A 56878-nucleotide genomic window follows, 5' to 3' on the forward strand; every position below is an offset into this window, starting at 1 on the left:
CATGGGGCGCAGCTCGGTGCCGCAGTCCGGGCAGTGCGAGGGCATCTCGAACTCGCGCTCGCTGCCGTCCCGCAGGTCGGCGACCGGCCCCAGGATCTCCGGGATCACGTCGCCGGCCTTGCGCAGCACCACAGTGTCCCCGATGAGGACGCCCTTGGACTTCACGACCTCCTGGTTGTGCAGGGTGGCGAACTCGACCTCGGAGCCGGCGACGGTGACGGGCTCGACCACCGCGTACGGCGTGACGCGTCCGGTGCGGCCGACGCCGACGCGGATGTCCACCAGCTTCGAATTGACCTCTTCCGGCGGATACTTCCAGGCGATGGCCCAGCGCGGCGCGCGCGAGGTGGAGCCGAGGCGGCCCTGGAGCCGGATCTCGTCCACCTTCACCACCACGCCGTCGATCTCGTGCTCGACGGAGTGCCGGTGCTCGCCGTAGTACGCGATGAAGTCGCGCACGCCCTGGACACCGTCGACCACCCTGGCGTGCGGGGTGGTGGGCAGGCCCCACTCGCTGAGCAGGTCGTACGCCTCCGAGAGCCGGGCGCCGCGCTGGTCGGTCCCGTCGGCGAAGCCCTCGCGGGCCCCGATGCCGTGCACCACCATGTGCAGCGGGCGGGTCGCGGTGACCTTGGGGTCCTTCTGGCGGAGCGAACCCGCCGCCGCGTTGCGCGGGTTGGCGAAGGGCTTCTCGCCCGCCTCGACCAGCCGCTTGTTCAGCTCCTCGAAGCGCTCCATCGGGAAGAAGACCTCGCCGCGCACCTCGACGAGCTCCGGCACACGCTCGCCCGTCAGCCGCTCGGGGATGTCCGCGATGGTGCGGACGTTGGGCGTGATGTCCTCGCCCGTGCGGCCGTCGCCGCGGGTGGCGGCGCGGGTGAGGCGGCCGTGCTCATAGGTGAGGTTGACCGCGAGGCCATCGATCTTGAGCTCGCACAGGAAGTGGTAGGGCACGCCCTCCAGTTCGCGTGCGATCCGGTCGGCCCACTCCCCCAGCTCCTCGTCGTCGAAGGCGTTGTCCAGCGAGAGCATCCGCTCGCGGTGCTCGACCTCGGTGAACTCCGTCTCGTACTGCCCCGCGACCTTCTGGGTCGGCGAATCCGCGGTGACCAGCTCCGGGTGCTCTGCCTCGACGCCCTCCAGCTCCCGCAGCAGCCTGTCGAACTCGGCGTCGCTGACGACCGGCGCGTCCTTGACGTAGTACCGGAAGCGGTGCTCCTCGATCTGCTCCGCCAGTCGCTGATGCCTCTCCCGCGCCTCCGCGGGCACCGTCTGCTGCGCCTGCTGCTGACCAGCCACCGTCTCGTCCATCCTTCCCGTCACTCAGGGTTGTCAGCGAGAGATCTCGCGGCCCGGACGCAGTGGGCGAGCACCGCACGCGCGTACGCGGGCGAGGCGCCGGCGAGACCGCACGCCGGGGTGACCACCACGGATTCCGGGAGGAGCTCCGGGGACAGCCCGATCCTGCGCCACAGCGACCTGACTCCTCCGACGCTACCGGCCGGGTCCGACAATTCGGCGGCGTCGGCGCCGTCACCGGGCACGACGCCCGTGAACAGCGCCGTTCCGCCCTCGACCGCCTCGCCGACGGCCTCGTACAGCTCCGCGTCCTCACGCTCGGTGAGCACCCGCGCGTCCAGCGAGATGCCCGCGGCGCCCGCCCTCCTCAGCAGCCGCACCGGCACCTCGCGCGCGCACGAGTGCACCACGCTCGGCCCGTCGTGCACGGCCATCAGGTCGCGCAGCGCCCCCTCGGCCACGGCCCGGTCGACCGCGGCGTGGGTGCGGTACCCGCTCGCGGTCTTCACGCTCCCGCGCAGCACCCGGTCCAGCAGCGGCTCGTCGAGCTGGAGCACCACGCGCGCGCCCGGCACCCGGCGGCGCAGCTCGGCGAGGTGCCCCGAGAGGCCCTCGGCGAGCGAGGCCGCCAGGTCGCGGCAGGCGCCGGGGTCGCCGAGCATGGCCTCGCCGTTGCGCCGCTCCAGGGTGGCGGCCAGGGTCCAGGGGCCGACGGCCGACACCTTCAGCGCGCCCTCGTAGCCCTGCGTGAACTCCTCCAGCGCGTCGAGGTCTTCGCGCAGCCAGGCGCGCGCCCTGCGGGTGTCCCTGCCGGGCCGGTCGCTGATCCGCCAGCCGCTCGGCTCCAGGTGCGCGTACAGCTCGCTGAGCAGGCCGACGGTGCGGCCCGTCATGTCGGCGCCGGGCCCGCGCGCGGGCAGCTCGGGCAGGTACGGGAAGGACTCCAGGGAGCCCGTGACGGTCTTGGCCGCCTCCCGCGCGTCCTCACCCGGCATCGAGCCTATGCCGGTCGCGGCCGCGCGGGGCCAGGGGAACTTCCGTGCGTTGTCGGTCACTTGGCGCAGGCTCCTCAGCCGCCGGGCCGTACGGACAGATCGGTCACCTCGGTGCCGCGGGGCAGGTCGAGGGCGGTGAGCAGGGTCTCCGCGACGGCGTCGACGGAGGCGTACTTGCCCGGGTCGTACTCCTTGCCCTCCTGCCGGTGCACCTTCTCCTGCATGGGCGTGGCGGTGCGGCCCGGGTAGACGGAGGTGACGCGGATGCCGTTGCCGCCCTCCTCGGCGCGCAGCGAGTCGGCGAGCGCCTTGAGGCCGTGCTTGCTCGCGGCGTACGCGCTCCACTCCGGGTTGGCGCGCAGCCCGGCGCCGGAGTTGGCGAACAGGACGTGGCCGCGTGCCAGCCGGAGCTGCGGCAGCAGCAGGCGGGTCAGCTCGGCGGGCCCCACGAGGTTGGCGGCGAGGGTGTTCTGCCAGACCTTGGTGCTGGTCTCGCCCACGGTGCCGAGCTCGACGACGCCCGCGATGTGCTGGAGCGAGTCCAGCCGCTCGGGGAGTTCCTGCTGGTCGAGGGCCCAGGAGAGCCGGTCGGGCTCGCCCAGGTCGCCGACCACGGTGCGGGCGCCCTCGAAGCGCTCGGCGAGCTCCTTGGCGCGGCCGGCGTTGCGGGCCAGCAGCCAGATGTCATCGCCCCGGTCGAGGAGCCGCTGCGCGAGCACGGCACCGATGCCGGAGCCCGCGCCGGTGATCAGATGTGTAGCCATGCCTCAATGTTCTCGCACGCCACGGGGTGTGCGGCGACCGCCCGGCCCGCCGTGCGGAGAGATCACCGCAGCGCGCGCTCAGCCCGCTTCCAGCAGCTCCAGCGCCTGCCGCCCGTCGTCGGCGAAGGACACCAACTCACCGAGCGGGATGGGGAGGAAGCCGTCCTCCTCCATGCGGGCGAGCTGCCACTTCAGGCCGTCGTAGTAGCCGGCCGTGTTGAGCAGGACGACCGGCTTGGAGTGCATGCCGTGCTTCTTCAGCTCCAGGATCTCGGTGGCCTCGTCGAGGGTGCCGGTGCCGCCGACCATCACCACGATCGCGTCGGCGCGCTCCAGGAGCTGCGCCTTGCGCTCCGCGAGGTCCGCCGTGATCACCATCTCGTCGGCGCCCGCGCGTGCCTTCGCCGCCAGGAACTCCACGGAGATCCCGACCAGTCGGCCGCCACTGCCCTGCACACCGTCGGCCAGCACCTTCATCAGCCCCGTGTCGGAGCCGCCCCACACCAGGGTGTGCCCCCTCTTCCCGAGGAGTTCGGCGAACTCCCTCGCGGGTCCGGTGTATGTCTCGGAGAGGTCGGCGGCGGAGCAGAAGACACAGACATTGGCCATGACCAGCACTGTATGCGGCGGGTCCGCACACGCCGCGAGGGGGCGCCGCCCCGTGGACGGCGCCCCCTCCTCAGCGGGTCGCGCGGCGCGCCTCAGCGCGCGGGCCTCACCGCTTGAAGTGGAAGATGCCCCAGGTGAGCCGGCCGGCCTTGCCGCCGTCCACCCAGTGGTTGAGGCCCTTCTTCATGTTGGTCAGGTACTCGTTGCTGACCTTGCGCTCCAGACCGCGGCCCTCCTGCGCCTCGGTCTCCTGGAGTACGCGGCCGTAGTGGTTGATCAGCTGCTGCCTGTGGTCCTCGAAGCCGTTCTTCACACCCTTGCCGCCCTGGGCGGTGAAGCCGAGCCGCTTCAGCTCCTTCTGGTAGAAGCCGGGCGAGCCCATGTCGTCCAGGTGTATTCGGTCCAGGATCGGCTGCAGCTCCGAGACGTCAGCGCCGTCGGCGGCCATCGGGTCGGTGAAGACGAGCTGGCCGCCGGGCTTGAGGACCCTGGCGATCTCCTCCAGGACCCGCAGCCGGTTGCCGCTGTGCAGGAACGCGTCCTGCGACCACACGACGTCCACGCTGTCGTCCTCGTACGGGATCTCCTCGAAGGAGCCGTCCACGACCTCGATCTTGTCGGTGAGGCCGCGGATGGAGTTCATCTCCCGGTTGCGCTGGTTCTCCACCTCGCTCAGGTTCAGGCAGCGGACCGTGCAGCCGTGCGTCTCGGCCAGGTACCGCGCCGAGCCGCCGTAGCCGGCGCCCAGGTCGAGGACGACGTCGTCCTTGCCCAGGCCGAGCCTGCCCGCCATCCGCTCGACGGTCCTGCGGCTCGCGTCCGCGATGGGCTCGCTGTCGCTCTCGTACAGGCCGACGTGGATGTCCTCGCCACCCCACACGGAGTGGTAGAAGGTGTCGGCGTCGTGCGAGTTGTAGTAATCGCGGGCGGTGCTGACCGACGCGGAGTAGCCGGTCTCCTCCTCATCCGCGCGGTACTCCTTCTCCGCGACGTGGATGAAGAAGTCCGGTGCCTCGCCGGCCTCGGCGTCGCTCTGGTCGAAGTCCCCGTACGTGTCGATGTGCTGGAAGCCCACATCCGACATGAGCTTCCGGGTGTAGTCCTTCCGCAACGGGAACATGTTGAGGAAGTACTCCTGACCGTCGGAGAAGCGGTACCGCATGCGGCACAGCCCCTCGTCGACGTGCGCGGGCGCGACGTCCACGTCCTGCCCGGCGTATACGTTGTGCTTGCTCTTGTACCCCTCGTCCAGCATCAGGTCGTAGTTGCGCTGATCGAGGATGAGGATGCCGTCGTGCTTCAGCATCGCGTAGAACTCGGCCAGCGCCTTGCGCCGGTCTCGCTCGGAGAACAGGTGAGTGAAGGAGTTGCCGAGGCAGACGATGGCGTCGTACTCACCGTGGACGTCACGGTTGAGCCAGCGCCAGTCGGCCTGGACGACCCGCAGGATGTGACCGCCGTGCTTGCTGCCGTTCTCGAACGCCTGGGACAGCATCTCTGCGCTGCCGTCCGCACTCACGGTCTCGAAGCCGGCCTCCAGCAGTCGCACCGAGTGGAACCCGGTCCCCGTCGCGACGTCGAGAACGCTCCTCACCCCCCGCTGACGCAGCAGGTCGATGAAGAAGTTGCCTTCGCTCTTGGCGCGTCCTTCCCAGTCGATGAGTGCGTCCCACTTCTCGACGAAGGTGGGGACGTACTCCTCGGTGTAGTGCCCGGTGTCCCGGACCTCGACGGGGTTGTCTCCAAACTCCTGTGCCGGTCGCGCGGTAATGACGAAACCTCCAGTTACTGAGACGGTGGCCTACGGCGCGGCCACCCAGGACGCCTCGTCAGCAAGTCAGGGACCGCGCACGGACTCCAGCGCATAGCTATCCAGAGGGACGGGATCTATGCCACCAACTCCCCAGGTCAGCCGTAATCTTGACGTCAAAAGCGCTCCCGACCAGCACTTTCTCCGTTCGAGATTCCTCAGGGCCGCCGCATACCCATAACTGGACGTTCGGTATGCTGCGCTCCCAGCACGACAAATCGGCACACCACGCACCGAAGTACGGCGAGTCCATATGGCAAAGAGCAACTCGTTCAGCACCGGCGACATCGGCATAGATCTCGGCACCGCCAACACCCTGGTCTACGCACGCGGTCGCGGCGTCATCCTCAACGAACCCTCCGTGGTGGCGGTCGACTCCACCACCGGCAAGGTCCTCGCCGTCGGTTCCGAGGCGAAGGCCGCGGTGGGCCGCACCCCCGGCACCATCACCGCGACCCGTCCGCTGAAGGGCGGCGTGGTCACCGACTTCGAGGCCACCGAGCGGATGCTGCGGCACTTCATCCGCTCGGCGCGGGGCAGCCGCGGCAAGCGCTCACCCCGTGTCGTGGTCTGCGTACCCAGCGGCGTGACCGGCGTGGAGCGGCGCGCCGTCCTGCAGACCGCCTCCCGCGCGGGGGCGCGCTCCGTGCACCTCATCGAGGAGCCGATGGCGGCCGCCATCGGCGCGGGGCTGCCCGTGCACGAGGCGCACGGCTCGATGGTGGTGGACATCGGCGGCGGCTCCACCGAGATCGCCATCCTGTCGCTGGGCGGCATCGTGGCCTCGCACTCGGCGCGGATCGCCGGCGACGCGCTGGACACGGCGATCGCCTCGTACATAGAGGAGTCCCACGCGATCGCCGTCGGCGAGCGCACGGCCGAGGACATCAAGCTGTCCCTCGGCGACTCCGACGGCGCTCCCGTGCAGGTGCGCGGCCGCGACCGGCACACGGGCATGCCCAAGACGGTGGAGCTGACCACCGAGGAGGTGCTGGAGGCGGTCGAGAAGCCGGTCCGCTCCATCACCGACGCGGTCCGCGCCGCCTTCGACGGCTGCCCGCCCGAGCTGTACGGCGACATCATGGAACGCGGCATCGTCCTCACCGGCGGCGGCGCCCTCCTCCACGGCCTGGACCGCCGCCTGGCGGAGGAGACGGGCATGCCGGTGGTAGTGGCCGAAGACCCCTTGGGCTGCGTGGCCTTGGGGACGGGCCGCTGCCTGGAGGAATACGACAAACTGGAAACGGCTTTCAGCTCACCGGCCGCCTAGCCGTGCCACCACGGCTGCGCGCAGTCGGAACCGCACCCGCGAGCGCAAACCGCCCCCGCACCCAACCCGGGCGCGGGGGCGACTTCATGAGACCTCACGCAGGCTGCGCCGCCCGCTCGGTCGACGCGATCGTCGCGGACCCCACGACCCGCGTCCCGTCGTACAGCACGATCGCCTGCCCCGGCGCGACGCCCCGCTCAGGCACGTCGAAGCGGACCCGCAGCTCTCCCTCCGAGGTGACCTCGGCCGTCACCTCGGACTCCGCACCGTGCGCACGCAGTTGAGCGGTGAAACGCCCCTCCCCCACCGGAGGCGTCCCGCACCACCGCGGCTTGACCGCCGTCAGCGCGGACACGTCCAGCGAGGCCGCAGGACCCACCGTCACCGTGTTGTCGACCGGCGAAATGTCCAGCACATAGCGTGGCTTGCCGTCCGGCGCCGGGCGGCCGAGCCGCAGCCCCTTGCGCTGGCCGATGGTGAAGCCGTACGCGCCCTCGTGCGTGCCCAGGCGCTCGCCCGACTCGTCCACGATGTCGCCCTCGGCCTTGCCGAGCCGGTCCGCGAGGAAGCCCTGCGTGTCACCGTCGGCGATGAAGCAGATGTCGTGGCTGTCGGGCTTCTTGGCGACCGCGAGCCCGCGCCGCTCGGCCTCGGCGCGGATCTCGTCCTTGGTGGTGAGGGTGTCGCCGAGGGGGAACAGGGCGTGCGCGAGCTGCCGTTCGTCCAGCACGCCCAGCACGTACGACTGGTCCTTGGCCGCGTCGCTCGCCCGGTGCAGCTCGCGCGAGCCGTCCTCGCGCTCCACCACCGTCGCGTAGTGCCCGGTGCACACCGCGTCGAAGCCCAGCGCCAGCGCCTTGTCCAGCAGCGCCGCGAACTTGATCTTCTCGTTGCAGCGCAGGCACGGATTGGGCGTACGGCCGGCCTCGTACTCCGCGACGAAGTCCTCGACCACGTCCTCGCGGAAGCGCTCCGCGAGATCCCACACGTAGAAGGGGATGCCGATCACATCGGCGGCGCGGCGCGCGTCGCGCGAGTCCTCGATCGTGCAGCAGCCGCGTGCGCCCGTGCGGAAGGATTTCGGATTCGCCGAGAGGGCCAGGTGGACCCCGGTGACCTCGTGTCCCGCCTCGGCGGCGCGGGCCGCGGCGACGGCGGAGTCCACGCCGCCCGACATGGCGGCGAGCACCCGGAGGGGGCGGTGGGGCGTACGGGCGGCGGACGTGCTGCTGGAGGCGTCAGTCATAACGTCTCCAGGGTAGTCGGAACCGGTCCCGCGCCCGGGGGCGTTATCGCTTGCATGGAACGGATCTCCCGGCGTGCCCTCCTCCTCGGCGGCGGCACCGCCCTGGCCTTCGGCGTCGCGACGACGCTGACCTGGGATAAGAGCTCTTCTCTGTGGTGGCGGGTGCCCGGCGTCGACAAGCAGCGCACCGAGGGTGAGGTCGATCACCGGGGCGCGCGCTGGATACCGGCGTCGGCCGCCAATCTGCGCACCGCCGACCGGCCGGACGACTATGCGATCGACCGCATCGTGATCCATGTGACCCAGAGCGACTTCGCGACAGCGGTGAAGGTGTTCAAGGACCCGGTGCACCAGGCCGCCTCGCACTACGTGGTGTCCAAGGAGGGGCGCATCGTGCAGATGGCGCGCGAGCTGGACGTGGCGTACCACGCGGGCAACGTCGAGTACAACGAGCGCAGCATCGGCATCGAGCACGAGGGCTTCGTGGACCGCCCGCAGGACTTCACGGCCTCCATGTACTTCGCCTCGGCGCAGCTCGCCGCCGACATCTGCGCACGGCACGGGATCCCCGTGGACCGCACGCACATCATCGGCCACAACGAGGTGCCGGGCGCCGACCACACCGACCCGGGGCCGAACTGGGACTGGGACCACTACATGCGGCTGGTGCGCACGCAGCGCGACACGCTCGGCGACAAGGGGCAGCACCAGGGCTGACCCCCGCACCTTCCGGCCGTTTTTCCCGACAGGGCGTCGGGAACATGTTGACGCGAGGGGTCCCGCACCGCGAGAGTGCTGGGGACGTTGCTGCTCAGCGCCGGGAGGAACCAGTGACCACGCCGTTCTCGACCCTCATCAAGGAGGCGTCGGCTCAGCAGCACACCGAGGCGGAGAACTCCTCCTTCATGGGCGACATGCTCGGCGGCCGCCTCGGCCTCGACGCGTACACGCGCTACACGGAGCAGCTCTGGTTCGTCTACCGCGCCTTGGAGGAGACCGCCGGCGAGCTGGCCGACGACCCGGTGGCCGGCCCCTTCATCCGCTCCGGGCTCTTCCGCCTGCCGTCCCTGGAACGGGACTTGGCGCACCTGCACGGCGACCGCGAGGGCTGGCGCGAGGAGCTGCGCCCGCTGCCCGCGACGGCGCGGTACGCACGCCGCGTGCGCGAGGTGGCCCGCGACTGGCCCGGCGGCTACGTGGCGCACCACTACACCCGCTATCTCGGCGACCTCTCCGGCGGCCAGATCATCCGCGGCACGGCGGAGAAGACCTGGGGCTTCGCCCGCAAGGGCGACGGCGTCCGCTTCTACGTCTTCGAGGACATCGCCAACCCGGCGGCCTTCAAGCGCGAATACCGCACGGCACTGGACGAGATCGCAGCGGACGACCTGGAGAAGCAGCGCATCGTCGCCGAGTGCAGGAACGCCTTCGCGCTGAACACCGCGGTGTTCGCGGACTTGGCGGACACCTTCGCCCAATCCGCTTGAGACTGCGGGCACTCGCCCCGGAAGGAGCCCCTCAGCTCAGCCCCGCCCCCCGCGCCCGCTCCACCGCAGGACCGATCGCGTCGGCGACCGCCGTCACGTCGGACTTGCGGGACGTGTGGCCGAAGGAGAAGCGGAGGGTTCCTCGGGCCAGGGCGGGGGTTACGCCTGTGGCCAGGAGTACGTGGCTGGGCTGGGCCACCCCTGCCGTGCAGGCCGAGCCCGTGGAGCACTCGATCCCCTGCGCGTCCAGCAGCAGGAGGAGCGAGTCGCCCTCGCAGCCGGGGAAGGAGAAGTGCGCGTTCGCGGGGAGCCGCCCCGCGGGGTCGGGGTCGCCGTTCAGCACCGCGTCGGGCACCGCCGCCCGCACCGCGTCGACCAGCGCGTCGCGCAGCGCCCCCGCGTCCCGGGCGAACTCCGCGCGCCGCTCGGCCGACAGCCGCGCGGCCGTGGCGAACGCGGCGATCGCCGGCACGTCCAGCGTCCCCGAGCGCACCTCGCGCTCCTGGCCGCCGCCGTGCAGCAGCGGCACCGGGGCGTACTCGCGGCCCAGGAGCAGCGCGCCGACCCCGTAAGGACCGCCGGTCTTGTGCCCGGAGACGGTGAGCGCGGCCAGCCCGGACGCGGCGAAGTCGACCTCCACCTGGCCCACCGCCTGCACGGCGTCGGCGTGCAGGGGCACCCCGAACTCGGCGGCCGCATCGGCGAGTTCACGCACCGGCATCAGCGTGCCGATCTCGTTGTTGGCCCACATCACGGTGGCCAGCGCCACGTCGTCGGGATCGCGCGCGATGGCCTCGCGCAGGGCCTCGGCGTGCACCCGCCCGTACCCGTCGACCGGCAGCCACTCGACGGTGGCCCCCTCGTGGTCGGCCAGCCAGTGCACCGCGTCCAGCACGGCGTGGTGCTCGACGGGGCTGGCCAGCACGCGGGTGCGGCGGGGGTCGGCGGCGCGGCGCGACCAGTACAGGCCCTTGACGGCGAGGTTGTCGGCCTCGGTGCCGCCCGAGGTGAAGACCACCTCGCTGGGCCGGGCGCCGAGCGCGGCGCCCAGCGCCTCTCTCGACTCCTCCACGGCGCGGCGGGCGCGGCGCCCTGAGCCGTGCAGCGAGGAGGCGTTGCCGGTGACCGCGAGCTGCTCGGTCATCGACTGCACCGCCTCGGGGAACATCGGCGTGGTGGCGGCGTGGTCGAGGTAGGCGGAGGCGGTCGTCGGGGGCTGGGCGGTGTCGGCCATGGTTCTTCCGATTCTACGAGCAGCGGCCCGCCTCCCCCGCAGCGCCCGCAGGCCCCCGTCCGGGAGCGCGGGCCCCTGTCCGGGATCCGCCCGTGAGAGCCCCTGCTAGGGTCGGCGCCGCTCACCGGAGTGACGTACGGCACGGAAAGCGACCGGTGGGGCAGCAGTTACGGGGACAACGGGGAGGGGCGCGCAGCCATGCCGCAGATTCGGGTGCTGGGCAAGGGAGCACAGATCACGGGCGGGATCTTCGTCCTGCTCCTCGCCGCGCACACCTGGTCCTGGATCGTCTACGACCTCGCGCACCACGGCCTCGCCGACACCTGGGGCGTGTGGACGAACAGCCTCGCGCCCGACCGGTTGCCGGCCACGGTCCCCGTGACCTCGGCGACCGACCTCGGGCTCGGCGTGCTCCAGGCGGCCACCGCGTTCGCCGCGCTCTCCCGCGTACGCGCCTGTGGCGGGATGCTGGCGGCGACGACCGCGCTCACCTTCGGCTACCGGCTGCCTGTGCTGTGGCAGACGGTCATGACCAGCCCGGACGACTCCTTCTACGGTCCGCCCAAGCTCGAATACGGCGGCGACGACCTGGAGTTGGGCCTCTCCTTCGGCACCTGCCTGCTGGCGCTCCTGCTGTGCTTCGTGCTGGCGATCGTGCTGATGGCGGGCAACAGCACGTGGCCGCGCCCGGCCGCCCCCGGCCCCGGCCTCGTACCGGGCCAGGCACCGCAGCCCCTCCCCGAGGACCCGCCGCAGCGGCCCACCCCGGCAGGCGCCGCTGTAGCCGGGATCTTCCTCGCCCTGCTGGCCGTGCTGGACCTCGCGTGGATGCTGTACGTCGTCGTGCAGGGCGGCGGCCCCGGCGCGCTCTTCTCCTCCGGCCGGGGCTCCCTGGTCTCGGTGCTGTCCGTGCCCGCGTACTGGTCCTGGCTGCTGGAGTTCCTCCTCTGCGGCATCGGCGCACTGCTGGCGTTCAGCAAGCGGCTCTCGGCGCGCGGCTATGCGCTGGCCTTCGCGCTGCTCACGCTCCCCACGCTGATCACCGGCCTGTCGGGGTTCCTCAGCACCGGCGCGCTCTTCGACTTCTCCGGCCCGGCCCCCGGAGTGGCCGTGCTGGCCCACATCAGGCTGCTGGCGACGCTGGCCGGAGCGCTCGCGGTGCTGGTACTCACGGTGCGCCCCGGGGTTCCCGCCGAGCCGGGGGCGCCGGGGCCTCCGCTGTTCGGGCAGCCGCCGTTCGGTCAACCGCCCATGGGGCAGGCGCCGTTCGGGCAGCCCCCGTACGGTCAGCCGGCCGGCGCCCCCGGGGTCCCGCCGCAGCAGCCGTACGGGTCGCCCGCCGGAGCCCCGGCCCCGGGCGTGCCCGGCTACGGCTACCCGCAGCCCCCGGCCCAGCCCCCGCAGGGCCCGCCGCCGCCCCAACAGCCCCCGTCCGGCGGCGGTTTCGGGCCGCCGCCCGGGGCCTGACCGGGGCGCGACCGGGCTCGCCGCGAAGCCGCGAAGGGGCCCGGAGCCCGCGGCGGCACCCGTACGTACGGAAGCGCCGCATCCGCGGGAGGCGGCGTGCGTACGGGAAGTTACGCACGCGGCGCCGTCCACCGCGCGCGCCCGCCGGAGCACTCTGGGGATCCATGCCGGATTCCGGGACGAAGGGCGGGCCACCGATGGCGAATCCGCTGGTGATGGACAGGGCGAGGTCGAATCTGACCAGCCGCGCCTTCTGGGTCGCGACGCTGGAGCGCATGATCCGCACCTTCGCGCAGGTCCTCCTGGCCAAGCTCGGCCTGGAGTCGGTGGGGATCATCCACGCGAAGTGGAGTGAGGGGCTCTCGCTCGCGGCGGGCGCCGCGCTCGCCGCGCTGCTGACCGCGGTCGCCACCTCGGGCACGGCCAGCGGCGGCCCCGGGCTGACCGAGCAGCCCGACCCCCGGGTGACCGGGACGGCGGGCGGCCACCCGGCGCCGAAGCCCTGACGGGGGCCGGCGGGACCGGCGGGGGCCGCCCGCGCGCAGGGCGGCCCGGGCCGCTACTTCTCCTCGAAGACCAGGTCGGTCGGCGGGCGGTTCAGCCGCACCGTGTCGCCGGTGACGTCCACCACCGTCCCGAATCCGGTCGACTGCCCGTTGGAGATGATGAACAGCCGGTCGCCGCGCTGCTCCAGATAGCTCTTGAAGCCGTCGAGCGAGGCGTCGCCGTCGTTCAGCGCGAGGTAGTCGGCGAGCCGCCGGAAGAGCTTCGGCAGGATCACGTCGCTGTCCGTGAGCGAGGCGATGCCCTGGACCTTCGCGCCGCGCTCGGTGACGTCCTCGGGCCACAGGCCCTTGCCCGCCTCCTGCGCCTGGTGCACGGCGTCCGTCAGCGCCTCGCGCAGGTCCACGTACAGCTTGCGGTAGTACGTCGGGTAGGCGAGGCCCTCGGCGATCTGGTGGTAGTTGACGGTGCGGCGCAGCAGGTCGACCCCCGCTGTCACCTCGCTCCCGCTCCGCCCCGGCGCGTCGCCGCGGCCCGCGAGGGACACGCACCTGCCGTACATGTCGGCGCCGCGGGTCAGTATGTAGCCCGGCGTGCTCTGCGGCTCGGCGTGCGTGACGATGCCGGCCTGGTCGCGCTCGACGCCCGAGAAGCCCAGCCAGGACAGCAGCTCTGCCGAGGCCTTGTCGCCGAACTCGTGCGGCTGGTGCAGCTCGCGCCCGTGCTGCGGGCGGTAGTGGGTCTCCAGCGCGTCGATGGCGTCCAGCCGGAGCTGGGCGCCGCCGCCCCGGTTGTGCCGCACACCGCCGGGGACCTTGCCCCACTCCTGCGGGTGGTCGGGGTAGAAGCGTATGGAGTCGCCGTCGGGGCTCGCCCCGAGCACCCGGTACGACCCCTTGATCACGAGCATCGGCATGACGACCGCCCCCTGTCGGGTGTGCTCCGCGAACTCCCGCTGTCGGTGCCTTGATTGGAGCACAGCGGGACACCTCTGCCCAGACATGGGGAAGACGCCGGAAAAGGAGCACACCGCGCGGGGGCGGTCCGGGGCGCTATCCGCCGGTGGCGCCGTACGGCAGGACCGGCTGGGCGCCCAACTGCCCGCCGTCAGCGGGAGATTGGCCGGGACTGTACGGCGCCGACTGCTGGCCCGGGGCGCCCCCGGGAGCGGCGCCCTGCCCCGGAGCGTGCCGCCCCTCGTGCGGTCCGGGACACGCGTGCGCGACGCCGGCGGCACCGGCGGCCAGCAGCACGGCGGCGGCCGTGAACAGGAAGCGGGAGGTACGGCGGTACGCGGTCGCGGCGCTCGGAGCCGGCGCGGACATCGGATCCGTCACGGACGTCGGGTCCTGCGCGCTCGGGGCCTTCGCGGCGTTCGGGAATCTCATCACGCGCGCACGCTCACAGCCCGCGGCGCCGGGCGCGGGTCCGGCACGCCGTCCGGCGGCGCGGTGCACCCGCCCGGCGGAAAGGGGCACCCCCGGCCGGGGCAACGCGCAGGGAAATGCGGGGCGCAACGGGGGACGCGCGATACAACAATCAGGCCGATCAACCGACTTGGGAGTATCTATGCGCATTCGCACCGCAGTAGTCGCCGGCGCGCTGGCCGCCGGCGCCGTCCTGGGCAGCACGGGGGCGGCCCTCGCCGACTCCGGCGCCCAGGGTTCCGCCACCGGGTCGCCCGGCCTCGTGTCCGGCAACAACATCCAGGTTCCCGTGCACATCCCGGTGCAGGTCTGCGGCAACAGCATCGGCGTCGTCTCGATCGCCAACCCCACGTTCGGCGACAAGTGCGCCGCCGGCTGACACACCGCGCCTCCGCTGCCCCCGCCACCGGCGGGGGCAGCCGTGCGTCCGGCCCTCCCGTACGGGTGAAGAACCCGCTCACCGGGGGACGTTCGGGGCCGGGCCGCCCCCGGTGGCTGCTACACCTGTGGGTCCGTACAGAAAGGGGAGATCTCTCATGCGCCGGCTCGCCGCACCGCTGATCGGGGCCACCGCCGCCCTCTCCGTCCTCGCCGCACCGGTCTCGGCCGCCGCGGCCGGCACCGGGGCCTCGGAGAGCGCCCCGCCGCTCAAGGGCCTGCTCAAGCGCCCGCTGCTCAAGGACCAGGCGAACGACATCTGCCTGGCCCCCACCCAGTTCGGCCGGCCGAAGCAGGGCCCCGCCTGCGGCAGCCCGGGCGGAGCGACCTCGACCGCGGACTGACCCCCGCGCTCTCCCCAGGGCACAAGCGGCCCCGGCACCCGTAAGGGCTGCCGGGGCCTTTTCGAGCGGCCGGCGCGGCGCTGACGACCGGGACGCCGCGTCAGCCGCGGTGTTCGGCCTGGAACATCCAGTGATGCTTCTCCAGGTCTCCGACCAGCGAGATGAAGATGTCCTCCGTGACGGGGTCGGGCTCACCGACGGCCCGCATGCGCTCCCTGGCCTTGCCGATCACGGCGGCCAGCGCGTCCACCATCGCCTGCACGGCGTCGGAGTCCTGCTGCCAGCCGTCCTTCACGGGGCCGATCGCGCTGCCGGAGGCCACGGTCGCGGAGCGGCCGTCCGGCGCGATGCCCAGGGCCGAGGCCCGCTCCGCCACGGTGTCGGAGTAGCCGCGCGCGGTGTCCACGACCTCGTCGAGCTGGAGGTGGATGGAGCGGAAGCGCGGGCCGACGACGTTCCAGTGGATCTGCTTGGCCACCAGGGAGAGGTCCACGAGGTCCACGAGAGCGCCCTGCAGCGCCTCACCGACGGTCTTCAGGTCTTCCTCGGGGAGAGTGCTCTTGACTGCGTACGCCACGACTGGATCGCTTTCTCTCGGTCGACGGTTCTGCCACCAACGTACATGTATGTGGCGAAAACGGACTAAGATCTCTTTTCGCTCTTAGCGTTCGTCGTCCGGGTGCCCAGGAGCGGCTGGCCCGAATCTCCCGATTCCTGGCCCCCGCGCCGCTGTCACCGCCGTGATCGGCCCGGCAGTCTGAGGCGCATGATCACCGACGACGACTGGCGCCTGGACCGCAGCCACCGCAGCCCCTCGGGCACCGTCCGCTGGGCCTCGCTCGGCACCCCGGGACAGCCGCCCGTGGTGCTCCTGCACGGCACGCCCTTCTCCTCGTACGTCTGGCGCGGGGTGGCACGCGCGCTGGCCAGGCGGCACCACGTGCTCGTCTGGGACATGCCGGGGTACGGGGTCTCGGAGCGGCACCGGGGGCAGGACGTGTCGCTGGCCGCGCAGGGCCGGGTCTTCGCCGGGCTGCTGGAGCACTGGCGCGCTGAGCTGGGCGTGGAGCGGCCCGCCGTGGTGGCGCACGACTTCGGCGGCTGCGTCGCGCTGCGGGCGCATCTGCTGCACGGCGCGGAGTACGCGCGCCTCGCCCTGGCCGACCCGGTGGCGCTGGCGCCGTGGGGCTCGGATACGTACCGGCTGCTCGGCGCGAACGCCGGGGTCTTCGAGCGGCTGCCGCCCGCGCTGCACGAGGCGCTGGTGCGCGAGTACGTCTCCTCGGCGAGCGCGCAGGGGCTGCGCCCCGGGGTGCTGGACCGGCTGGTCGCGCCGTGGCTCGGCGAGGAGGGGCAGCCGGCCTTCTACCGGCAGATCGCGCAGAACGACCAGCGCTGGACGGACGAGATCGAGGGCAGGTACGGGGAGGTGGCGGCGCCCTCGCTGGTGTGCTGGGGCGCCGAGGACACCTGGATCCCGCCGGAGCGCGCGCACCGCCTGGCCGCCGCACTGCCGGGCGCCGAGGTGCGGCTGCTGCACGGCGCGGGGCACCTGGTGCAGGAGGACGCTCCCGGGGAACTGGCCTTCGTGCTCGGCGACTTCCTGGCGGGCTAGGCGTACGGGGCCGGGGCCCTCAGCCGTCGAGCAGGCGCTCCGCCAGGTACTCGATCCTGGTGCGGCCCGCCGTCATCGCGTCGGCCCGCCGGTCCGCGTGCTCGGCCGAGCCGGTGACGGTCAGCACGAGGCGCGCGCCCTGCCCCGTACCTGCGCCGAGCTGCCAGCGGACGCGGCCCACCGGGCGGCCGCCCGCGAGCCAGGCGTACTCCAGCAGCCCGAAGGGCTCGTGCGCGAGGCGGTCGCCCAGCGGGAAGAGCGCGCCGTCCACGTCCGGCGCGGCCTCGAAGGACGCCCAGGCCACATCGGCGGGACGGACGAGCTGGCGCTCGAAGCGGACCTCCCAGCCGCCGTCGGGTCCTGTGCCAGCGGCGCCCTCGGTGAGATCGAAGTCCCGCACATAGCGCTCGTGGACCTGCTCCAGTTCGCCGGGTCCTGGCAGCGGTCCGGGGTCCTCCCCCGCGGCGACCGCGGACAGCCGCTCCATGCACGCCGACCAGCCCGCGGCGAAGCTGGCCGCGCCGAAGTGGTCGTCGAAGGTGTGGGTGAGGGTCAGCACCGAGCCCCAGCCGTCGCTGTCGCCGTCCGGGCACAGCTCCCAGTCCAGCAGCTCGGCGCCCCACTCCAGCGCGGCACGGCGGGGCGCGGTCAGCTCCCGTACCCGGCCGGTCATCCGGATGTCCGTGCCCGCGAAGCGGTAGACCAGCCCGGCGCCGGTGCGGAGCGGGCCGCCGTCCTCGGCCGCGACCTCGCAGGGGTACCACCGGGACATCGCCGCGGGCTCGGTCAGCGCGGGCCACACCTGATCAGGCGGCTGGGGGACCCTGCGGTGCAGCCGGAGCCTGGAGCGGCCTTCGGGGGTGCGGTCGAGCGCGTCCTGCAGAGGAGGCATGCGCCCACGGTAGGGAGGGGCGCGCCGCGGGCGGCAAGGGCTCGCCGGGGCACGTCCGCTCCGTTCCGGCCAAGGGGGCGCGGGCCGGGGTGCGGGCCCCGTCAGCCGTACGGGGCGCGGAGCTCGTCAGCCGTGCGGGCGCGGGTCAGTCGTGCGGCGCGCGGGCGAGCTGGCGGGACTGGCAGACCAGGCGGTCGGCGGTGTCCCAGATTTCCACGTCCTCCTCCAGGAAGCCGCCCGCGTGGTTGCGGGTCGTGATGGCGACCCGCAGCGGACCCGGAGCCGGCCTCGCGCGCACGTGGACGGTCAGCTCGACCGTGGGCACCCAGCCGCTCAGGCCCAGCTCGAAGGCGGTGGGCGGCAGCGCGTCCACGGTCATCAGCAGGGAGAGCGGGTCGGCGTCGCGGCCGTCGGCGAGCTCGAACCAGGCCCGCATCTCCCCCGCGCCGCTCGGCGCGCCCACGGCCCAGCCGCAGGTCGCGGGGTCGAGCCGCAGGTCGAGGCGCTTGCCCATCTCGGGTCCAGCGTCGGCGCCGCCGGGGTTGTCGCGCTGCCCGAAGCACTGCTCCATCGGCGGGATGTGCGGCGGCTTCGCGCTCGTACGGACGCTTTCGGAGAGGCCCGCGAGGTCGCCGTAGGTGGCGAGGACGCGGATGCGCTCCACGTCGTTGCCGCCCGCGTCGGTCTGGAACAGGCTCGCCGAGCCGGTGGAGAGGGTGCGCCCGGTGCGCGCGGTGTAGGTCCGCACCGTCGCGGGGCCCGGCGCCGTGGCGGTCAGATAGTGCGCGCTCACCGTGAAGGGGTCGGAGTGCTCCAGGTGCTCGCCCAGCGCGCGCCCGATCACCGCCAGCAGATAGCCGCCGTTCAGCACGTGCCCGATGGCCCAGCCCGGGGAGAGGTCCACGTCGTGGACGCCGGGGTGTCCGGCGCGCGGGCGTATCGCGGTGTCCCGGTCGAACTCGCTGAGCGGGGTGCTGGTTTCGGGCATGACCGCACCGTACACCGAAAGGTTACCCGCAGGTAGGGGCCTCCCTCCGCGCGGCCCCTACCGCATACGCGCACCTGCCCCCTACAGCGACTCCGTGTCCTGGGGCTGCTGGTCCGGAGCGTTCTCGGGGTGGTGGCAGGCGACCTCGTGGCCGGGGGCCAGGGCCGTCAGCGGGGGCTCCTCCACCGCGCAGATCTTCGTCGCCTTCCAGCAGCGGGTGTGGAAGCGGCAGCCGGACGGCGGCTTGATCGGCGAGGGCACGTCGCCCTGGAGCAGGATCCGCTCCCGCCCGCCGGCCTGCTTGCGGCGCGGGTCGGGCACGGGGACGGCGGAGAGCAGCGCCCGGGTGTAGGGGTGCATCGGCTCGGCGTACAGCGAGGTGCGGTCGGTCAGCTCCACGATCTTGCCGAGGTACATGACCGCGATCCGGTCCGAGACGTGCCGGATCACCGACAGGTCGTGCGCGATGATCACGTAGGTGAGGCCCAGCTCGTCCTGGAGGTCGTCGAGCAGGTTCACCACCTGGGCCTGGATGGAGACGTCCAGGGCCGAGACCGGCTCGTCGGCGACGACCAGCTTGGGGTTCAGTGCGAGCGCCCGCGCGATGCCGATGCGCTGCCGCTGGCCGCCGGAGAACTCGTGCGGATACCGGTTGTAGTGCTCGGGGTTGAGGCCCACGACCGACAGCAGCCGCTGGACCTCGGCCTTGACCCCGCCCTCCGGCGTGACGCCCTGGAGCTTGAACGGGGCGCCCACGATGGCGCCGACGGTGTGCCGCGGGTTCAGCGAGGAGTACGGGTCCTGGAAGATCATCTGGACGTCCCTGCGCATCGGGCGCATCGCCCCGGTGCCCAGGTGCGTGATGTCCCGGCCCTCGAACTCCACGGTGCCGCCGGTGGGTTCGAGCAGCCTGGTGATCAGGCGGCCCATGGTGGACTTGCCGCAGCCCGATTCGCCGACCACGCCCAGGGTCTCCCCCGCGCGCACGTCGAAGTCGATGCCGTCCACCGCGCGTACGGCGCCGACCTGGCGTTTCAGCACGCCCTTGGTGATCGGGAAGTGCTTCTTGAGGCCGCTCACCCTGAGCAGGGTCTGCCCCGGCTCCGGGTCGGGCGAGGTGCCGGCGAGCCCGGCCGCTGGAGTCGTCATGGTGGTGTCCTTCGTTCCGGAGCTCACAGCTTCGGCGCTATCTCTTCGGTCCAGATGCGCCGCCGGTCCTCGGCGGACATGTGGCACGCGGCGAGGTGCCCGTCGCCCGGTTCGCCCGCCTGCCGCAGCTCGGGCCGCTCTGTGCGGGTGACGCCGCCGGCCGGCACGTCGGCGTAGGGGCAGCGCGGGTTGAAGGCGCAGCCCTGGGGGATGTTGATGAGGCTGGGCGGGGAGCCCTTGACCGGGATGAGCCGTTCGGTCTCCTCCCTGTCCACCCGGGGCATGGAACCCAGCAGCCCCCAGGTGTAGGGGTGCCGAGGCTCGTAGAAGACCTGCTCGGCGGTGCCGTACTCGACGCAGCGCCCGCCGTACATCACCAGGATGTCGTCGCTCAGCTCGGCGACCACGCCCAGGTCGTGGGTGATGATGATGACCGCGGAGCCGAACTCCTTCTGCAGGTCCCTGATCAGGTCGAGGATCTGCGCCTGCACGGTGACGTCGAGCGCGGTGGTCGGCTCGTCGGCGATGAGCAGTTCGGGGTTGTTCACGAGCGCCATGGCGATCATCGCGCGCTGCCGCATGCCGCCGGAGAACTCGTGCGGATAGCTCTTCACGCGCTGGTCCGGCTGCGGGATGCCGACCCGGTCGAGCAGTTCGACGGCCCGCGTGTACGCCTTCTTCTTGTCGACGTCGTGGTGTACCCGGTACGCCTCGACGATCTGCTGCCCGATGGTGAAGTACGGGTGCAGCGCGGAGAGCGGGTCCTGGAAGATCATGGCGACCTCGCGGCCGCGCAGCTTGCGCACCTCGTCCGGGTCCGAGCCGAGCAGCTCCTTGCCGTCGAGCCAGATCTCGCCCGAGATGTCGGCCCGCTGCCGGCCGTACTGGCCGACCGTGTGCAGGCCCATGATGCCGAGCGAGGTGACGGACTTGCCTGAGCCCGACTCGCCCACGATGCCGAGGGTCTTGCCCTTCTCGAGCTGGAAGGAGAGCCCGTCGACGGACTTGACCACGCCGTCCTCGGTCGGGAAGTGCACCCGCAGGTCGCGGACTTCGAGGAAGGCGCGCGGCGGACGGGAGGCGGCGACCGGCTCGCCGAGCGCCGAGGCACCGCTCTCGCCGACGGCCGAAGTGCCGGTGCCCTCGGTCTTGTTCATGTCCGGTGCCTCGTTCACGCCAGCCTCACTCGTGGGTCGATCACGGCGTACAGGATGTCCACCACCAGGTTCGCGATGATGACGGCCGACGAGGTGATCAGCACGACGCCGAGGATGATCGGCAGGTCGCGGTCGTAGATCGCCTTGAGCACGGCCTGTCCGAGGCCCGGGATGGAGAAGGTGGTCTCGGTGAGGATGGCACCGCCCATCAGCGCGCCGAGGTCGATGCCGAGCAGGGTGAGGATCGGCGTCATGGTGGAGCGCATGGCGTGCTTGCCGATGACGACGGGTTCCCTCAGTCCCTTCGCTCTCGCGGTGCGGATGTAGTCCTCGCCCATGACCTCCAGCATGGTGGCCCTGGTCATCCGCGCGTACATGGCCCCGTGCAGGAAGGCCAGGGTGATCCAGGGCAGGATCATTCCGGCGAACCACTTGGCCGGGTTCTCCGAGAAGGCCACGAACTCGCCATCCAGCCACCCCAGTCCGTAGGAGAAGATCGCCAGCGAGAGCAGGCCGGTGAAGTAGATGGGCAGCGAGACGCCGCCGAGGGCGATCGCCATGGCGATCCGGTCCCACAGGGTGCCGCGCTTGAGCGCGGAGACCACGCCGGCCGCGATGCCGAACAGCAGCCACAGCACGGCCGCGCCGGCCGCCAGCGACAGGGTGATCGGGAAGCGGTCCTCCAGGGTGGGCCACACCGCCTGCTCGGTGCGGAAGGAGTAGCCGAAGCACGGCGCCGAGCAGTGGATGGTGTCGCCGCCGCCCGTGTAGTCGCGGCCGACGAAGATGCCCTTCACGAAGTCGAAGAGCTGCACCAGGATCGGGTCGGCCAGGCCGAGCTTCTCGCGCACGCCCTCGATGGCCGCCGCGTCGGCCTGCTTGCCGACGTACATCGCGGCCGGGTCCACGCCCGTCCACTTCGGTACCAGGAAGAAGATGCAGAAGGTCACCAGCATGACGACCAGCAGCATCACGATGACGGCGAACATCCGCCGGATGAGATATGCGAGCACCGCTCTCGGCCGCGGGCGGCCCCGGGTTCGCCGGGACCGCCCTGGCCCTCACCTGCCCTTCGCTTCGCGCTCGGCGGCTGTCGTTACTTCTGCACGCCGATGGAGGCGTAGTCGTAGAAGCCGTTGTTGTTGGTGGTCGTGTAGACGTTGGTCAGCCGGGAGCTGCGCCACTTGATGTTCTTCTCGAACACGAACGGCAGGTATACGGCGTGCTCGGAGACCTTCTTGTTGATGTCCGAGTAGATCTTCGCGGCCTCGTTCTCGGTCTTCGCCGCGATGGCCTGCGCGAACATCTTGTCGATCTTCGGGTCCTTGAGTTCGCTGTAGTTGTTGTTGCCGTTCGGCAGGATGTACTTGGAGTGCACCAGCGGCATCATGTAGCCCTGCCCTGACCCGAAGTCGGGGCCCCAGCCCATGATGATGATCCCGTAGTTGTGCTTCTTGACGTAGTCCGGGTTGCCGATGATGCCGGTGGTCTGGGCGCCGTCGTACTGGTCGAGTTCGGCGTTGATGCCGATCTTCTTCAGCGAGGCCTGGAGCGACTCGGCGGAGGCCACCTCGACCGGCTTGTTGTTGCGGACCGCGATGGTGGTCTTGAAGCCGTTCGGCTTGCCGCAGGCCTTCAGCTCCTCCTTGGCCTTGGCGGTGTTCGGCTTCCCGCCGTTCGCCGTCGCGCCGTAGGGGTCGTACGAGGGGTCGTTGCCCGGAACGGTCTTCGGCAGCATGTTGGTGCCGATGTCACCGCCGGCCAGCGGGCCGCCGCGCGCGGTCTGCAGGGACTTCTTGTCCGCGCCGTAGATGACGGCCTTGCGGCAGTGGATGTTGTCGAAGGGCTTCACCGTCTGCGGGAAGACCGCGTAGCGGATGTAGCCGGTGTCCGGGTTGTCGAGGTTGCCCTTGGCGTCCTGGATCGCCTTGGTGCGCCCGGCCGGGCTGAGCCCAGTGCCGTTCAGGTCGACGTCGTAGTCGCCGTTGATGAGGCGGTTGTCCATCTCGTCGGCGCTGGTGATCAGGTTGAGCGTGATCTTGTCGGGCAGCGCCTTGCGGACGGTGTCGGTCTTCGGGTCCCAGTTGGTGTTGCGGACCAGGACCATCGACTTGTTCGGGGTGTAGGCCTGCCACTTGTACGGGCCGGCGGAGAACGGCTTCAGGCCGTACTTGCCCTTGGTGTCCTTGTCGGCGCGCACCGGGGAGCCCGAGGGCATCGCGAGCATCTTCTCGAAGTCCACGTTCGGCTTCGGCAGCTTGAAGACGATGGTCTTCGCGTCCGGCGTCTCGATCGCCTTCAGACCCAGCTTGTCCTTGGACTTGTCCTTGTAGGGGCCCTTGTACTTGCCGTCCGGGTCCAGCACGTCCTTGAGGTAGACGGGGCCGCCGGAGATGACGTCCTGCGCCCAGATCCGCTCGATGCCGTACTTGATGTCCTGGGAGGTGATCGGCTTGCCGTCCTCCCACTTCACCCCGGACTTGAGCGTGTAGGTATACGTCTTGCGATCAGGGGATATTTTGGCCGTGGAGGTCGCCAGGTCGGGAACGAGCGTCTCGCTCTCCTTGCCCGGGGCGGCCTTGTTGGTGATCAGCGTGCGCGTGTAGTAGCGCGCGAAGTCCCACATGAAGCCGTAGTAACCGCGCTGCGGGTCCCAGGAGTCGGCGTCCTGCGTGCCGATGTACTTGAGGGTGCCGCCCTTCTTGGTGGAGGCGTTCAGCACCTTGTCGTTGGCCTTGTCGTATCCGGGACCGGCCTTGTCGCCGCCGTCGTCGCCGCCTCCGCCGCACGCCGCGGTGGACAGCAGAGCCGCGACCACCATGGCCGCGCCGGCGGCATGTTTGCCCTTCGCCGAGCGTTGAGTTGTCACGATCTCGCATCCTCCGTGTGGGTCTCGGCCCGCACACCCTGGTGCGGTGCCGGGTTGGGGAAGTGCCGGCCGGTCACGGGGGATCGGCCGGAACAGCCGGAGCAGCCGGGAGAACAGCCGCTGAGGTCCCGCATCAGCGGGAGCCCTTCGGGTCGAGCGCGTCGCGCACCCCGTCGCCGAAGAGGTTGAACGCCAGTACCGTGATGAAGATCGCCGCACCGGGCACGATCATGAACATGGGGTCGGACTCGAAGGTCCTGATCGCCGTGGAGAGCATCTGCCCCCACGAGGACGTCGGCGGCTTGACCCCGACGCCCAGGAAGCTGAGCGCGGCCTCGGTGAGGATGTTGGTCGGGATCATCAGCGTCATGTACACCGTGATCGGCGCGACCAGGTTCGGCAGCAGCTCCTTGAACAGGATGTACGCGCGCCCCGCGCCGAGACTGCGGGCCGACTCCACGTACTCCCGCTCGCGCAGCGACAGCGTGAGGCCGCGCACGATGCGTCCGATGTACGGCCAGCCGAACAGGCCGATCACCGTGACCAGCACCCCGATCCGCAGCCCCGTGCCGGTCAGCCCGAACAGCTCGCTGGGCACCACGGAGATCAGCGCGATGGCGAACAGCAGCTGCGGGAAGGAGAGCAGCATGTCCATCACGCGGCTGATGACCGAGTCGATCCAGCCGCCGAAGTAGCCGGCGATGATGCCCAGCACGGTCCCGAGCGCCACCGCGACGATCGCCGCGAGGAAGCCGACCAGCAGCGAGACGCGGGCGCCGTAGACGATCCGGCTGAACACGTCGCGGCCGTTGACCGGTTCGACGCCGAGCAGGAAGTCGTGGCTGATGCCGCCGAGCGGACCGATGGGCGTCGAGGTCAGCGGGTCGATCTTGTCCTCGTGGTACTCGTTCGGCGGGTGGCCGAAGGCGCCCACGATGAGCGGGGCGAAGACGGCCACCAGCACCAGGAAGATCACCACGGCGCCGCCGGCCAGCGCCAGCTTGTCGCGCTTGAGGCGGTTCCACGCGATGCGGCCGAGCGAGCGGCCCTCCACCGAGGACTTGGACGCCTGCGCCGCGGCTTCGGCGTCCGCGGCATCGGACACCGGAGTCGGCTCGTGCAGTGGTGCCGTCATCGCAGTGAGAACTCCTCCCGGCCGGTGGTGACCAGCCCCCAACTGCCGCCGGATGGGCGGCCAGTGCGCAAGCAAGCAGTTCGTACACAAGGCCGACGGCCTCATGGCTGGGGAGTCTTCAACGTGGCATGGATCACCCGCCAGCCTCCGGCGTCAAAGGATGCGTAACCGTGATGTGGGGGGCCAGCTTCCGTTATACGGACGGGAGTTGACGTACAGCGGTATTCGCGGAGGGGTTATCTCCCGATTCGGTACGGGATAGCCCTCTGGACAGGCAGAAAGCGGAAGGCACCCTCCGGCCGGCACGGCGGGAGGGTTCACGAGGGGTGCGCGGGAGGCTCGCCCAGCTCGGCTCAGTAAGCGCGCGGGTAGCCGTACCCCTGCCCGGGGCCCGTGCCCAGGGCCGCGCCCGCCGGCGCCTCGCGGTCGAAGAAGGGGCGGGAGTTGCGCCGCAGCCACATCGCGACCGGGTCGTAGTCGTCCGCCATGGCGACGCTGGAGACCGGCAGCCCCTCCGGCACGGCGGCCACCGACTGCTGCATCATCTGCCGCACGGCCGCCACCGACTGCTCCCCGCTGTCGTAGAGGTCGAGCCCGATGGCCAGATACGGGGTGCCCAGCGCGGGCTGCACCCAGCAGCGGCGCAGCGAGCGCACCGCGGGGGTGCGGTGCGCGGAGTGCGTGAGCTGGGCGTAGAACTGCGGGATCTCCAGGGCCGGTTCACCGATGCGGAGCGGTCCGGCCGGCAGGCGGTCGAGGCCGCAGGCGATGCGCCGCAGGTCGAGCCAGGGGATGCCGACGCCGCCGCCGGGCGCGTGCGGATTGAGCCAGATCCCCCAGCGCTCGGGGAACAGGGCGGTGGCGATCTCCCGTCCGGGGACCACCTCGTGGGCGCGGTTCCACCCCGAGACGGCGAGCTCCTGGGCCGAGGTCACACAGGGGGCGTAGCCATAGCCGCCGACCTCCATGTTTCCGTACTGCGCGTCGGGGGCCCCGGCCTGTCCCGTCCACAGGAGCATCCAGAGCTCCGCACCGGCGAGCGCGTGCAGCAGCGCCTCGTAGGTGTCGAACCGTCCGGGCGACACCTGTTGCAGAAGCTGCTCGACGCTTCCTCCCGCGCTCACGTAGCCGCCCCATTTCTGCTCTGGTCACCGTGCCCGCACTCCCGTACGAGCGCGCCCCGTCATCTCACCAGCTTAAGAGGCGGATACGACAGGCCGCCGCCGACTCGTCGCTTCCGCATGGAGGGGTGTACGGGAGGCCGCGCGACGGTCCGTGCGCCGGTGCGCACACACGGGCCGCACGCGCCGCACGGCCTCGCCGTCGCACCGGCCGGCCGTCTTCGCGAGCGTGACCGGCCGGCCTCGCGTACGGGCCCGGCCGCCTCAGCCCTCTTCGCGGGCGTAGAAGGGCCGCACGCAGTGCCGCATCCAGTCGGCCACCGGATCGGTCTGCGCCGCGTCCAGGAACACGAGCTGCACGGGCCACTTGACGGACTCCCTGCCCAGCGCGCGGCCCAGCGCGTCGTGCGCAGCCTGCCGCGCCTCGGGGTCCAGCAGGTCGAGTTCGACGCCGACGAACAGCGCCGGAGGGTCGCCCTCGCTGCTCGCGAGCGCGCGCCGCGCGGTCCGTACGGGACCGAGCACCGCGAACTCGCCCGCGGCAGCCGCCAGGAAGTCGACCGGCTCCTCCTGCCAGTCCGGCTCGAAGAGCCGCACCCGCGCCCCCCGCGCCACGCCCCAGGCGGCCTGCTCGTTGGGGTTGTTCTTGCACAGCTCGGCGACGGCCTCGGGGGGCAGCGGCACGCCGACCGTGCCCTCCGGGTTCACCGCGATGCCGACCTGCGGGGGCAGGCCGCGCGCGAACTCCCGCGCCGGTGCGATCGCGAACGACATGTGGGAGCCGACGACTTGGAGGAACTGCTGCTCGGAGCTGAAGACCGGCGTGTACGGAGCGCCGCCGAGCTGGATGGTCGGCAGGTCGAGGTCGCGGCTCTGCGGGCCGCCGCCCTCCGGCAGCGGCACCCACACGCTGCTGCGCCCCAGCACCTCCAGCAGCCTGGCGCCCGCGTTGGGGACGTTCAGCGAGGCGGCCAGCGCCTCCTCCAGCTCGTTGCCCGGCCACCCTCCGCCGTGGCCGGGCCCGAAGTCCTGCAGCATGCTCATGCGATCACCCTATCCGGGGTTCCCGAGCGGGTGTTCCCGCCGCCGCTGTTCCCCATCGGGCTCTCTCCCGGCGTACCCCCGCACCGGCCGACGGCGGTCCCCCCGGGGGGGGCGGTCCCGCTACTCGAAGGCGATCCCCGTCAGGGAGCCCGCTGCCGCGCGGTCCAGCAGGACGACGGAGGAGCAGCCCCGCGGCGCACGCCCCGACTCCGCGAGCCCGATCAGCCGCGCGACCGCCCGCCTGTGCCGTACGAAGGCGTACCCGGAGACGCCCCGGCCGCGCGCCGCCTGGCCCTCCAGCGCGGTGCCGGGCGGCACGTCGAGCAGCACCAGGTGCATGCCGCGCCCGCGGCGCCTGGCGTCCCGCGCGACCCAGCGGCGCACCCAGCTCTGGGTCCCGCAGTCGTGCACCACCACGCTCGCGCCGGAGGCCAACGCACCGCGGAGCCCGGCGAAATGGGCCAGCCGGACAAAGGGTCGGTACATCCCGTACGGGAGCCAGTCGGGCATCCGGTGCTCCCAACGCTCGCGCATGTCCTGGGAGTCGATGCGCCGCACCGCGTCGCCGAGCGCGAGGGTGCGCCGCATCAGCGTGGACTTGCCGCTGCCCGGCAGCCCTGAGACGACCAGCCGGTCGCCGGCCGCGAAGCGCAGCACGCCGTCCGGGGCCGTGCCCCGCAGGTCGCGGCGCTCCGCCGCGGGGAAGGGTGCCGCGGGCGCGGCGCGCGGCGCGGGCACGGCGGGCTCGGGCCCGCCCTCCGTGCCGCTCCCGGTCACCGTCGCGCTCACCGCGGCGTACGCACTGCGCAGGCTGCCCACCCGATCGCCCTCCCCGCATCCGGCCGCTCGCCGCGGCTTTCCCCGAGAGTGTCAAGGATCGGTAATGCGGTTCAAGGCGAGCGGACTCCGGCCCTCCGGCCCCGGCGGGGCGCCGCCGCCCCCGGAAAGTCCGTGCGCTGCCCGTACTCGGCCACAAGGCGGCGGAAAAAAGCTGCTCGGCCGGGGGGACCCGGGGTGGAGGCCCATGCCATGATGTGCGGGCCAACTCCATACCGGCCGCTTGAGCCCGCGCGGGAGAGTCCCCGTCCGCACACCGACGGGGCGCCGAAGGAGCAAGTTCCTCCCTTGAATCTCTCAGGCCCCGATACCGCGCAGGGTGAGGCAGATCTGAAAAGCGGGCCGCCGCCCCCGGACACCCGGGCCGTCGGAGGCTCCACCCAAGGTGCAAGCCGGGCCCCGCGCAGCGGGGATGGCGGCGAACCTCTCAGGTTCCGATGACAGATGGGGAGGACAACCGCGTCCCCACACACCGGGAGCCTGAACCGTGACCGACACACCGCCCTCCCCGCGCAAGACCGCGCTGGATGCCACGCACCGCGCGCTCGGCGCGACGATGACCGACTTCGCCGGCTGGGACATGCCGCTGCGGTACGCCAGCGAGCGCGACGAGCACAACGCCGTGCGCACCCGGGCAGGACTCTTCGACCTCTCGCACATGGGCGAGATCACCGTCTCCGGGCCGCAGGCCGCCGAGCTGCTGGACTACGCGCTGGTGGGCAACCTCACCAAGCTCGCCGTCGGCCGCGCCCGCTACACCATGATCTGCGACGAGAACGGCGGCATCCTCGACGACCTGATCGTCTACCGCACCGGCGAGCAGACCTACATGGTCGTCGCCAACGCCGCGAACGCCCAGGTCGTGCTGGACGCGCTCACCGCGCGCTCGGACGGCTTCAAGGAGGCCGAGGTCCGCGACGACCGCGACGCGTACGCGCTGCTCGCGGTCCAGGGCCCGGAGGCAGCCGGCATCCTCGCCCGGCTCACCGACGCCGACCTGGAGGGCCTGAAGTACTACGCGGGCCTGCCCGGCACCGTCGCGGGCAAGCAGGCGCTGATCGCCCGCACCGGGTACACCGGCGAGGACGGCTTCGAGCTGTTCACCGACCCCGCCGACGCGGTCGCCGTGTGGGAGGCGCTGACCGAGGCGGGCCAGGACGCGGGCCTCGTCCCCTGCGGGCTGAGCTGCCGCGACACCCTCCGCCTCGAGGCCGGCATGCCGCTGTACGGGCACGAGCTCTCCACCGCGAGCACCCCCTTCGACGCGGGCCTCGGCCGCATCGTGAAGTTCGAGAAGGAGACCAACGGCGGCCGCTTCGTGGGCCGCGAGCCCCTCGAGGCCGCCAAGGAGCGCGCCGAGAAGGCCCCGCCGCGCAAGCTCGTCGGCCTGATCGCCGAGGGCCGCAGGGTGCCGCGCGCCGGATATCCGGTGGTCTCGGCCGCCGACGGTACGGTCATCGGCGAGGTCACCTCCGGCGCGCCCTCCCCCACCCTGGGCAAGCCGATCGCGATGGCGTATGTGGACGCCGCCCGCTCCGAGCCCGGCACCGAGGGTGTCGCGGTGGACATCCGGGGCAAGCACGAGCCGTACGAAGTGGTCGCGCTCCCCTTCTACAAGCGGCAGCGCTGAGCTCTCCCGAGCGACGGCGCAGAGCACGCGCCATATCCGTACGAAAAGGGCCCGCCGGAGCACCCGGAACGCTAAACCTCCAGGGCACGGACTGTGGGTCTCGTCCCACCTTCCGGGACCGTTTTCCTCCGCACACCTCTCATCCAGGAGAATCGCACCATGAGCAACCCCCAGCAGCTTCGCTACAGCAAGGAGCACGAGTGGCTGACCGACGCCGAGGACGGCGTCTCGACGGTCGGCATCACCTCGCACGCGGCCGACGCGCTCGGCGACGTGGTCTTCGTACAGCTCCCTGAGGTAGGCGACTCGATCACCGCGGGCGAGCCCTGCGGCGAGCTGGAGTCCACCAAGTCGGTGAGCGACCTCTACGCGCCGGTCTCCGGCGAGGTCACCGAGATCAACCAGGACGTGGTGGACGACCCGGCGCTGGTGAACTCCGCCCCCTTCGAGGGCGGCTGGCTGTTCAAGGTGAAGGTGACCGAGGAGCCGGACGACCTGCTGTCCGCCGACGAGTACACCGCCTTCGCCGCGGGGGCCTGAGCACCGCCGCTCACGGGCCTCAGCCCTTCATGACCCAACGCCCGCTCCTGAGGGATGGATCCATGTCGCTTCTGAACAGCTCTCTCCACGAGGTGGACCCGGACGTCGCCGCCGCAGTCGACTCCGAGCTCGACCGCCAGCAGTCCACCCTGGAAATGATCGCCTCGGAGAACTTCGCCCCGGTGGCCTCGATGGAGGCCCAGGGCTCGGTTCTCACCAACAAGTACGCCGAGGGCTACCCCGGCCGCCGCTACTACGGCGGCTGTGAGTACGTCGACGTCGTCGAGGACATCGCGCGCGACCGCATCAAGGCCCTGTTCGGCGCCGAGGCCGCCAACGTGCAGCCGCACTCCGGCGCGCAGGCCAACGCGGCCGCGATGTTCGCGCTGCTCAAGCCGGGCGACACGATCATGGGCCTGGACCTGGCCCACGGCGGTCACCTGACGCACGGCATGAAGATCAACTTCTCCGGCAAGCTCTACAACGTCGTCGCCTACAAGGTCGACGAGCAGACCAGCCAGGTCGACATGGACGAGGTCGAGCGGCTGGCCAAGGAGCACCGCCCGCAGATGATCGTCGCCGGCTGGTCCGCGTACCCGCGCCAGCTCGACTTCGCCGCCTTCCGCCGCATCGCCGACGAGGTCGGCGCGCTGCTCATGGTCGACATGGCGCACTTCGCGGGTCTCGTGGCCGCGGGCCTGCACCCCTCGCCGGTGCCGTACGCGGACGTGGTGACCACCACCACGCACAAGACCCTCGGCGGCCCGCGCGGCGGCGTGATCCTCTCCAAGAAGGAGTACGCGAAGAAGATCAACTCCGCGGTCTTCCCCGGTCAGCAGGGCGGCCCGCTGGAGCACGTGATCGCGGCCAAGGCCGTCGCGTTCAAGATCGCGGCGACCGAGGAGTTCAAGGACCGCCAGCAGCGCACGGTCGAGGGCGCGAAGATCCTCGCCGAGCGGCTGCTCAAGGAGGACACCGTCGGCGCGGGTGTCAACGTCCTCTCCGGCGGCACCGACGTCCACCTCGTCCTGGTGGACCTGCGCAACAGCGAGCTGGACGGCCAGCAGGCCGAGGACCGGCTGCACGAGATCGGCATCACCGTCAACAGGAACGCGGTCCCCAACGACCCGCGCCCGCCGATGGTGACCTCCGGCCTCCGCATCGGCACCCCGGCGCTGGCCACCCGCGGCTTCGTCGCCGAGGACTTCCGCGAGGTCGCCGACATCATCGCCGAGGCGCTGCTGCCGGCCTTCGACGAGGCCAAGGCCAAGTCGCTCTCGGCACGCGTGACCGCGCTCGCCGAGAAGCACCCGCTCTACCCTGAGCTGAACAAGAAGTAGGCCAGGGGCCGAACCGGAAGGGGTGCCCCGCGAGCCCAAGCGGGGCACCCCTTCGGTCCCTCGGAGCCTGTACCGCCTCCCCGACCGGGAACGACGGCACGGGCTCTCCGCACCACCCCTTCACGGACGCAGGAGTCCGCCACCATGGCCATTTCCGTCTTCGATCTCTTCTCGATCGGCATCGGGCCCTCCAGCTCGCACACCGTAGGACCGATGCGCGCGGCGCTGATGTTCGCCCGCAGGCTGAAGAACGAGGGGGTGCTCGCGCACACCGTCTCGGTGCGCGCGGAACTGTACGGCTCGCTCGGCGCCACCGGGCACGGGCACGGCACGCCCAAGGCCGTGCTGCTCGGCCTGGAGGGCGAGTCGCCCCGCACCGTCGACGTCGACACCGCCGACGAACGCGTCCAGCGCATCCGCACCTCCGGCAGGCTGCGGCTGCTCGGCGCCGAGATAGGCGACGCGCACGAGATCGACTTCCACGAGCCCAAGCAGCTCGTCCTGCACCGCCGCCGCTCGCTGCCGTACCACGCCAACGGCATGACCCTCTTCGCGTACGACGCCGAGGGCACGCCTCTCCTGGAGAAGACGTACTACTCGGTCGGCGGCGGCTTCGTCGTCGACGAGGACGCGGTCGGCGAGGACCGCATCAAGCTCGACGACACGGCCCTGCGCTACCCCTTCCGCACCGGCGACGAGCTGCTCAGGCTCACCCAGGACACCGGCCTGTCCATCTCCCGCCTGATGCTGGAGAACGAGAAGGCCTGGCGCACCGAGGCCGAGATCCGCGCCGGACTGCTGGAGATCTGGGACGTCATGCGCGAGTGCGTCTCGCGCGGCCTGTCCCAGGAGGGCATCCTGCCCGGCGGACTCAAGGTCCGCCGCCGCGCGGCCACTTCGGCGCGCCAGCTCCGCGCCGAGGGCAACCCGGAGGCGCTCGCCATGGAGTGGGTGACGCTGTACGCGATGGCGGTGAACGAGGAGAACGCCGCGGGCGGCCGCGTCGTGACCGCGCCGACCAACGGCGCCGCGGGCATCATCCCCGCCGTGCTCCACTACGCCATGCACTTCGTGCCCGGCGCCGACGACGACACGGTGGTGCGCTTCCTGCTCGCGGCCGGCGCCATCGGCATGCTCTTCAAGGAGAACGCCTCGATCTCCGGCGCCGAGGTCGGCTGCCAGGGCGAGGTCGGCTCGGCCTGCTCGATGGCGGCCGGCGGCCTCGCCGAGATCCTGGGCGCCTCGCCCGAGCAGATGGAGAACGCCGCCGAGATCGGCATCGAGCACAACCTCGGCCTCACCTGCGACCCGGTCGGCGGCCTGGTGCAGATCCCCTGCATCGAGCGGAACGGCATGGCAGCGGTGAAGGCCGTCACCGCGGCCCGCATGTCGCTGCGCGGCGACGGCCGCCACCACGTCTCCCTGGACAAGGCCATCAAGACCATGCGCGACACGGGCGCGGACATGAAGGTCAAGTACAAGGAGACGGCGCGCGGCGGTCTCGCGGTCAACGTGATCGAGTGCTGAGACGGCACGAGAACGGGCTCCCGCTCATCCCGTGAGCGGGAGCCCGTCATATCGCGCGGATCAGTCCCGCTGCGCCCCCGGCGGCAGTTGACGGAGGGTCAGCTTGGTGGCGGTCTTCTGCTTGAAGGCCCAGTCCAGCATCCTCGTCGCGTCCGGGTACCGGTCGTTGCTGTTCAGGATGGTCCCGATGACCGTGCGCCCGTTCCGCGTCGCGGAGAACACCAGGCACGGCCCCGCGGCGGTGCCGGTCCCCGTCTTGATGCCGGTGACGCCCTTGTACGAGCCGAGCAGCTTGTTCGTGTTGTACCAGGTGTAGGTCCGGCCGTTGGTGGCCTTCTGCACGCCCTTGGTGCTCTTCACCACGGTCTGGACGTTCTTGCTCGTCATCGCGTACCGGCCGAGCTTGGCCATGTCCCGCGGCGTCGAGTAGTTCTTCCCGCCCTTCGATATGCCGTCGAAGGAGTCGAACTTCGTGTTCTTCATGCCCAGTTGGGCGGCCTTCTTGTTCATCTTCGCGATGAAGTCCGCGGTCCGCTTCGCCGACGTACCGCCCTTGCCGTACGTGTCGGCCAGCGCGTACGCGGCGTCGCACCCGGAGGGCAGCAGCAGCGCGTACAGGAGCTGCCGCGCGGTCAGCTTGTCACCGGTGCGCAGGTCGGCCGTGCTGCCGCCCCACTTGGTCACGTAGTCCCGGTATTCCTTCTTGACCGTGACCTTGGTGTCCAGGCTCTTCCCGCCACCCGCGCTGAGGCTGGTGACCAGCGCCGCGGTCATCACCTTGGTGGTGCTGGCCATCTGACGCCTGGTGTCGGAACCCTTGCCCCACAGCGTCTTGTTGGCCCCGCTGTCCAGCAGGAAGGCCCCCTTGGCCTTGATGCCGGACGGTCCCCCCGCCGCCTGGGCCTGCGCCGGCGCCAGCGGCCCGGCCGCCAGCACGGCGCCCGCCGCGACGGCTGCGGCGGCGGCTCTGCCGCCCGCCTTGGATATGCGTCTCACTCAGTCTGCTCCGTCGTCCTGTGCCATGGATATGGCCATGGGATACAGCTCGGTCGCCAGCACAGACGGACGAGGTGAGCCGAAAGTTGTAGGAGATACGCAGACTTGGGCGGCTTATTACGTGATGCCGCGGACGCCCTGGGGGCCGAGGGACCGGGTGACGGCGCGCGGGGCCTCGGCCGGGGCCCCGGCGGCCGCGTCCGCACAGCGAAAAGGCCCCGCCGGAGCGGGGCCTTCTGCCTCTGCGTCGCGTCAGCAGCCGACGAGTACGGGTCGACCTCAGCCAGCGGCGCAGGTGTTGCCGAAGGCGGGGTTCAGCAGCCCGATGATGTCGATGCTGTTCCCGCACAGGTTGACCGGCACGTGCACCGGAACCTGGATGTTGTTGCCCGAGACGACGCCCGGGGAACCGGTGGCGGAGCCGGAAGCACCGCTGTCGGCGACGGCGGCACCGGCCCCCGCACCGGCGGCGAGACCGGCCGTTGCGACGACCAGAGCGGCCTTCTTCGCAGCATTCATGGAGTACCCCTCCAGACGGATTCCTCGCGGCCCCTTCTTGACGCCGCACAAGAATGAACGGAACGCCGCCGGAAACGTTGCGGGCACGCGGCAGCATTCCGTCGATTGGCTCAATAAGCGAAACCGGTACGGGAGTTCGCATATTCCCCGCCCGGCCCCCGGCGACACCCGGTCGGTACACAGCCGTAACCGCTGGTCTGCGGCGGGATGAACCTATGTTTTTGTGCCATCCGAGTGAATCGACGGAACCAAACCAGCAACCGCGAGTTGATCAGGTCGCTCCGAAGCTGGCACTCCGCATCCAGAAGGGTGAAACATGATCAAGAACGCGCTCGCCGCGGCCGCCGTGGCCACCGCCATCGTCGGCCTCGGTGCCCCCCAGGCCATGGCCGACGACGACCTCGGCACCACGGACTCCGCCAACGGCAAGACCGTGAACGGCAACGGTGCCCAGCAGAACTACGGCAACCAGGCCACCCACGGCACCATGGCGCCGCAGTCCAGCCTGGTCCAGGGCTCGCTCGACAAGCTCTGCCTCGACCTGCTGCACGACACCGAGATCCAGAACATCGTGGCCCTCGTCAATGTCGGCCTCCAGGACGTCCCGATCCTGTCGCAGAAGCAGCAGCAGGTCTGCGCCGAGAACTCCACCCAGGCCGAGGGCGACGGCCAGCTCTCCAACCTGGTCGAGGACCTCCCGGTCATCTCGGAGAACGGCGCCGGCAACAGCTGACCGGTATTCCCGGAGAGGGTCCGGGTCATTCGGATTCCCGGACCCTCGTGTGCACCCGCGCGGCACGGCACAAATTCGCGGCCCGCTCCGGTGGGTCGCGAATCCCCGAGCTGCGTCGAGCCGCGCGGGTCATCCCTTGAAAAACAGCAGCGGAGAAGCGGGCGCCCACGGGCGTCCGGTGGGCACATTCGTGCTCCCGGCCGCTCCGCAGCGGAAAGGTGAAGAGCATGAAGTACATGAAGACCGCGGCGTTCGCCGCCGGCACCCTGATGGCGCTGGGCACCGCTGCACCGGCCATGGCCGACTCGGGTGCGCAGGGTTCGGCCACGGGCTCCCCCGGTGTCATTTCCGGTAACAACATCCAGGTCCCGGTGCACATCCCGATCAACGCCTGCGGGAACAGCATCGACATCATCGGCCTGCTGAACCCCGCGTTCGGCAACACCTGCGCGGCCGGCTGACGCAGGAATTCCGTAACCGGAATGGTTCCTCCCCGTCGTGGCCCCGGAGCATTTATGTTCTCCGGGGCCATTTCGGGGTCCCGGAACCGTTTCCGGCACCGGCCGCGCTCGTTGGGAACAGGGAGCCTCAGTCGAAGAAGACGATCCCGGGAGAATCCCATGAAGTATGCGAAGTCCGCCGCCGTGGTCGCCGGTTCACTCCTGGCGCTGGGCTCCTGGACTCCGGCCTTCGCGGACGCTCCGGCCCCGGCGCCGAACCCGGACGCGGCCAGCGATTTCGCGGCCGGTGCCGACGGGCCGAACTTCGCCCTGGATGACGGACTCGCCCAGGCGACCCGCAAGCACAGCATTGTGGGGGCGGCACTGCGCGAGGGTCCCGTCGGCGTCTCGGGACCGCAGGTCGACGGCCTCAAGAAAGCCGTTCTGGGTGGTCTCGCCCAGCCGAAGTGAAGCGCCCGGAATTCTCCGAGCACCAATCAGGTGAATCTCGATAACTCAGCGCCGCAGCACAAGTTAGGCAATGTGCCCCAGGGCTGAGCTACGCACGATGCAAAGGGAGCAGAAGAAGATGATGAAGAAGATCCTGTCGGCGACCACGGTCGCCGTCGCCGCGGTGGGCGCTTCCGCGGTTGCCGCGCCGCACGCCATGGCCGACGACGACCTGGGCAGCGCCGACTCGGCCAACGGAACCAGCAACAACGGCAATGGTTCCATGCAGCAGTACGGCAACCAGTCCACGCACGGCAACATGAGCCCCCAGATGGCCATCATCCAGGGCTCGCTGAACAAGCCCTGCCTGGACCTGCTGCACGACACCGAGATCCAGAACATCGTCGGCCTGGTCAACGTCGGCCTCCAGGACATCCCGATCCTGTCGCAGAAGCAGCAGCAGGTCTGCACCGAGAACTCCACGCAGGCCGAGGGCGACGCGCCGCTGTCGCACCTGCTCGAGGACGTGCCGATCGTCGGCGAGAACGGCGCCGGCAACAGCTGATCGGCCCACGGCTTCCGCCGTGCGAAGAGCCGGGCCCGGGGCGGGGTCACACCCCCGCCCCGGGCTTCGCGCGTTCCGGCGCCGTGGCACGCGGCCGCGCAGCACGCCGGCGTTCCGCACCGATGCCGCCCGCCGGTGCTCCGCAGGGCGCCGCTCACACACGTGGGGCCCGCCCCGGAGGGCGGGCCCCACACGCATGCCGGGCGGGCGGCGCGTCAGCCGGGAAGGGACTCGGTGACCGGGCCCGTGACGGGGAGTTCGTCGAGGGAGGCGCCGCGGGCCAGGGGCTCGGTGATCATCCTGGTGCTCACGCCCTTGAAGTCGCCGATCTGGGTGCCGATCCCGTTGTCCAGGGGGTCGACGCCGGTGTTGGCCAGCGGGTTGAGCTGGAGCTCCTTCACCCCCATGAGGCCGCCGTCGAGCGCGGCGCCGAGGCCCTGGCCCGTGCCGTTCACGGCCTCGCCGATCTCCTTGGCGCCCGGCATCTCACCGGAGCCCGCCGGAACGGGCTCCGCCGCGTGGGGAGTTGCCGCGCTCGCCGCGACGCCTCCGGCGCCGAGTGCGGCGCCGGCCACGGTGGCCAGGAGGCCGGCGCGGAGGAGAGCGCGAGGAACGGGAAACGCCGGACGACGGGCGCGATGGGCGTGCGCTGCCACAGGAACCACCAGTCACAGAGGGGACGTAGGGACGTCGGGTACGGAAAACCGAATAACGGTCACGCTAGGTACTCATACGCCTACATACCGTAGTCCAGGTAAATGGGGCATTCCAATCCGCAGAGCGGCACACGCCGAGGACGACACGCACGGGGGACGCCTCACGGGATGAACGACGAGATTGGCGTGAACACCCGTGCCCACACGGCGGGTTGAGGCCGCCGCGCACGGACCCCGCACGCCGCCCCCGTACACGAATCCGTACATCGACCCCGCACGCGAAACCGTACGCCGACCCCGTACGCCGCCTCAGTGGTCCGCGAGGCGCATCTCGAACCAGGTCGTCTTGCCCCGCGGCAGGAGGTCCACGCCCCAGCGGTCGGAGAGGGTGTCCACCAGGAACAGACCGCGGCCGCTGGTGTCCATCTCGTGCACGGGGAGCAGGCAGGGAAGGCCGCGCGAGGGGTCGCGGACCTCGACCCGCACCCAGCCGCGGCGGCGCAGCACGCGGAGGCCGAAGACGTGGGCGCCGGTGTGCCGGACGGCGTTGCCGACGAGCTCGGAGACGAGCAGCACGGCGTGCTCGGCGAGCGGGGCTGGGAGCTGCCAGCACTCGCGCAGGACCACGTGGGTCAGCCGGCGCGCGGTGCTCGCGGACTCGGGGCGGTTGGGGAGCCGGATCTCCTCGGCTGTCGGGTCGCCGACCAGCTCGAGGACCTTGCTCGCGGCGTCGTCCCCGCCCGGCTCTCCCGAGCCCTCCGGAACCCTCTCGGTCACGCTCGCCACATCTCCCTGACCCGCCATGGCCACCATCATGGCGCCGTCGGGGAGATCAGGGAGCCGTTCGGGCCAATCCGCCATCACGGAACACCCCCTTCCGGGCTGCTCGTCATGCATATGCCTAAGGCAGTGATACTTCCGGGGAGCGCCCGTGACCAGCAATGACATCGGGTACGGGCAACATCACTGACCGCAACGACGCGACGTTGTTTAAGGTTCCCTTAATGCGGGACTCAATCCCCCACAAGGTGGGGCGTGCGGGTGGACGGGTTGCGCGCCACCCCCAACCACCCCACCCGTACGAGGAGTTGTCACCCGCCGGCGGACCGCGGCAGCGGGACCGTCAGAGGAACTTGGCCTTCCCGGGGCCCTCCTCCACGAAGCTGCGCATCCCGCGCTCCCTGTCCTCGGTCGCGAACAGGCCGGCGAACCAGTTCCGTTCCACGGTCAGGCCGGTGTCGATGTCCGTCTCCAGGCCGGTGTCCACAGCCTCCTTCGCGGCGCGCAGTGCCATCGCGGGCCCGGCCGCGAGCCGCGCCGCCCACGCGTGCGCCTGCTCGTACACCTCGGCGTCCGGGACCACGCGGTCGACCAGGCCGAGGGTCAGGGCCTCGTCGGCCTTCACCTGGCGGCCGGTGAAGATGAGGTCCTTGGCCTTGGACGGGCCGATCAGGCGGGACAGCCGCTGGGTGCCGCCGGCGCCGGGGATCAGGCCGAGCAGGATCTCCGGCTGGCCGAGCTTGGCCTTCTCGCCCGCGATACGGATGTCGGCGCACAGCGCGAGCTCGCAACCGCCGCCCAGCGCATAGCCGTTGACGGCGGCGACGACCGGCTTGGGGATGCGCGCGATGGCGGTGAAGGCGTCCTGGAGGCCCTTGGAGCGGGCGACCATCGCGGCGTGGTCCATCTCCCGCATCTCCTTGATGTCCGCACCGGCCGCGAACACCTTCTCGCCGCCGTACAGCACGACGGTGCGGACGTCGTCGCGTGCGGTGATCTCGCGGGCCAGCTCCAGCAGCCGGTCCTGGGTGGCGATGTCCAGCGCGTTCATCGGGGGGCGGTCCAGGCGTACGGTGGCGACGCCCTCGGCGACCTCGAGATTCACAGTCATGGGGGAAGGCTAACGGGGCCGCGCGGGGCGGGAGTTGCCCGCGCGGCGGGTGTGCGGGGCGTTACTGCTTCGCCGTCCACTTCTCCCAGCTCATGTTCCAGCCGTTGAGGCCGTTGTCGGGCTGGACGGTCTTGTCGTGCGAGTTCTTGATCTCCACCACGTCGCCCACGATCGAGTTGCGGAAGAACCACGCGCCCGGCGTCTTCGTGGAGCCGCCGCCGCGCAGGTCGTACAGGCCGACGCAGCCGTGGCTGACGTTCGCCCGGCCGAAGGTGGACTGCGGGTTCCAGTAGTTGCCGTGGATGAAGGTGCCGGAGGTGCTGAGGCGCTGGGCGTGCGGGACGTCCTTGATGTCGTAGCCGCCGGCGCCCTCGTCGCGCCCGAAGCCGACCGTGTTGCCGTCCATCCGGGTCTCGGTGAGCCGCTCGCTGATGACCATCCGGCCGTTGTACGTGGGGTGTTCGGGGCTGCCCGAGGTGATCGGGATGGTCTTGATCTTCTTGCCGTCGCGGGTGACGGTCATCTTCTTCGTCTTCGCGTCCACGACGCTGACCTGGTGCCGGGCGACCGCGAAGCGGACCTTCTTGTCCTGGGTGCCGTAGACGCCCTTGGCGCCCTCGACGCCGTCCAGGCCGAGGTCGAGGGTGACGTCGGTGCCCTTGGCCCAGTAGTCCTCGGGGCGGAAGTCCAGGCGCTGGTCGCCGAACCAGTGGCCCTCCACCCGCACCTTCGGGTCGGCGGTCACGGATATCGCCTTCTCGACCGCGGCGCGGTCCTCCACCGGGCGGTTGAACTCGATGGAGACTGGCATGCCCGCGCCGACCTTGTCGCCGTCCTCCGGGGTGAAGCGGCCGAGCAGGGGGTTCTTCGGCTTCAGGGTGGTGAACGACGCCTTCTTCGTGGCCGTGCGGCCCTCCGCGTCCTGCGCAGAGGCCCGTACGGAATAGCGGGTGCCGGTGGACAGGTGGGCCGCGGGGCGCCAGGCGGCGCCGCCCTCGGTGATCTTCCCGTCGACCGGCCTGCCGTCCGCGTCCTCGACGGCGACCTTGGTCAACTTGCCCTTTTCGGCGGTGACTTCGAGCTTCCCCGTGGGGGCGACGTCCTTGGCGTCGTCACCCGGGGATATGCGCACGACCGCCTCCGAGGGCTTGTCGGCGTCCTCCTCGGCGCCCACCGGCTTCTTGCCGTTGCCCTCGGCGCCGCTGCCGCCGCCGCAGGTGGTGAGGGTCAGCAGCAGCACGACCAGCACGATCGCGAGTCCCGCCGCCGAACCGCCGATCACCCGCGCCCTGCTGTCCCCCTGCACGGACGAGAGACTCAGCTTCTCCTTGGCGATGGCCTTGAGATCCAAAACGGACCGCTCCCCTCACACGACTCGCGCACCGTGTGCGCCCCCGAACGTGCGCCGTGCTCCGGCAAACACCCCTGCTGCCGTTAGATAACCACACCGGAGTGACAGGGGTCTGCCCGCAGGGGTCACCGTTCAGTCGCGGTTTCGGGGAGATGCGTGGAGGTCGGAAAGGGTCTGCGAGGACGGGACATTGCTGGTCAGTTGAGGGCGCTTCCGGCCTTCCAGCGATGCCAGCCCATGTTCCAGCCGCTCAGCCCGTTGTCCGGCGCGACGGTGGATTCCGCCGAACCCCGTACGGTCACCACGTCGCCGATGAGCGATTCGCCGTAGAAGCGCCCGGCGGGCGTGCGCGGGCTGCCGCCGCGCGCGTCCCGCAGGCCGACGCAACCGTGGCTGGTGTTGGAGGAGCCGAAGGTGCCGCTGGGGGCCCAGTAGTTGCCGTGCAGGAAGGTGCCGCTGTCGGTGAGGCGCATCGCGTGCGGCACGTCGTCGATGTCGTACTCGCCGCCGAAGCCCACGGTGTCGCCGTTCATGCGGGTCACGTCGTACTTCTCGGAGATCACCATGCGGCCGTTGTACGTGGGGTTCCCCTTGTCGCCCGCGGTCACCGGGACACGGGCCACCGTGTGCCCGCCGCGCCGCACCGTCATGGTGTGCCGTCGCGCGTCCACGGTGCTGCGCTGGTCGCGGCCGACGGTGAAGCGCACGGTCTTGTTCTGCACACCGTAGGCACCGGGCGCGCCCCGTACATCCCGCAGCCGCAGCGTGAGCGAGACGCGGGTGCCGGGGCGCCAGTACGTGCGCGGGCGGAAGTCCAGGCGGGAGCGGCCGAACCAGTGCGCGGCGACCTCGGTGCGCGGATGCGCGGTGACCCGGATGGCCCGCTCGACCGCGGCCCGGTCGGCGATGGGCCGGTCGAAGTCGATGGAGGGGATCATGCCGGTGCCCACGGTCTGGCCGTTCTCCGGGGTGAAGAAGCCGATGAAGCGGTGCTCGGGCGCGCGCGTGGTGAAGTCGCTGTGTCGCGCCGTGCGGCGCCCGTGCCCGTCCACGGCGAGCGCGTCCACGGTGTACTTCGCCGCCATCGCGAGGCTGCGCGCGGGCCGCCAGGTGCGGCCGTCGGCCGAGAGCCGCCCGGGCAGCGCGCGGCGCCGCACGTCGCCCTGGCGCAGCACCCGTACGCGCTCCAGGCGCCCCTCGCCGACCGACACACGGAGCGGTGCGTCGGCGCGTACGTCCTCGGCCCCGTCGCGCGGCGTCACCCGGATGGCCCGCTCCGGGGACTTCGGGTCGCCGCCGCCCGGACCGCAGCCGGCGGCGGTGGCGCAGACGGCCGCGCACGTCAGGAGGGCGAGCGCGGTACGCAGTGTCCGCGGCCCTCTCCTCGCCCGGCGGCCCGCGCCCTCCGCCGCTCCCGCCCCGCTCTTCCCGCCGTTCCCGCCGTTTCCGTACCGGTCGCGCATGCCCCCGGATTCCGCCCCTCAAGATCGCCACGATCGCCGTACGGGGAGACCAACGACCGGGGTGCGGACGGGAAACGAGCCGGTCACCGGGTGTGAGGCGAGTGTCCCGTTTGGGAAGAATGGCGGGGAAGAGAACCGGACAGCGGACGACGATCACGGCGCGCGGTGCCGCGGGCCGCGGGAGGCAGAGACGTGTCGCACGTACACGGCCGAGGGGTCGCGGCCGGGCCCGTGAACGGCGGCGCCGGCGTGCCCGTCGCACCGCCGACCGGGGCCGGCGGCAAGTCCGGCGGGGCCGAGGACGGTGAGGGCCGGAGCACGCAGCACGCGGAGCGGCCGGTGCCGGAAGCGGGCCGCGGCGGGGGCGCCGAGGTGTGGCCGGGCAGCCCCGAGCCGCTGGGCGCACGGCACCACGCGGGGCCCGAGGGCGTGGCCGGGACGAACTTCGCGCTGTGGGCCGGCGGGGCCGAGGCGGTCGAGGTGTGCCTGTTCGACGACGAGGAGGACGGCGAGGGCGGGGAGGCCGTCGAGCGGCGGTACGCGCTGCCGGAGCTGACCCATGAGATCTGGCACGGCTTCATACCGGGAGTGCGGCCAGGGCAGCGGTACGGATTCCGGGTGCACGGGCGCTGGGACCCCTGGACGGGCGCCCGCTGGAATCCGGCGAAGCTGCTGCTGGACCCCTATGCGCGCGCGGTGGACGGCGAGTTCGACGCGCTGCCGGCCGAGCTGTACGGGCATGTGCGGGACTGGCCGCAGCCGGAGCTCGCGGACACGGTGCGCGACGAGCGCGATTCGGCGCCGCACGTGCCGAAGGGCGTGGTGGTGCACGACCAGGACAGCTGGGCCGACGACCGCAGGCCGAAGACGCCGTGGGCGGACTCGGTGCTGTATGAGGTGCATGTGCGCGGCTTCACGATGCGGCACCCGGAGGTCCCGGAGGAGCTGCGCGGCACGTACGCGGGGCTCGGGCACCCCGCCGTCGTCGGGCATCTGAAGCGGCTGGGGGTGACGGCGGTGGAGCTGCTGCCGGTGCACCAGTTCGCGCACGAGGACCATCTGCTGCGGCGCGGCATGCGCAATTACTGGGGCTACAACTCGATCGGCTACTTCGCGCCGCACGCCGGGTACGCGGCGACCGGCACGCGCGGGCAGCAGGTCGGGGAGTTCAAGCGGATGGTGCGGGCGCTGCACTCCGCGGGGATCGAGGTGATCCTCGACGTGGTCTACAACCACACGGCCGAGGGCAGCGAGCACGGTCCGACGCTCTCCCTGCGCGGCATCGACAACCGCGGCTACTACCGGACGGTGCCGCACGACCAGCGCAGATACGCGGACTACACGGGCTGCGGCAACACCCTGCACGTGGTCCAGCCGCATGTGCTGCGGCTGATCACGGACTCGCTGCGCTACTGGGTGCAGGAGATGGGCGTGGACGGCTTCCGCTTCGACCTGGCCTCGGCGCTGGCCCGTTCGATGCACGACGTCGACATGCTCTCGCCGTTCCTCGCGGTGATCGCGCAGGACCCGGTGCTGCGGCGGGTGAAGCTGATCGCCGAGCCCTGGGACGTGGGCAGCGGCGGCTATCAGGTGGGCGCCTTCCCGCCGCGCTGGACCGAGTGGAACGACCGCTACCGGGACACCGTGCGGGACTTCTGGCGCGGCGCGCTGCCGGATGTGCGGGACCTGGGCTACCGGCTCTCGGGGTCCAGCGACCTGTACGCCTGGGGAGGGCGGCGGCCCTACGCCTCGGTCAACTTCGTGACGGCGCACGACGGTTTCACGCTGCGCGACCTCGTCTCGTACGAGCACAAGCGGAACACCGCGAACGGCGAGGCCAACCGGGACGGCACGGACGACAACCGGTCGTGGAACTGCGGCGCCGAGGGGCCGACCGACGATCCGGACGTGCAGGCGCTGCGGCGGCGGCAGGTGCGGAACCTGCTCACCACGCTGCTGCTGTCCACCGGGGTGCCGATGCTGGTGGCGGGCGACGAGATGGGCCGCACCCAGGGCGGCAACAACAACGCGTACTGCCAGGACAACGAGGTCGGCTGGGTCGACTGGTCGCTGCTGCGCACGCCGGAGTGGAACGGTCTGTTCGAGCTGGCCTCGCGGCTGGTGCGGCTGCGCGGGGAGCACCCGGTGCTGCGCCGCAAGGCGTTCTTCTCGGGGCGCGCGAACGGGGCCGAGGGGCTGCGGGACCTCGCGTGGTTCACCGGCGAGGGGCGGGAGATGACGGAGGACGACTGGTTCGCGCCGAGCGGGACGCTCGGGATGTACCTCTCCGGCAGGGACATCCCGCACCGCGACGCGCAGGGCGTGCAGATCACCGACGACAGCTTCCTGTGCATCCTGCACGCGGGCGACGGGCGGCGCGCCGTGCGCCTCCCCGACGCGCGGTGGGGCACCGCGTACGAACTCCTCGTCGACACGGCCCTGGAGGACCAGTCGGCCCCGCCCGGCACGGTGCACGAGGCGGGCTCGACGCTGGAGACGCCGGGGCGGTCGGTGCGGGTGCTGCGGGTGGTGGGGCTCAACGGCGCGCGCGGGTGAGGCGCGCGCGGGTGAGGTACGCGGTCGCCGCTGCGGTCGGCAGGAGTACGGAGGCCGCCAGCACCCCGAAGGCCGTGAGGGTGTGGGCGGCCGTGCCGAGGGCCGCCACGCACAGGCCCGCGCCCAGCTCGAAGGAGGTCTCCTGCAACGCGGCGGCCTCCCCCGCGCGTTCGGGCCCCGCGGCCCCCATCACCGCGTCGGCGCCCAGGGTCATGACGGCGCCCGCCGCGGTGCCCGACACGAGCAGGCAGGCCACCAGCGCCGGGTAGCCGCCCGCCGCCGCGGCCGGGCCGACCGGGGCGAGGGCGCAGCCGAGCAGGAGCATCGCGGCGGGGAGCGCACGGCGCGCGCCGAACCGCCGCGCGCACCACGGCGCGGCCACCGCGCCCGCCGCGCTCGCCGCGGCGAGCGGCATCAGCGCGAGGCCCGCCTCCAGCGGCGAGCGGCCCGCGCTGCGCTGGAGCCACAGCGTGAGGAAGAAGAGCAGCGCGATGTGGCTGCCGAAGCCGGTGAGGATGCAGCCGAGCGCGGTGGCGATGCGGCGTTCGGCCAGCAGTTTCAGGTCCAGCAGCGGCTGTGCGGCGCGGCGTTGGCGTCGTACGAAGGCGCAGAGCAGCAGCGCGCCGGCCAGGCCCGCTGCGATCGGCGCGGGGTCGCCGCCTGCCACCCCGCCCGGGTGCTTGAGCGCGTAGACGACGGCGGCGAGGCCGGACGCCGAGAGCAGCGCTCCTGCCGCGTCCCAGCGCCGGGGCAGCGGGCTGCGGGACTCCGGGACCAGGCGGGCGCCCGCGGCCAGGGCCACGGCGGTGACCGGCACGTTGACCAGGAAGACCGCGCCCCAGTGCCAGTGCTGCACGAGCAGCCCGCCGAGCAGCGGGCCCAGGGTGGCGCCCGCGCTGTGCGCCGCGGTCCACACGCCGAGCGCGAGGGTCCGTTCGCGCGCGTCGGGGAAGAGCGCGCGGATCAGCGCGACGGTGCACGACATGATCATGGCCATCGCGGCGCCGAGCAGCACCCGCGCGGCGATCAGCGCTCCGGGGGAGGGCGCGTACGCGGCCAGGGCCGAGGCCGCGGCGAACAGGCCGAGCCCCGCGAGCAGCAGGCGCCTGCGCCCGTACCTGTCGGCGAGCGTGCCGCAGGTGACCAGGAGGGCGGCCACGGTGAGCGGGTAGGCGTCCACCGTCCACAGCAGCGCGGCCCTGCCGGGGCGCAGGTCGGCGAGGATGCTGGGCACGGCCACCTGCAGCACGGTGAGGTCCATGCCGCCGAGGAACAGCCCGGCGCACAGGACGGCGAGGACGGCCCAGCGGTTACCGGAAGCCGTCTGCTCCGGCGCCGGCACAGGACCCGGGCTCGGCTCCGTACGGGCCGTCGGGTGATCGCATGCGGTCATGCCCGCACTATCGTGATCACCGGAAGGCGGCCACAAGAACGGTCTTTTCTGTGCGGTAGGCACAGTCCGTATACCTCCGCAGGTGGGAGCGGTGTGCGGGGAGAGAGCCGTACGGGAGGGCCGCTAACGCGTCGTACGCGGGAGCTGGGCATGCGGGGAAGCGCCGAGGACACGGCGGACCACTGCGCGGTGGAGCTGGCCATGGAGGTGCTGGGCGGGCGCTGGAAGCTGGCGATCCTGCGGAAGCTCATGGACGGCACACGGCGCTTCAACGAGCTGCAGCGCGAACTCCCCTCGGTGACCCAGCGGATGCTGACCCGCCAGCTCCGCGAGCTGGAGGCGGACGGCCTGGTGCGGCGGACCGTGTACGCGCAGGTCCCGCCGAAGGTCGAGTACGCGCTGACCGGCACGGGCCGCAGCCTGGACGAGATCACCCGGCGGCTGGACGCCTGGGGGCGCTGGTACAGGGACGCGCGGCGGGAGGGACGAGAGGCGGCTGACGGGAGCGGGGCGCGGCCGGAGGCGGCGGACGGGGGCGGGGCCACGTAACACCCCAGCCTCGTAACACCCCTCCCCTGCACGGGAATTGGCGCATATCGGCTGGTCCGCGTGCCGGCCGTTCCGCTGACGGGAAAAACGGATGAGCGGTGTCAGTGGGCGTCCGTACTCTCGGAGAGATGGCGGGCGGTGCGGGGTGCGGAGCGGGGCGTGAGGGCGTACGGCGGTCGGCCGTGCGGTCGTTGTGGCGGCTGTGGCCTTATGTGCGGCCGGTGCGCGGGCGCATGCTCGCCGCGGCCGGCGTGGGCATCGGCGCCTCGCTCATGGCGCTCGCGGTCCCGCTGGTGCTCAAGTGGCTGGTGGACGGGCCCGTCGCGGCGCGGGACGCCGGAGGGGTGTGGCTCGGCGGGGCGCTGCTGCTCGCGCTGGGCGTGGCGGAGGCGGTGCTCGTCGGCATGCGGCGGTGGCTGCTCGCGCGCCCGCTCGCCGGGGTGGAGGCACGGCTGCGCGCCGACCTGTATGCCCAGTTGCAGCGGCTACCGGTGTCCTTCCACGACCGCTGGCCCAGCGGTCAGCTCCTCTCGCGCGGCACGACCGACCTCCAACTGCTGCGGCTGTTCCTCGCGTTCCCGCTGACGTTCCTGGTGGTGAACGGCAGCACGGTCCTCGTGGGGTACGCGGTGCTGCTCTCCCAGCAGTGGACGCTGGGCCTGGTCGTCCTGGGGCCGCTGATACCGCTGGTGGCGCTCTGCACGGCGCTGGAGATGCGCTACTCGCTGGCGGCGCGCGCCGCGCAGGACCAGCTCGGCGACCTGACCACGCACATCGAGGAGGCGGTCCTCGGCATACGGATCATCAAGGGCTTCGGGCGGCACCGCGGGCAGGCCCGCGCGTTCCGCAGGGACGCGGCGAAGCTGCGCGGCATCGAGCTGGGCAAGGCCCGGATACTCGCGCTCATCTGGACCGTCGTGGTGCTGCTGCCCGAGCTGGCGATCGGCGCCGCGCTGGTGCTGGGCAGCGTGCAGGTGGCGGACGGCACACTGTCGGCCGGGACGCTGGTGGCCTTCCTGTCCACGGCGCTCGCGCTGCGCTGGCCGGTCGAGTCCTTCGGGTTCCTGCTGGCCATCAGCAACGACGCGGCGACGGCGACGGACCGGTATTTCGAGGTACGGGACACGGCGGTGCCGGAGGAGGGGCCGGAGGAGGGGCCGGAGGAGGGGCGGGCGGTCCGGACTCGTACGGCCGCACCGCGTGCGGAAGCCCAACCCCGTTGCGGCGGGCTCCGCTTCGAGGGCGTGCGCTTCCGTTATCCGGACGCGCCCGCCGCGGCGCCGCCCGTGCTGGACGGCCTCGACCTGCACATACGGCCGGGCGAGACGATGGCGCTCGCCGGGGCCACGGGGAGCGGCAAGACCACGCTCACCGCGCTGGTGCCGCGGCTGTACGAGGTGTCGGGCGGCCGCATCACGCTGGACGGCGCCGACATCGCCGCGCTGCCCCGCGCGGAGCTGCGCGGCATGGTGGCCGTGGCCTTCGAGGAGCCGACGCTGTTCTCCGCCACGGTGGACGCCAACGTACGGATGGGGGCGGGCGGTCCGGGTTCCGGCACCGGCAGTGGCAACGGCACCGATAGCGGCAGCGGCTTCGGCTCCGGGAATGTGCGGCGCGCGCTGCGGGTGGCGCAGGCCGACGGCTTCGTCGACGCGCTGCCCGAGGGCGTCCGCACGCAGGTGGGCGAGCAGGGCCTGAGCCTCTCCGGCGGCCAGCGGCAGCGGATCGCGCTGGCCCGCGCGGTGGCCGGGCGTCCCCGCTTCCTGATCCTGGACGACCCGCTCTCGGCGCTCGACGTGCACACCGAGGCGGCCGTCGAGGCGGCGCTGCGCGAGGTGCTGGCGGAGTCGACGGCCCTGGTCGTGGCGCACCGCCCGTCCACGGTGCAGCTCGCCGACCGGGTGGCGCTGCTCTCCGGGGGCCGGATAGCGGCGGTGGGCACCCACAGCCAACTGCTGCGGGACAGCGCGGAGTACAGACACCTGATGTCCGACGAACACGAGGAACACCAGGAACGCCAAGAACGCCAGGCACGCCAGGCACGCCAGGCACGCCAGGCACGCGACGAGCACGAGGGACACGACGAGCGCGGAGAGCACTGAGAGCACGGGAAAGGGGGACGGTGACCAGCGGGACCACGTGGCGCACGGGGCGCGACGACGAGGAGGAACCGGAGGAACCGGAGGGTCCTGAGCCGAGACCTGACCCGGGAAGGGAGCGCGGGCCGAAGACCGAGCGGGAGCAGAAGGAAAACGCTCCCGACCCCGACGACGCCTTCGAGCGCGACCGCCTCCCCGCCCCGCGCCGCCTCCTCGCCTCGCTGCTGCGCCCGCACCGCGGCCGGGTCGCGGTGGCCGCCGCGCTGCTGCTGGTGCAGCAGGCCGCGGCGCAGGCGGGGCCGTTCCTGGTCGCGCTGGCGCTGGATCGCGCCGTGCCCGCGCTGCGCGCCGGGGACCGGGGGCCGCTGTTCGCCGTGGCCGCCGCGTACCTGGGCTGCGCCCTCGCGGCGGGCGGCCTCAAGTACCTGTTCACGCGCACCGCGGCCCGGGTCAACCAGGACGCGCTGCTCGCGCTCCGCCAGCGCATCCACCGCCACGCGCAGGCACTGAGCATCGACTTCCACGAGCGCTACACCTCGGGGCGGCTGATATCCCGCGCCACCACCGACATCGAGGCACTGCGCGAACTCCTCAGCGAGGGCCTGGAGGAGCTGCTGACGCTGGTGCTGTCCACGGTCTACATCACGGTGCTGCTGTGCTGGCTGGACGCCGGGCTCGGCGCGGCCGTGCTGCTCTCCTTCGTTCCGCTGGCCTTCCTGGTGCGGGACTTCCAGGGGCGGCTGCTGCGGGTCTCGCGCCGGCGGTCGACGGCCATCGCGGCGGTGATCGTGAAGTTCACCGAGACGCTGAACGGCATACGCCCGGTGCAGTCCTTCCGCCAGGAGGCGGCCAACGAGCGGGAGTTCGCCGGGCTCAACGCGCGGCACCGGGAGGCCAACGGGCGCGCCACACTGGAGATGGGCCGCTATGTCTTCCTCTCCCGCCTGGCGGGGAACCTCGCGGTCACCGCGCTGGTGGTCTGGGGCGCGTACCGGGTGGCCTCAGGCGGGCTCGCGCTCGGCGTGCTGGCGGCGGCCGTGCTGTATCTGCGGCGGCTGTACGAGCCGATCGACCGGCTCGGGATGTTCCTCAACGCGTACCAGTCGGCCGCCGCCTCGCTGGAGAAGATCGCCGGCCTGCTGGCCCAGACGCCCTCGGTCCCGGAACCGGACCGCCCGCGCCCGCTGCCCGCACGCGGCGGCGGGGACGGATCGCGGGGCCGGCGGGTCGACTTCGAGGGCGTGGCCTTCGGCTACCGCACCGGCGGCGAGGTCCTGCCCCCCTTCGACCTGACGCTGCCCGCGGGGCACACCACGGCGGTCGTGGGCGCGACGGGCGCGGGCAAGTCGACGCTGGCCAAGCTGCTCGCGCGGTTCTACGACGGGACGGCGGGGCGGGTGCTGCTGGACGGCGTGGACCTGCGCGACCTCGATTCCGCCACGCTGCGCCGCGAGGTGGTCATGGTCACCCAGGAGGCGTTCCTCTTCTCCGGCACGGTCGCGGAGAACATCGCGGTCGGCCGCCCCGACGCCTCCCGTACGGAGATCGAGCGGGCCGCGCGTGCCATCGGCGCGCACGGGTTCATCGCCGCGCTCCCCGAGGGGTACGACACCGACGTACGCAAGCGCGGCGGCCGCATATCCGCCGGTCAGCGCCAACTCGTGGGCTTCGCCCGGGCGTTGCTCGCCGACCCCTCGGTCCTGGTGCTGGACGAGGCGACCTCCTCACTGGACATCCCCGGCGAGCGCGCGGTGCAGCAGGCCATGCGCACCGTGCTGCGCGGCCGCACCGCGATAGTGATCGCCCACCGGCTGTCCACGGTGCGAGTTGCGGACAGGGTTCTGGTCATGGAGGCGGGCCGCGTGGTCGAGGACGGACCGCCCGGCGAACTGATCGCGGCGGAGGGACACTTCGCCTCGCTGCACGCCTCGTGGCGGGACAGCGTGCACTGACCAGGGGTTTTCCGCCCCGTACGGGGAATCGGGGCGGGGCTCGGCCCTCGTACGAGGCCCCTGCGACCGGCCCGCGCCGTGCCCGCCGACGTCCGGTGAGCGGACACGGGATTCGGTCAACGGACAACTTCCGGCCATTGTGCGGCCGGACCGTACCGCTTGACGCGCAACGGTGTCAGTCTTCCCTCGCCGCGCACGGCGCCTCCGTACCACCTCCCCCCACGCTCCGCCCCGACTACGGCCGTATCAGGCGCCCCCGTCGGGCAGCTCCACCAGTTCTGCACCACATCGCAGAAGGAGTTCGCGTGAGACATCTGCCCCGCAAGAGATCGGCGGCGACCGCCGCCACCGCGCTCGTCGCCGCGTCGGCCGTGGCCGTGCTCGGCCTCCAGGCCCAGGCGAGCGCCGCACCCCAGGCGCCGAAGGTGCCGGCGGCCAAGCCCGACCCCGGCCGGCTGCCGGTCAAGCTCTCCCCCGCCGAGCGCACGGCCCTGGTGAAGAAGGCCGACGCGGCCGAGTCCGCCACCGAGAAGACGCTGAAGCTCGGCGCCCAGGAGGACCTGCGGGTACGCGACGTCGTCAAGAACGCCGACGGCACCACGCACACCCGCTACGAGCGCACCTACGCCGGACTGCCGGTGCTGGGCGGCGACCTGATCGTCGAGAAGACGACCAACGGCAAGACGGACGTCGTCAAGGCGACGGACGCCAAGCTCGCCCTCCCCACCACGGTCGCGCCCGCCGCGCACAAGCCCGCCACCCCCAAGGGCAAGGGCAGCGTCGCGCCCCGCAAGGTCGTCTGGGCCGCCGACGGCAAGCCGGTGCTGGCCTGGGAGACCGTGCGCGGCGGCGTGCAGAAGGACGGGACCACCCCGAACGAGCTGCACGTCGTCACCGACGCGGCCACAGGCAAGGAGCTGCACCGCTGGCAGGGCGTGCACGAGGGCACCGGCACCAGCCAGTACAGCGGCAAGGTGACCCTCGGCACCGCGCAGTCCGGCGGCCAGTACTCGATGACCGACACCGGGCGCGGCAACCACAAGACGTACAACCTGAACCACGGCTCGTCCGGCACCGGCACGCTCTTCACCGACGCCGACGACAACTGGGGCGACGGCACCCCGTCCAACGCACAGACCGCCGCGGTGGACGCGCACTACGGCGCGGCCGCGACCTGGGACTACTACAAGAACACGCACGGACGCAGCGGCATTCGCGGTGACGGCGTCGGCGCCTACAGCCGGGTGCACTACGGCAACAACTACGTCAACGCGTTCTGGCAGGACTCCTGCTTCTGCATGACGTACGGCGACGGGCAGGGCAACTCCAAGCCGCTCACCGCGATCGACGTGGCCGGCCACGAGATGTCGCACGGCGTCACCGCCGCCACGGCGAAGCTGGTCTACAGCGGCGAGTCCGGCGGCCTGAACGAGGCGACCTCGGACATCTTCGGTACGGCCGTCGAGTTCTCCGCGAACAACTCCAGCGACGTCGGCGACTACCTCATCGGCGAGAAGATCGACATCAACGGCAACGGCTCGCCGCTGCGCTACATGGACAAGCCGAGCAAGGACGGCGCGTCCAAGGACGCCTGGTACTCGGGCATCGGCGGCGTGGACGTGCACTACTCCTCGGGCCCCGCGAACCACTTCTTCTACCTGCTCTCCGAGGGCAGCGGCGCCAAGGTCATCAACGGCGTCCCGTACGACTCCCCCACCTCGGACGGCAAGCCGGTGACCGGAATCGGGCGCTCGGCCGCGGAGAAGATCTGGTACAAGGCGCTGACCGAGCGCTTCACCTCGAACACCAACTACGCGGGCGCGCGCACCGGAACGCTCCAGGCCGCGGCCGACCTGTACGGGCAGGACAGCGCCCAGTACAACGCGGTGGCCAACGCGTGGGCCGCGGTGAACGTCGGCTCGCGCCCCGGCGGCGGCGACCCGCCCGGCGGCAGCAACGAGAACACCACCGACTACGCCATCCCGGACCCGGGCACGGTGGAGTCGCCGATCACCGTCGACAAGGCGGGCAACGCCTCGGCCACCACGAAGGTCGACGTGAACATCGTGCACACCTACCGCGGTGACCTGCAGATCGACCTGGTCGCCCCGGACGGCACGGCGTACCGGCTGAAGAACTCCAGCTCCTCCGACTCGGCCGACGACGTCAAGGAGACCTACACGGTCAACGCCTCGTCCGAGCTCGCCAAGGGCGTGTGGAAGCTGCGGGTGACCGACAAGTGGTGGAGCGACTCGGGCTACATCGACTCCTGGAAGATCACCCCGTAAGTCCCGGGCGCCGGGCTCCGAGTCCCTGACCCGGACTCGCAGTTCCCGGCCCCGCACCCCAAGTCCCGACCGCACAGGGCCCCTTGGGCCGGTGCACGGCGAAGGCCGCGTCCGCACTCCGGACGCGGCCTTCGCGGGAACGGACGATATCCGGCCAAGCTATGGCAGATTGCCCCTCGCACCGGTGACATGCACACACCCCGGGTGGCAGGCTCACGGCGCACGGCGACCTCTCGTACGCCGGCAGCGCACTCGCACCACCGTTCCGCAGTTCTGCATCACCCCCCGGACGGCGCCTCTTCCCCGTCGCGCACCGTCCGGTTCCCTTGGCAGAAGGAGCCACCGAGTGACCTCGAACAGAAGCAGCGGCAGAACCTCAGGCGGCAGACCCACCGGGCGCACCCGCACCGCCACCCGCGCTGCGGGCGCCCTCGCCGCCACGGCCGCGCTGGCCCTGGCAGGCGTCACGGCGGGCACGGCGAACGCCGGCACCGCCCAGCCGGGCCCGAACCCCGCCCCCCGCCAACAGGCCCTCCCCGCGCCGCTTTCCGGCGCCGAGCGCGCCGCGCTGATCAAGGCGGCGAGCGCCCCGGAGGCCACGGCGGCCGACGCCCGCGCCCTGGGACTCGGCGCCGGGGAGAAGCTGCACGTCAGGGACGTGGTGAAGAACAACGACGGCGCCACGCACATCCGTTACGAGCGCACCCTGGACGGGCTGCCGGTGCTCGGCGGCGACCTCGTGGTGCACAAGTCGGCCTCCGGCAAGCACCTCGGCAGCACCCGCGCCACCACCGCGAAGCTCGCGGTCCCGAGCACCCTCGCCCCCGCGGCGCACAAGCCGGACACGCCGAAGGCCGAGGGCAGTTCGGCTCCGCGCAAGGTCGTGTGGGCGGGCGGCGAAGGCAAGCCCGTGCTGGCCTGGGAGACCGTGCACGGCGGCACCCAGAAGGACGGTGTCACCCCGAAGAAGCTGCACGTCGTCACCGACGCCGCCACCGGCAGGGAGCTCCAGCGCTGGCAGGGCGTGCAGGAGGGCATCGGCAACAGCCAGTACAGCGGCAAGGTCAAGCTCGGCACCTCGGGCTCCAAGGGCAAGTTCACGCTCGTGGACAAGGGCCGCGGCGGGAACCGCACGACCAACCTCAAGGGCGCCGAGGACGGCCAGGGCACGCTGTTCACCGACAAGGACGACGTCTGGGGCAACGGCAAGGTCTCCAGCGCGCAGACCGCCGGCGTCGACGCGCACTACGGCGCGGCCGTGACCTGGGACTACTACAAGTCGGTGCACGGCCGCACCGGCATTCGCGGGGACGGCAAGGGCGCGCTCAGCCGCGTCCACTTCGGCAAGGACTACGTCAACGCCTTCTGGGACGACTCCTGCTTCTGCATGACGTACGGGGACGGCGAGGGCAACAAGAAGCCGCTGACCTCCATGGACGTCGCGGCCCACGAGATGTCCCACGGCGTCACCTCGGCCACGGCGAACCTCATATACGAGGGCGAGTCCGGCGGTCTGAACGAGGCGACCTCGGACATCTTCGCCGCGGCCGTCGAGTTCAAGACGAACAACAAGAAGGACGTGCCGGACTACCTGGTCGGCGAGAAGATCGACATCAACGGGAACGGCACCCCGCTGCGCTACATGGACAAGCCCAGCAAGGACGGCGAGTCGCTGGACTACTGGTCCAAGAACGCCGGCAAGGTCGACGTCCACTACTCCTCGGGCATCGCCAACCACTTCTTCTACCTGCTCTCCGAGGGCAGCGGGAAGAAGACCATCAACGGCGTGAAGTACAACTCGCCCACCGCCGACGGCAAGAAGGTCAAGGGCATCGGCATCAAGGCGGCCGAGAAGATCTGGTACAAGGCGCTGACCGAGAACATGACGTCGAAGACCAACTACGCGGCGGCCCGGAAGGCCACCGTGAAGGCGGCCTCCGACCTGTTCGGCAAGAACAGCACCCAGAAGAAGACCGTCGAGAGGGCGTGGACCGCGGTCAAGGTCAAGTGAGCGACCGCCTTGCGGCACGCCGACTGACCCGCGCCTGAACGCAGTCGCGGCCCGCCCCCGTGAGCCGGGGGCGGGCCGCACCGCGTCCATACGGGATCAGCCGCTCACCTCATCAGCAGCCCCGCCGCCTCACCGGAACCCGACTCGGCCCCCTCGTCCGCCGGCACCGCCATCAGGCCCATCTCGGCCGGCGAGGTGAGCAGGGGGTGCGCGGGGAGGATGCGCACCGTGTAGCCGAAGGGGCCCGTGCGGTCGAGGGCCAGCGAGCCCTCGTACAGCCAGCGGCCCTCCAGGTCGGGGCCGCCTGTGGGCTTCAGCGCCACCCGGCTCGCGTCGGCCCCGGAGATCCGGTCGCTGTCGTCGACCCGTCCCGCGACCGCCTGCACCTCCACGTCCCCCGGCTCCAGCGCGCCCAGCGCCACCCGCACCCGCAGCGCGAGCCCGGAGCCCAGCTCCAGCGCGTCGCCCTCACCGGCGGGCACACCGGGGATGCCGTCGGCCGTGGCCGAAGCCGCACCCGGGCCCGGGACACCAGCCGGGACGGCATCGCCCGACGGCGCCCCCTCGGGCGACCTCGCCGACTCCACGTGGTCCACCGCGACCCCGCGCCACTCCTCGCGGATGCGCGCCTTCCATGCCGCCAACTCGCGCGCGGTGTCGGGCCGCAGCTCCCGGTGGGCCTGCGCGGCCGGTGCGTACAGCTTCTGCACGTAGTCCCGCACCATGCGGTCGGCGTGCACCTTCGGGCCGAGCCGGGTGAGGGTCTGGCGCACCATCTCCACCCACCGGTCGGGGACACCGCCGCCGTCGGCGCCGCGCTCGTAGAAGGCGGGCGCCACGTGCTCCTCGATCAGCTCGTACAGCGCCGCGGCCTCGATCTCGTCGCGCCGGTCGGGGTCCTCGGCCGCCGCGCCGTCGGCGCTGGGCACGGCCCAGCCGAAGTCCGGCTCGTACCACTCGTCCCACCAGCCGTCGAGGACCGAGAGATTGAGGCAGCCGTTCAGCGCGGCCTTCATGCCGCTGGTGCCGCACGCCTCCAGCGGGCGCAGCGGGTTGTTCAGCCACACATCGCAGCCCGGATACAGCTTCTGCGCCATCCCCATTCCGTAGTCCGGCAGGAACACGATCCGGTGCCGCACGCGCGGGTCGTCGGCGAACCGCACCAGCTCCTGGATCAGCCGCTTCCCGCCGTCGTCCGCCGGATGCGCCTTGCCCGCGATCACGAGCTGCACGGGGCGCTGCGGGTGCAGCAGCATGTCCATCAGCCGGTCGCGGTCCCGCAGCATCAGGGTCAGCCGCTTGTACGAGGGGACGCGGCGGGCGAAGCCGATGGTCAGCACGTCCGGGTCGAGGACGCTGTCGATCCATCCCAACTCGGCCTGCGCGGCGCCCCGTTGGCGCCAGGACGCGTGAAGCCGCGCGCGCACCTCGCGTACGAGCTGCTCCCGCAGCGTGCGGCGCATCCGCCACAGCCCCGAGTCGGTCATCCGGTGCACCCCGGAGGGGACGTCGGGCGCCACCCAGGTCGCGGCGTGCACGCCGTTGGTGACCGAGGCGATCGGCACCTCCTCGGGGTCGAACCCGGGCCACAGCCCGGAGAACATCCCCCGGCTCACGCTGCCGTGCAGGGTGCTCACGCCGTTCGCTCGCTGCGCGAGCCGCAGGCCCATGACGGCCATGTTGAAGAGGTTCGGCTCGCCCTCGGGGTACGTCTCCATGCCGAGCCGCAGCACGTCCTCGGCGTCCACGCCCGGCAGCTCGCCCTCGGGACCGAAGTGCCGCGCCACCAGCTCGCGGTCGAACCTGTCGATGCCGGCCGGCACCGGCGTGTGCGTGGTGAACACGGTGCCGGCGCGGACCGCCTCCACCGCCTCGGCGAAGCCCAGCCCCGGGTCCTCGGCCAGCTCCCTGATCCGCTCCAGGCCCAGGAACCCGGCGTGCCCCTCGTTGGTGTGGAACACCTCGGGCGCGGGATGGCCGCCGATCCGGCAGTACGCACGCACAGCCCGTACGCCGCCGATGCCGAGCAGCATCTCCTGGAGCAGCCGGTGCTCGCTTCCGCCGCCGTACAGCCGGTCGGTCACGTCGCGCTCGGTCGGGGCGTTCTCCTCCACGTCGGAGTCCAGCAGCAGGAGCGGGACCCGGCCCACGCAGGCGCGCCACACGTGCGCGGCGAGCGAGCGTCCCGCGGGCAGCCGCAGCGCGATCCGCACCGGGGTGCCGTCCGG

General features: G+C 71.8%; 51 protein-coding genes and 1 riboswitch (2 of these 52 only partly in view). Of the genes, 22 read left to right on the forward strand and 29 right to left on the reverse strand.

Annotated features, from left to right (window positions below; genetic code table 11):
* The 5 genes from ligA to ABEE00_RS27740 form a co-directional block, all read right to left on the reverse strand.
* Positions 1 to 1299, reverse strand: the 5' portion of a protein-coding gene (ligA, locus tag ABEE00_RS27720; protein ID WP_345748430.1) for an NAD-dependent DNA ligase LigA. The gene continues 918 nt to the left of window position 1, outside the view; 1299 of the gene's 2217 nt are visible here — the first part of the coding sequence; the start codon lies at positions 1297 to 1299; its stop codon lies off the left edge, out of view.
* A 20-nt stretch (positions 1300 to 1319) separates the two neighbouring features.
* Positions 1320 to 2354 carry a methionine synthase gene (locus ABEE00_RS27725; RefSeq protein WP_345748431.1) on the reverse strand — a complete coding sequence of 345 codons (1035 nt, stop codon included), beginning with the start codon at positions 2352 to 2354 and terminating at the stop codon, positions 1320 to 1322.
* Positions 2355 to 2368: 14 nt separating this feature from the next.
* Positions 2369 to 3058, reverse strand: coding sequence for an SDR family oxidoreductase (locus tag ABEE00_RS27730; RefSeq protein ID WP_345748432.1), 690 nt, complete (start codon positions 3056 to 3058; stop codon positions 2369 to 2371).
* Positions 3059 to 3136: 78 nt separating this feature from the next.
* Positions 3137 to 3667 (reverse strand): LOG family protein, encoded by a 531-nt coding sequence (locus ABEE00_RS27735; RefSeq protein WP_345748433.1) that lies wholly within the window; start codon positions 3665 to 3667, stop codon positions 3137 to 3139.
* 106 nt (positions 3668 to 3773) lie between these two features.
* Positions 3774 to 5438, reverse strand: coding sequence for a glycine/sarcosine N-methyltransferase (locus ABEE00_RS27740; RefSeq protein ID WP_451918683.1), 1665 nt, complete (start codon positions 5436 to 5438; stop codon positions 3774 to 3776).
* 292 nt (positions 5439 to 5730) lie between these two features.
* On the opposite strand from ABEE00_RS27740, the gene mreB reads away from it, so the two are divergent.
* Positions 5731 to 6747, forward strand: coding sequence for a rod shape-determining protein (mreB, locus tag ABEE00_RS27745; RefSeq protein WP_345748435.1), 1017 nt, complete (start codon positions 5731 to 5733; stop codon positions 6745 to 6747).
* Between the two features lie 94 nt (positions 6748 to 6841).
* On the opposite strand, the gene mnmA is transcribed toward mreB, so the two are convergent.
* A complete protein-coding gene (gene mnmA, locus ABEE00_RS27750) occupies positions 6842 to 7993 on the reverse strand; it encodes a tRNA 2-thiouridine(34) synthase MnmA (RefSeq protein ID WP_345748436.1) in 1152 nt (383 codons plus the stop codon).
* A 54-nt stretch (positions 7994 to 8047) separates the two neighbouring features.
* Between mnmA and ABEE00_RS27755 the strand changes: the two genes are divergently transcribed.
* Positions 8048 to 8710, forward strand: a complete 663-nt coding sequence (locus ABEE00_RS27755) for an N-acetylmuramoyl-L-alanine amidase (RefSeq protein WP_345748437.1) — start codon at positions 8048 to 8050, stop codon at positions 8708 to 8710.
* Positions 8711 to 8823: 113 nt separating this feature from the next.
* Positions 8824 to 9480, forward strand: a complete 657-nt coding sequence (locus tag ABEE00_RS27760) for a biliverdin-producing heme oxygenase (RefSeq protein WP_345748438.1) — start codon at positions 8824 to 8826, stop codon at positions 9478 to 9480.
* 31 nt (positions 9481 to 9511) lie between these two features.
* Here the strand turns inward: ABEE00_RS27760 and ABEE00_RS27765 are convergent, their stop codons facing one another.
* Positions 9512 to 10714 carry a cysteine desulfurase family protein gene (locus tag ABEE00_RS27765; protein ID WP_345748439.1) on the reverse strand — a complete coding sequence of 401 codons (1203 nt, stop codon included), beginning with the start codon at positions 10712 to 10714 and terminating at the stop codon, positions 9512 to 9514.
* A 198-nt stretch (positions 10715 to 10912) separates the two neighbouring features.
* Between ABEE00_RS27765 and ABEE00_RS27770 the strand changes: the two genes are divergently transcribed.
* Together ABEE00_RS27770 and ABEE00_RS27775 are read left to right on the forward strand one after the other, a co-directional pair.
* On the forward strand, positions 10913 to 12181 hold the full coding sequence (locus ABEE00_RS27770; RefSeq protein WP_345748440.1) for a hypothetical protein: 1269 nt from the start codon (positions 10913 to 10915) through the stop codon (positions 12179 to 12181).
* 164 nt (positions 12182 to 12345) lie between these two features.
* Complete coding sequence (locus ABEE00_RS27775) at positions 12346 to 12687, forward strand: holin (RefSeq protein ID WP_345748441.1); 342 nt, start codon at positions 12346 to 12348, stop codon at positions 12685 to 12687.
* A 53-nt stretch (positions 12688 to 12740) separates the two neighbouring features.
* On the opposite strand, the gene ABEE00_RS27780 is transcribed toward ABEE00_RS27775, so the two are convergent.
* Both ABEE00_RS27780 and ABEE00_RS27785 read right to left on the reverse strand, forming a co-directional pair.
* Positions 12741 to 13601, reverse strand: a complete 861-nt coding sequence (locus tag ABEE00_RS27780; RefSeq protein WP_345748442.1) for a nuclease — start codon at positions 13599 to 13601, stop codon at positions 12741 to 12743.
* A gap of 136 nt (positions 13602 to 13737) precedes the next feature.
* Positions 13738 to 14022: a hypothetical protein gene (locus ABEE00_RS27785; RefSeq protein ID WP_345748443.1), complete on the reverse strand. Its 285-nt coding sequence runs from the start codon at positions 14020 to 14022 to the stop codon at positions 13738 to 13740.
* Positions 14023 to 14254: 232 nt separating this feature from the next.
* Between ABEE00_RS27785 and ABEE00_RS27790 the strand changes: the two genes are divergently transcribed.
* On the forward strand, positions 14255 to 14491 hold the full coding sequence (locus ABEE00_RS27790) for a chaplin (protein WP_345748444.1): 237 nt from the start codon (positions 14255 to 14257) through the stop codon (positions 14489 to 14491).
* Between the two features lie 157 nt (positions 14492 to 14648).
* Positions 14649 to 14894, forward strand: a complete 246-nt coding sequence (locus ABEE00_RS27795; protein ID WP_345748445.1) for a hypothetical protein — start codon at positions 14649 to 14651, stop codon at positions 14892 to 14894.
* 100 nt (positions 14895 to 14994) lie between these two features.
* Here the strand turns inward: ABEE00_RS27795 and ABEE00_RS27800 are convergent, their stop codons facing one another.
* Positions 14995 to 15471 (reverse strand): Dps family protein, encoded by a 477-nt coding sequence (locus tag ABEE00_RS27800; RefSeq protein WP_345748446.1) that lies wholly within the window; start codon positions 15469 to 15471, stop codon positions 14995 to 14997.
* Positions 15472 to 15660: 189 nt separating this feature from the next.
* Between ABEE00_RS27800 and ABEE00_RS27805 the strand changes: the two genes are divergently transcribed.
* Positions 15661 to 16509, forward strand: coding sequence for an alpha/beta fold hydrolase (locus ABEE00_RS27805; protein ID WP_345748447.1), 849 nt, complete (start codon positions 15661 to 15663; stop codon positions 16507 to 16509).
* Positions 16510 to 16528: 19 nt separating this feature from the next.
* Here ABEE00_RS27805 and ABEE00_RS27810 read toward each other — a convergent pair whose 3' ends face one another.
* The 10 genes from ABEE00_RS27810 to ABEE00_RS27855 all read right to left on the reverse strand — a co-directional run bounded on the left by ABEE00_RS27810 (position 16529) and on the right by ABEE00_RS27855 (position 27674).
* Entirely contained in the window at positions 16529 to 17401 is an 873-nt protein-coding gene (locus tag ABEE00_RS27810) for an SRPBCC domain-containing protein (protein ID WP_345748448.1), read from the reverse strand.
* A 145-nt stretch (positions 17402 to 17546) separates the two neighbouring features.
* A complete protein-coding gene (locus tag ABEE00_RS27815; RefSeq protein ID WP_345748449.1) occupies positions 17547 to 18389 on the reverse strand; it encodes a thioesterase family protein in 843 nt (280 codons plus the stop codon).
* Between the two features lie 81 nt (positions 18390 to 18470).
* Entirely contained in the window at positions 18471 to 19538 is a 1068-nt protein-coding gene (locus ABEE00_RS27820; protein ID WP_345748450.1) for an ABC transporter ATP-binding protein, read from the reverse strand.
* A 23-nt stretch (positions 19539 to 19561) separates the two neighbouring features.
* Positions 19562 to 20695, reverse strand: coding sequence for an ABC transporter ATP-binding protein (locus tag ABEE00_RS27825; protein WP_345748561.1), 1134 nt, complete (start codon positions 20693 to 20695; stop codon positions 19562 to 19564).
* A 14-nt stretch (positions 20696 to 20709) separates the two neighbouring features.
* On the reverse strand, positions 20710 to 21708 hold the full coding sequence (locus ABEE00_RS27830; protein ID WP_345748451.1) for an ABC transporter permease: 999 nt from the start codon (positions 21706 to 21708) through the stop codon (positions 20710 to 20712).
* Positions 21709 to 21791: 83 nt separating this feature from the next.
* The gene (locus tag ABEE00_RS27835; protein ID WP_451918680.1) at positions 21792 to 23564 is read right to left on the reverse strand and encodes an ABC transporter substrate-binding protein; all 1773 of its coding nucleotides are present in this window, start codon (positions 23562 to 23564) and stop codon (positions 21792 to 21794) included.
* Between the two features lie 133 nt (positions 23565 to 23697).
* Positions 23698 to 24699 (reverse strand): ABC transporter permease, encoded by a 1002-nt coding sequence (locus ABEE00_RS27840; protein WP_345748452.1) that lies wholly within the window; start codon positions 24697 to 24699, stop codon positions 23698 to 23700.
* 353 nt (positions 24700 to 25052) lie between these two features.
* Positions 25053 to 25823 carry an enhanced serine sensitivity protein SseB C-terminal domain-containing protein gene (locus tag ABEE00_RS27845; protein ID WP_345748453.1) on the reverse strand — a complete coding sequence of 257 codons (771 nt, stop codon included), beginning with the start codon at positions 25821 to 25823 and terminating at the stop codon, positions 25053 to 25055.
* A gap of 261 nt (positions 25824 to 26084) precedes the next feature.
* A complete protein-coding gene (locus tag ABEE00_RS27850) occupies positions 26085 to 26864 on the reverse strand; it encodes an enhanced serine sensitivity protein SseB (protein WP_345748454.1) in 780 nt (259 codons plus the stop codon).
* A 120-nt stretch (positions 26865 to 26984) separates the two neighbouring features.
* Positions 26985 to 27674 carry an AAA family ATPase gene (locus tag ABEE00_RS27855; RefSeq protein WP_451918684.1) on the reverse strand — a complete coding sequence of 230 codons (690 nt, stop codon included), beginning with the start codon at positions 27672 to 27674 and terminating at the stop codon, positions 26985 to 26987.
* A 251-nt stretch (positions 27675 to 27925) separates the two neighbouring features.
* Positions 27926 to 28024: riboswitch (glycine riboswitch) on the forward strand.
* Positions 28025 to 28188: 164 nt separating this feature from the next.
* Between ABEE00_RS27855 and gcvT the strand changes: the two genes are divergently transcribed.
* The 4 genes from gcvT (at position 28189) to ABEE00_RS27875 (ending at position 32738) form a co-directional block, all read left to right on the forward strand.
* Positions 28189 to 29331 carry a glycine cleavage system aminomethyltransferase GcvT gene (gcvT, locus tag ABEE00_RS27860; RefSeq protein ID WP_345748455.1) on the forward strand — a complete coding sequence of 381 codons (1143 nt, stop codon included), beginning with the start codon at positions 28189 to 28191 and terminating at the stop codon, positions 29329 to 29331.
* A gap of 159 nt (positions 29332 to 29490) precedes the next feature.
* Complete coding sequence (gcvH, locus tag ABEE00_RS27865; RefSeq protein ID WP_345748456.1) at positions 29491 to 29871, forward strand: glycine cleavage system protein GcvH; 381 nt, start codon at positions 29491 to 29493, stop codon at positions 29869 to 29871.
* A 62-nt stretch (positions 29872 to 29933) separates the two neighbouring features.
* The gene (glyA, locus tag ABEE00_RS27870) at positions 29934 to 31211 is read left to right on the forward strand and encodes a serine hydroxymethyltransferase (protein WP_345748457.1); all 1278 of its coding nucleotides are present in this window, start codon (positions 29934 to 29936) and stop codon (positions 31209 to 31211) included.
* Between the two features lie 144 nt (positions 31212 to 31355).
* Positions 31356 to 32738, forward strand: coding sequence for an L-serine ammonia-lyase (locus ABEE00_RS27875; protein WP_345748458.1), 1383 nt, complete (start codon positions 31356 to 31358; stop codon positions 32736 to 32738).
* 60 nt (positions 32739 to 32798) lie between these two features.
* Here ABEE00_RS27875 and ABEE00_RS27880 read toward each other — a convergent pair whose 3' ends face one another.
* Together ABEE00_RS27880 and ABEE00_RS27885 are read right to left on the reverse strand one after the other, a co-directional pair.
* Positions 32799 to 33725 (reverse strand): D-alanyl-D-alanine carboxypeptidase family protein, encoded by a 927-nt coding sequence (locus ABEE00_RS27880; protein WP_451918685.1) that lies wholly within the window; start codon positions 33723 to 33725, stop codon positions 32799 to 32801.
* A 288-nt stretch (positions 33726 to 34013) separates the two neighbouring features.
* Complete coding sequence (locus tag ABEE00_RS27885; protein WP_345748460.1) at positions 34014 to 34253, reverse strand: chaplin; 240 nt, start codon at positions 34251 to 34253, stop codon at positions 34014 to 34016.
* A gap of 316 nt (positions 34254 to 34569) precedes the next feature.
* Here ABEE00_RS27885 and ABEE00_RS27890 point away from each other — a divergent pair, with 316 nt between their 5' ends.
* From ABEE00_RS27890 to ABEE00_RS27905, 4 genes are all read left to right on the forward strand, one after another.
* On the forward strand, positions 34570 to 34986 hold the full coding sequence (locus ABEE00_RS27890; protein ID WP_345748461.1) for a rodlin: 417 nt from the start codon (positions 34570 to 34572) through the stop codon (positions 34984 to 34986).
* 227 nt (positions 34987 to 35213) lie between these two features.
* The gene (locus ABEE00_RS27895) at positions 35214 to 35447 is read left to right on the forward strand and encodes a chaplin (protein WP_345748462.1); all 234 of its coding nucleotides are present in this window, start codon (positions 35214 to 35216) and stop codon (positions 35445 to 35447) included.
* Between the two features lie 159 nt (positions 35448 to 35606).
* A complete protein-coding gene (locus tag ABEE00_RS27900; RefSeq protein WP_345748463.1) occupies positions 35607 to 35897 on the forward strand; it encodes a hypothetical protein in 291 nt (96 codons plus the stop codon).
* Between the two features lie 118 nt (positions 35898 to 36015).
* On the forward strand, positions 36016 to 36441 hold the full coding sequence (locus tag ABEE00_RS27905) for a rodlin (RefSeq protein WP_345748564.1): 426 nt from the start codon (positions 36016 to 36018) through the stop codon (positions 36439 to 36441).
* A 215-nt stretch (positions 36442 to 36656) separates the two neighbouring features.
* Here ABEE00_RS27905 and ABEE00_RS27910 read toward each other — a convergent pair whose 3' ends face one another.
* From ABEE00_RS27910 to ABEE00_RS27930, 5 genes are all read right to left on the reverse strand, one after another.
* Positions 36657 to 37016 carry a hypothetical protein gene (locus tag ABEE00_RS27910; protein ID WP_345748464.1) on the reverse strand — a complete coding sequence of 120 codons (360 nt, stop codon included), beginning with the start codon at positions 37014 to 37016 and terminating at the stop codon, positions 36657 to 36659.
* A gap of 390 nt (positions 37017 to 37406) precedes the next feature.
* Positions 37407 to 37913 carry an ATP-binding protein gene (locus ABEE00_RS27915; RefSeq protein ID WP_451918686.1) on the reverse strand — a complete coding sequence of 169 codons (507 nt, stop codon included), beginning with the start codon at positions 37911 to 37913 and terminating at the stop codon, positions 37407 to 37409.
* Positions 37914 to 38220: 307 nt separating this feature from the next.
* Positions 38221 to 38988, reverse strand: a complete 768-nt coding sequence (locus tag ABEE00_RS27920) for an enoyl-CoA hydratase/isomerase family protein (protein WP_345748466.1) — start codon at positions 38986 to 38988, stop codon at positions 38221 to 38223.
* Between the two features lie 61 nt (positions 38989 to 39049).
* A complete protein-coding gene (locus ABEE00_RS27925) occupies positions 39050 to 40339 on the reverse strand; it encodes a L,D-transpeptidase (protein WP_345748467.1) in 1290 nt (429 codons plus the stop codon).
* Between the two features lie 197 nt (positions 40340 to 40536).
* Entirely contained in the window at positions 40537 to 41802 is a 1266-nt protein-coding gene (locus ABEE00_RS27930) for a L,D-transpeptidase (RefSeq protein ID WP_345748468.1), read from the reverse strand.
* A gap of 339 nt (positions 41803 to 42141) precedes the next feature.
* On the opposite strand from ABEE00_RS27930, the gene glgX reads away from it, so the two are divergent.
* Complete coding sequence (glgX, locus tag ABEE00_RS27935) at positions 42142 to 44358, forward strand: glycogen debranching protein GlgX (protein WP_345748565.1); 2217 nt, start codon at positions 42142 to 42144, stop codon at positions 44356 to 44358.
* Here glgX and ABEE00_RS27940 read toward each other — a convergent pair.
* Positions 44339 to 45751: an MFS transporter gene (locus ABEE00_RS27940; protein WP_345748469.1), complete on the reverse strand. Its 1413-nt coding sequence runs from the start codon at positions 45749 to 45751 to the stop codon at positions 44339 to 44341. The two genes, glgX and ABEE00_RS27940, sit on opposite strands and share 20 nt — an antisense overlap.
* A gap of 150 nt (positions 45752 to 45901) precedes the next feature.
* Between ABEE00_RS27940 and ABEE00_RS27945 the strand changes: the two genes are divergently transcribed.
* From ABEE00_RS27945 to ABEE00_RS27965, 5 genes are all read left to right on the forward strand, one after another.
* The gene (locus tag ABEE00_RS27945; RefSeq protein ID WP_345748470.1) at positions 45902 to 46300 is read left to right on the forward strand and encodes a winged helix-turn-helix transcriptional regulator; all 399 of its coding nucleotides are present in this window, start codon (positions 45902 to 45904) and stop codon (positions 46298 to 46300) included.
* Positions 46301 to 46428: 128 nt separating this feature from the next.
* Positions 46429 to 48402, forward strand: a complete 1974-nt coding sequence (locus tag ABEE00_RS27950) for an ABC transporter ATP-binding protein (RefSeq protein ID WP_345748471.1) — start codon at positions 46429 to 46431, stop codon at positions 48400 to 48402.
* Positions 48403 to 48422: 20 nt separating this feature from the next.
* The gene (locus ABEE00_RS27955) at positions 48423 to 50351 is read left to right on the forward strand and encodes an ABC transporter ATP-binding protein (RefSeq protein ID WP_345748472.1); all 1929 of its coding nucleotides are present in this window, start codon (positions 48423 to 48425) and stop codon (positions 50349 to 50351) included.
* Positions 50352 to 50656: 305 nt separating this feature from the next.
* Positions 50657 to 52639, forward strand: a complete 1983-nt coding sequence (locus tag ABEE00_RS27960) for a M4 family metallopeptidase (protein WP_345748473.1) — start codon at positions 50657 to 50659, stop codon at positions 52637 to 52639.
* 346 nt (positions 52640 to 52985) lie between these two features.
* Positions 52986 to 54650 (forward strand): M4 family metallopeptidase, encoded by a 1665-nt coding sequence (locus ABEE00_RS27965; RefSeq protein WP_345748474.1) that lies wholly within the window; start codon positions 52986 to 52988, stop codon positions 54648 to 54650.
* 104 nt (positions 54651 to 54754) lie between these two features.
* Here the strand turns inward: ABEE00_RS27965 and glgP are convergent, their stop codons facing one another.
* Positions 54755 to 56878: the 3' portion of an alpha-glucan family phosphorylase gene (glgP, locus tag ABEE00_RS27970; RefSeq protein ID WP_345748475.1), read on the reverse strand. 558 nt of this gene lie beyond the right edge of the window; only the last 2124 of its 2682 coding nucleotides appear in the window; its start codon lies beyond the right edge, outside the window — the gene reads right to left on this strand; the stop codon is at positions 54755 to 54757.

This window comes from Streptomyces odontomachicola (assembly GCF_039605595.1).
Taxonomy (GTDB): Bacteria; Actinomycetota; Actinomycetes; order Streptomycetales; family Streptomycetaceae; genus Streptomyces.

What these genes read in the sequence shown, in the direction of transcription:
- ABEE00_RS27730 (WP_345748432.1), bottom strand. Translation starts at nt 3,058, where the DNA reads ATGGCTACACATCTGATCACCGGCGCGGGCTCCGGCATCGGTGCCGTG.
- ABEE00_RS27735 (WP_345748433.1), bottom strand. Translation starts at nt 3,667, where the DNA reads ATGGCCAATGTCTGTGTCTTCTGCTCCGCCGCCGACCTCTCCGAGACA.
- mreB (WP_345748435.1), top strand. Translation starts at nt 5,731, where the DNA reads ATGGCAAAGAGCAACTCGTTCAGCACCGGCGACATCGGCATAGATCTC.
- mnmA (WP_345748436.1), bottom strand. Translation starts at nt 7,993, where the DNA reads ATGACTGACGCCTCCAGCAGCACGTCCGCCGCCCGTACGCCCCACCGC.
- ABEE00_RS27755 (WP_345748437.1), top strand. Translation starts at nt 8,048, where the DNA reads ATGGAACGGATCTCCCGGCGTGCCCTCCTCCTCGGCGGCGGCACCGCC.
- ABEE00_RS27765 (WP_345748439.1), bottom strand. Translation starts at nt 10,714, where the DNA reads ATGGCCGACACCGCCCAGCCCCCGACGACCGCCTCCGCCTACCTCGAC.
- ABEE00_RS27770 (WP_345748440.1), top strand. Translation starts at nt 10,913, where the DNA reads ATGCCGCAGATTCGGGTGCTGGGCAAGGGAGCACAGATCACGGGCGGG.
- ABEE00_RS27775 (WP_345748441.1), top strand. Translation starts at nt 12,346, where the DNA reads ATGCCGGATTCCGGGACGAAGGGCGGGCCACCGATGGCGAATCCGCTG.
- ABEE00_RS27780 (WP_345748442.1), bottom strand. Translation starts at nt 13,601, where the DNA reads ATGCCGATGCTCGTGATCAAGGGGTCGTACCGGGTGCTCGGGGCGAGC.
- ABEE00_RS27790 (WP_345748444.1), top strand. Translation starts at nt 14,255, where the DNA reads ATGCGCATTCGCACCGCAGTAGTCGCCGGCGCGCTGGCCGCCGGCGCC.
- ABEE00_RS27795 (WP_345748445.1), top strand. Translation starts at nt 14,649, where the DNA reads ATGCGCCGGCTCGCCGCACCGCTGATCGGGGCCACCGCCGCCCTCTCC.
- ABEE00_RS27805 (WP_345748447.1), top strand. Translation starts at nt 15,661, where the DNA reads ATGATCACCGACGACGACTGGCGCCTGGACCGCAGCCACCGCAGCCCC.
- ABEE00_RS27810 (WP_345748448.1), bottom strand. Translation starts at nt 17,401, where the DNA reads ATGCCTCCTCTGCAGGACGCGCTCGACCGCACCCCCGAAGGCCGCTCC.
- ABEE00_RS27815 (WP_345748449.1), bottom strand. Translation starts at nt 18,389, where the DNA reads ATGCCCGAAACCAGCACCCCGCTCAGCGAGTTCGACCGGGACACCGCG.
- ABEE00_RS27820 (WP_345748450.1), bottom strand. Translation starts at nt 19,538, where the DNA reads ATGACGACTCCAGCGGCCGGGCTCGCCGGCACCTCGCCCGACCCGGAG.
- ABEE00_RS27825 (WP_345748561.1), bottom strand. Translation starts at nt 20,695, where the DNA reads ATGAACAAGACCGAGGGCACCGGCACTTCGGCCGTCGGCGAGAGCGGT.
- ABEE00_RS27840 (WP_345748452.1), bottom strand. Translation starts at nt 24,699, where the DNA reads ATGACGGCACCACTGCACGAGCCGACTCCGGTGTCCGATGCCGCGGAC.
- ABEE00_RS27850 (WP_345748454.1), bottom strand. Translation starts at nt 26,864, where the DNA reads ATGAGCATGCTGCAGGACTTCGGGCCCGGCCACGGCGGAGGGTGGCCG.
- gcvH (WP_345748456.1), top strand. Translation starts at nt 29,491, where the DNA reads ATGAGCAACCCCCAGCAGCTTCGCTACAGCAAGGAGCACGAGTGGCTG.
- glyA (WP_345748457.1), top strand. Translation starts at nt 29,934, where the DNA reads ATGTCGCTTCTGAACAGCTCTCTCCACGAGGTGGACCCGGACGTCGCC.
- ABEE00_RS27875 (WP_345748458.1), top strand. Translation starts at nt 31,356, where the DNA reads ATGGCCATTTCCGTCTTCGATCTCTTCTCGATCGGCATCGGGCCCTCC.
- ABEE00_RS27885 (WP_345748460.1), bottom strand. Translation starts at nt 34,253, where the DNA reads ATGAATGCTGCGAAGAAGGCCGCTCTGGTCGTCGCAACGGCCGGTCTC.
- ABEE00_RS27890 (WP_345748461.1), top strand. Translation starts at nt 34,570, where the DNA reads ATGATCAAGAACGCGCTCGCCGCGGCCGCCGTGGCCACCGCCATCGTC.
- ABEE00_RS27895 (WP_345748462.1), top strand. Translation starts at nt 35,214, where the DNA reads ATGAAGTACATGAAGACCGCGGCGTTCGCCGCCGGCACCCTGATGGCG.
- ABEE00_RS27900 (WP_345748463.1), top strand. Translation starts at nt 35,607, where the DNA reads ATGAAGTATGCGAAGTCCGCCGCCGTGGTCGCCGGTTCACTCCTGGCG.
- ABEE00_RS27905 (WP_345748564.1), top strand. Translation starts at nt 36,016, where the DNA reads ATGATGAAGAAGATCCTGTCGGCGACCACGGTCGCCGTCGCCGCGGTG.
- ABEE00_RS27915 (WP_451918686.1), bottom strand. Translation starts at nt 37,913, where the DNA reads ATGATGGTGGCCATGGCGGGTCAGGGAGATGTGGCGAGCGTGACCGAG.
- ABEE00_RS27920 (WP_345748466.1), bottom strand. Translation starts at nt 38,988, where the DNA reads ATGACTGTGAATCTCGAGGTCGCCGAGGGCGTCGCCACCGTACGCCTG.
- ABEE00_RS27930 (WP_345748468.1), bottom strand. Translation starts at nt 41,802, where the DNA reads ATGCGCGACCGGTACGGAAACGGCGGGAACGGCGGGAAGAGCGGGGCG.
- ABEE00_RS27940 (WP_345748469.1), bottom strand. Translation starts at nt 45,751, where the DNA reads ATGACCGCATGCGATCACCCGACGGCCCGTACGGAGCCGAGCCCGGGT.
- ABEE00_RS27945 (WP_345748470.1), top strand. Translation starts at nt 45,902, where the DNA reads ATGCGGGGAAGCGCCGAGGACACGGCGGACCACTGCGCGGTGGAGCTG.
- ABEE00_RS27950 (WP_345748471.1), top strand. Translation starts at nt 46,429, where the DNA reads ATGGCGGGCGGTGCGGGGTGCGGAGCGGGGCGTGAGGGCGTACGGCGG.